General features: G+C 69.7%; 60 protein-coding genes, 2 tRNA genes, 1 other RNA gene and 1 pseudogene (1 of these 64 only partly in view). 23 read left to right on the top strand and 41 right to left on the bottom strand.

The features are described 5' to 3' along the window. Positions 1–247 carry the 3' portion of a DUF309 domain-containing protein gene (locus QWU11_RS18250; protein ID WP_290112412.1) on the top strand. The gene continues 245 nt to the left of window position 1, outside the view, so the window shows 247 of its 492 coding nt (coding positions 246–492); the start codon falls outside the window, past its left edge; the stop codon is at positions 245–247. Here the strand turns inward: QWU11_RS18250 and QWU11_RS18245 are convergent. The 4 genes from QWU11_RS18245 to nth form a co-directional block, all read right to left on the bottom strand. Beyond that, positions 223–783: a dihydrofolate reductase family protein gene (locus QWU11_RS18245; RefSeq protein WP_290112408.1), complete on the bottom strand. Its 561-nt coding sequence runs from the start codon at positions 781–783 to the stop codon at positions 223–225. The genes QWU11_RS18250 and QWU11_RS18245 overlap by 25 nt on opposite strands. A gap of 12 nt (positions 784–795) precedes the next feature. Continuing rightward, positions 796–1989, bottom strand: coding sequence for a MarP family serine protease (locus tag QWU11_RS18240; protein WP_290114262.1), 1194 nt, complete (start codon positions 1987–1989; stop codon positions 796–798). A gap of 84 nt (positions 1990–2073) precedes the next feature. Then, positions 2074–2700 (bottom strand): CoA pyrophosphatase, encoded by a 627-nt coding sequence (locus tag QWU11_RS18235; RefSeq protein WP_290114256.1) that lies wholly within the window; start codon positions 2698–2700, stop codon positions 2074–2076. A gap of 17 nt (positions 2701–2717) precedes the next feature. Beyond that, positions 2718–3458: an endonuclease III gene (gene nth, locus QWU11_RS18230; RefSeq protein ID WP_290112388.1), complete on the bottom strand. Its 741-nt coding sequence runs from the start codon at positions 3456–3458 to the stop codon at positions 2718–2720. Positions 3459–3730: 272 nt separating this feature from the next. Here nth and QWU11_RS18225 point away from each other — a divergent pair, with 272 nt between their 5' ends. Continuing rightward, a complete protein-coding gene (locus QWU11_RS18225) occupies positions 3731–4417 on the top strand; it encodes a Crp/Fnr family transcriptional regulator (protein ID WP_290112384.1) in 687 nt (228 codons plus the stop codon). Here QWU11_RS18225 and QWU11_RS18220 read toward each other — a convergent pair. The 5 genes from QWU11_RS18220 to QWU11_RS18200 are packed head-to-tail and all read right to left on the bottom strand — an operon-like array spanning position 4414 to position 7585. Further along, a complete protein-coding gene (locus QWU11_RS18220) occupies positions 4414–5178 on the bottom strand; it encodes an MBL fold metallo-hydrolase (protein WP_290112374.1) in 765 nt (254 codons plus the stop codon). The two genes, QWU11_RS18225 and QWU11_RS18220, sit on opposite strands and share 4 nt — an antisense overlap. Next, entirely contained in the window at positions 5175–6008 is an 834-nt protein-coding gene (locus QWU11_RS18215) for an NUDIX domain-containing protein (RefSeq protein ID WP_290112367.1), read from the bottom strand. The genes QWU11_RS18220 and QWU11_RS18215 overlap by 4 nt, the downstream gene beginning before the upstream one ends. 55 nt (positions 6009–6063) lie before the next feature. After that, positions 6064–6525 carry a RidA family protein gene (locus tag QWU11_RS18210; protein WP_290112365.1) on the bottom strand — a complete coding sequence of 154 codons (462 nt, stop codon included), beginning with the start codon at positions 6523–6525 and terminating at the stop codon, positions 6064–6066. Then, positions 6522–6677 carry a hypothetical protein gene (locus tag QWU11_RS18205; RefSeq protein WP_290112355.1) on the bottom strand — a complete coding sequence of 52 codons (156 nt, stop codon included), beginning with the start codon at positions 6675–6677 and terminating at the stop codon, positions 6522–6524. The genes QWU11_RS18210 and QWU11_RS18205 overlap by 4 nt, the downstream gene beginning before the upstream one ends. A 17-nt stretch (positions 6678–6694) precedes the next feature. Then, positions 6695–7585 (bottom strand): slipin family protein, encoded by an 891-nt coding sequence (locus tag QWU11_RS18200; RefSeq protein ID WP_290112353.1) that lies wholly within the window; start codon positions 7583–7585, stop codon positions 6695–6697. 203 nt (positions 7586–7788) lie between these two features. On the opposite strand from QWU11_RS18200, the gene QWU11_RS18195 reads away from it, so the two are divergent. Next, entirely contained in the window at positions 7789–8784 is a 996-nt protein-coding gene (locus QWU11_RS18195; protein WP_290112346.1) for an ArsA-related P-loop ATPase, read from the top strand. Continuing rightward, complete coding sequence (locus QWU11_RS18190) at positions 8781–9920, top strand: ArsA family ATPase (protein ID WP_290112344.1); 1140 nt, start codon at positions 8781–8783, stop codon at positions 9918–9920. Before QWU11_RS18195 ends, QWU11_RS18190 begins: the two co-directional genes overlap by 4 nt. A gap of 31 nt (positions 9921–9951) precedes the next feature. Here QWU11_RS18190 and QWU11_RS18185 read toward each other — a convergent pair whose 3' ends face one another. After that, the gene (locus tag QWU11_RS18185) at positions 9952–10260 is read right to left on the bottom strand and encodes a WhiB family transcriptional regulator (protein WP_290112336.1); all 309 of its coding nucleotides are present in this window, start codon (positions 10258–10260) and stop codon (positions 9952–9954) included. A gap of 242 nt (positions 10261–10502) precedes the next feature. Here QWU11_RS18185 and QWU11_RS18180 point away from each other — a divergent pair, with 242 nt between their 5' ends. Next, positions 10503–12770, top strand: a complete 2268-nt coding sequence (locus tag QWU11_RS18180) for a transglycosylase domain-containing protein (RefSeq protein ID WP_290114254.1) — start codon at positions 10503–10505, stop codon at positions 12768–12770. A 55-nt stretch (positions 12771–12825) separates the two neighbouring features. Here the strand turns inward: QWU11_RS18180 and QWU11_RS18175 are convergent, their stop codons facing one another. Then, complete coding sequence (locus QWU11_RS18175) at positions 12826–13281, bottom strand: GatB/YqeY domain-containing protein (protein WP_290112328.1); 456 nt, start codon at positions 13279–13281, stop codon at positions 12826–12828. A 69-nt stretch (positions 13282–13350) separates the two neighbouring features. Here QWU11_RS18175 and QWU11_RS18170 point away from each other — a divergent pair, with 69 nt between their 5' ends. From QWU11_RS18170 to QWU11_RS18155, 4 genes are all read left to right on the top strand, one after another. Beyond that, positions 13351–14268 (top strand): metallophosphoesterase, encoded by a 918-nt coding sequence (locus QWU11_RS18170; RefSeq protein WP_290112297.1) that lies wholly within the window; start codon positions 13351–13353, stop codon positions 14266–14268. A 52-nt stretch (positions 14269–14320) separates the two neighbouring features. After that, positions 14321–14394 (top strand) — tRNA-Pro (locus QWU11_RS18165). A 295-nt stretch (positions 14395–14689) separates the two neighbouring features. Next, entirely contained in the window at positions 14690–15061 is a 372-nt protein-coding gene (locus tag QWU11_RS18160) for a DUF1062 domain-containing protein (RefSeq protein WP_290114234.1), read from the top strand. A gap of 70 nt (positions 15062–15131) precedes the next feature. Continuing rightward, positions 15132–15722 carry a class I SAM-dependent methyltransferase gene (locus QWU11_RS18155; protein WP_290112288.1) on the top strand — a complete coding sequence of 197 codons (591 nt, stop codon included), beginning with the start codon at positions 15132–15134 and terminating at the stop codon, positions 15720–15722. Positions 15723–15740: 18 nt separating this feature from the next. Here the strand turns inward: QWU11_RS18155 and QWU11_RS18150 are convergent, their stop codons facing one another. Next, positions 15741–16976 (bottom strand): alpha/beta hydrolase-fold protein, encoded by a 1236-nt coding sequence (locus QWU11_RS18150; RefSeq protein ID WP_290112276.1) that lies wholly within the window; start codon positions 16974–16976, stop codon positions 15741–15743. Between the two features lie 14 nt (positions 16977–16990). After that, positions 16991–17416 (bottom strand): DoxX family protein, encoded by a 426-nt coding sequence (locus tag QWU11_RS18145; protein WP_290112270.1) that lies wholly within the window; start codon positions 17414–17416, stop codon positions 16991–16993. A gap of 139 nt (positions 17417–17555) precedes the next feature. Between QWU11_RS18145 and QWU11_RS18140 the strand changes: the two genes are divergently transcribed. Both QWU11_RS18140 and QWU11_RS18135 read left to right on the top strand, forming a co-directional pair. Continuing rightward, the gene (locus tag QWU11_RS18140) at positions 17556–18263 is read left to right on the top strand and encodes a GAF and ANTAR domain-containing protein (RefSeq protein WP_290112266.1); all 708 of its coding nucleotides are present in this window, start codon (positions 17556–17558) and stop codon (positions 18261–18263) included. A gap of 19 nt (positions 18264–18282) precedes the next feature. Next, positions 18283–19029 (top strand): GAF and ANTAR domain-containing protein, encoded by a 747-nt coding sequence (locus QWU11_RS18135; protein ID WP_290112264.1) that lies wholly within the window; start codon positions 18283–18285, stop codon positions 19027–19029. Here the strand turns inward: QWU11_RS18135 and QWU11_RS18130 are convergent. Together QWU11_RS18130 and QWU11_RS18125 are read right to left on the bottom strand one after the other, a co-directional pair. Next, complete coding sequence (locus tag QWU11_RS18130; RefSeq protein WP_290112262.1) at positions 19008–19379, bottom strand: response regulator; 372 nt, start codon at positions 19377–19379, stop codon at positions 19008–19010. The two genes, QWU11_RS18135 and QWU11_RS18130, sit on opposite strands and share 22 nt — an antisense overlap. Positions 19380–19608: 229 nt before the next feature. After that, positions 19609–20427 (bottom strand): NAD(P)H-binding protein, encoded by an 819-nt coding sequence (locus QWU11_RS18125; protein WP_290112260.1) that lies wholly within the window; start codon positions 20425–20427, stop codon positions 19609–19611. 85 nt (positions 20428–20512) lie between these two features. On the opposite strand from QWU11_RS18125, the gene QWU11_RS18120 reads away from it, so the two are divergent. The 4 genes from QWU11_RS18120 to QWU11_RS18105 all read left to right on the top strand — a co-directional run bounded on the left by QWU11_RS18120 (position 20513) and on the right by QWU11_RS18105 (position 25556). After that, complete coding sequence (locus QWU11_RS18120; RefSeq protein ID WP_290112258.1) at positions 20513–21463, top strand: Lrp/AsnC family transcriptional regulator; 951 nt, start codon at positions 20513–20515, stop codon at positions 21461–21463. A 77-nt stretch (positions 21464–21540) separates the two neighbouring features. Continuing rightward, positions 21541–22206, top strand: a complete 666-nt coding sequence (locus tag QWU11_RS18115; protein WP_290112251.1) for a dihydrofolate reductase family protein — start codon at positions 21541–21543, stop codon at positions 22204–22206. An 87-nt stretch (positions 22207–22293) separates the two neighbouring features. Next, the gene (locus QWU11_RS18110; RefSeq protein ID WP_290112231.1) at positions 22294–24513 is read left to right on the top strand and encodes a germacradienol/geosmin synthase; all 2220 of its coding nucleotides are present in this window, start codon (positions 22294–22296) and stop codon (positions 24511–24513) included. A 101-nt stretch (positions 24514–24614) separates the two neighbouring features. Then, on the top strand, positions 24615–25556 hold the full coding sequence (locus QWU11_RS18105) for an NAD(P)-dependent oxidoreductase (RefSeq protein WP_290112229.1): 942 nt from the start codon (positions 24615–24617) through the stop codon (positions 25554–25556). Here QWU11_RS18105 and QWU11_RS18100 read toward each other — a convergent pair. From QWU11_RS18100 to QWU11_RS18070, 8 genes are all read right to left on the bottom strand, one after another. After that, positions 25543–26682, bottom strand: coding sequence for a hypothetical protein (locus tag QWU11_RS18100; protein ID WP_290112227.1), 1140 nt, complete (start codon positions 26680–26682; stop codon positions 25543–25545). The genes QWU11_RS18105 and QWU11_RS18100 overlap by 14 nt on opposite strands. Positions 26683–26692: 10 nt before the next feature. After that, on the bottom strand, positions 26693–27088 hold the full coding sequence (locus QWU11_RS18095; RefSeq protein WP_290112225.1) for a hypothetical protein: 396 nt from the start codon (positions 27086–27088) through the stop codon (positions 26693–26695). Between the two features lie 112 nt (positions 27089–27200). Next, entirely contained in the window at positions 27201–28148 is a 948-nt protein-coding gene (locus tag QWU11_RS18090) for a D-2-hydroxyacid dehydrogenase family protein (RefSeq protein WP_290112222.1), read from the bottom strand. A 53-nt stretch (positions 28149–28201) separates the two neighbouring features. Further along, the gene (locus tag QWU11_RS18085; protein ID WP_290112220.1) at positions 28202–28762 is read right to left on the bottom strand and encodes a dihydrofolate reductase family protein; all 561 of its coding nucleotides are present in this window, start codon (positions 28760–28762) and stop codon (positions 28202–28204) included. Between the two features lie 29 nt (positions 28763–28791). Continuing rightward, a complete protein-coding gene (locus QWU11_RS18080; protein WP_290112218.1) occupies positions 28792–29895 on the bottom strand; it encodes an AAA family ATPase in 1104 nt (367 codons plus the stop codon). After that, complete coding sequence (gene pnuC, locus QWU11_RS18075; RefSeq protein ID WP_290112215.1) at positions 29847–30482, bottom strand: nicotinamide riboside transporter PnuC; 636 nt, start codon at positions 30480–30482, stop codon at positions 29847–29849. Before pnuC ends, QWU11_RS18080 begins: the two co-directional genes overlap by 49 nt. 11 nt (positions 30483–30493) lie before the next feature. Next, positions 30494–30580, bottom strand: coding sequence for a DUF397 domain-containing protein (locus QWU11_RS47330; RefSeq protein ID WP_354670860.1), 87 nt, complete (start codon positions 30578–30580; stop codon positions 30494–30496). Then, positions 30577–31392 carry a helix-turn-helix transcriptional regulator gene (locus QWU11_RS18070; RefSeq protein WP_290112212.1) on the bottom strand — a complete coding sequence of 272 codons (816 nt, stop codon included), beginning with the start codon at positions 31390–31392 and terminating at the stop codon, positions 30577–30579. The genes QWU11_RS47330 and QWU11_RS18070 overlap by 4 nt, the downstream gene beginning before the upstream one ends. 61 nt (positions 31393–31453) lie before the next feature. Between QWU11_RS18070 and QWU11_RS18065 the strand changes: the two genes are divergently transcribed. Further along, on the top strand, positions 31454–32506 hold the full coding sequence (locus QWU11_RS18065; protein WP_290112210.1) for an MFS transporter: 1053 nt from the start codon (positions 31454–31456) through the stop codon (positions 32504–32506). A gap of 1 nt (position 32507) precedes the next feature. Here QWU11_RS18065 and QWU11_RS18060 read toward each other — a convergent pair whose 3' ends face one another. Together QWU11_RS18060 and QWU11_RS18055 are read right to left on the bottom strand one after the other, a co-directional pair. Next, positions 32508–33269, bottom strand: coding sequence for an SDR family oxidoreductase (locus QWU11_RS18060; protein WP_290112208.1), 762 nt, complete (start codon positions 33267–33269; stop codon positions 32508–32510). Beyond that, complete coding sequence (locus QWU11_RS18055) at positions 33266–33856, bottom strand: TetR/AcrR family transcriptional regulator (protein WP_290112206.1); 591 nt, start codon at positions 33854–33856, stop codon at positions 33266–33268. Before QWU11_RS18055 ends, QWU11_RS18060 begins: the two co-directional genes overlap by 4 nt. Positions 33857–33936: 80 nt before the next feature. On the opposite strand from QWU11_RS18055, the gene QWU11_RS18050 reads away from it, so the two are divergent. Then, positions 33937–34371, top strand: coding sequence for a nuclear transport factor 2 family protein (locus QWU11_RS18050; protein WP_290112174.1), 435 nt, complete (start codon positions 33937–33939; stop codon positions 34369–34371). A 47-nt stretch (positions 34372–34418) separates the two neighbouring features. Here QWU11_RS18050 and QWU11_RS18045 read toward each other — a convergent pair whose 3' ends face one another. Both QWU11_RS18045 and QWU11_RS18040 read right to left on the bottom strand, forming a co-directional pair. After that, positions 34419–36590, bottom strand: coding sequence for an MMPL family transporter (locus QWU11_RS18045; protein ID WP_290112172.1), 2172 nt, complete (start codon positions 36588–36590; stop codon positions 34419–34421). 129 nt (positions 36591–36719) lie between these two features. Next, positions 36720–37532 carry a PIG-L family deacetylase gene (locus QWU11_RS18040; protein WP_290112170.1) on the bottom strand — a complete coding sequence of 271 codons (813 nt, stop codon included), beginning with the start codon at positions 37530–37532 and terminating at the stop codon, positions 36720–36722. 474 nt (positions 37533–38006) lie between these two features. Between QWU11_RS18040 and QWU11_RS18035 the strand changes: the two genes are divergently transcribed. After that, positions 38007–38951, top strand: coding sequence for a serine hydrolase (locus QWU11_RS18035; RefSeq protein ID WP_290112157.1), 945 nt, complete (start codon positions 38007–38009; stop codon positions 38949–38951). 12 nt (positions 38952–38963) lie between these two features. Then, on the top strand, positions 38964–40721 hold the full coding sequence (locus QWU11_RS18030; protein WP_290112155.1) for a prolyl oligopeptidase family serine peptidase: 1758 nt from the start codon (positions 38964–38966) through the stop codon (positions 40719–40721). Here the strand turns inward: QWU11_RS18030 and QWU11_RS18025 are convergent. Then, positions 40714–41394: an SDR family oxidoreductase gene (locus QWU11_RS18025; RefSeq protein WP_290112153.1), complete on the bottom strand. Its 681-nt coding sequence runs from the start codon at positions 41392–41394 to the stop codon at positions 40714–40716. The two genes, QWU11_RS18030 and QWU11_RS18025, sit on opposite strands and share 8 nt — an antisense overlap. 77 nt (positions 41395–41471) lie before the next feature. On the opposite strand from QWU11_RS18025, the gene QWU11_RS18020 reads away from it, so the two are divergent. Beyond that, positions 41472–41861: a MerR family transcriptional regulator gene (locus QWU11_RS18020; protein WP_290112148.1), complete on the top strand. Its 390-nt coding sequence runs from the start codon at positions 41472–41474 to the stop codon at positions 41859–41861. A 7-nt stretch (positions 41862–41868) separates the two neighbouring features. On the opposite strand, the gene QWU11_RS18015 is transcribed toward QWU11_RS18020, so the two are convergent. The 3 genes from QWU11_RS18015 to QWU11_RS18005 all read right to left on the bottom strand — a co-directional run bounded on the left by QWU11_RS18015 (position 41869) and on the right by QWU11_RS18005 (position 43551). Next, on the bottom strand, positions 41869–42435 hold the full coding sequence (locus QWU11_RS18015) for a hypothetical protein (RefSeq protein ID WP_290112146.1): 567 nt from the start codon (positions 42433–42435) through the stop codon (positions 41869–41871). A 125-nt stretch (positions 42436–42560) separates the two neighbouring features. Continuing rightward, the gene (locus QWU11_RS18010) at positions 42561–42752 is read right to left on the bottom strand and encodes a hypothetical protein (protein WP_290112144.1); all 192 of its coding nucleotides are present in this window, start codon (positions 42750–42752) and stop codon (positions 42561–42563) included. 136 nt (positions 42753–42888) lie between these two features. Then, entirely contained in the window at positions 42889–43551 is a 663-nt protein-coding gene (locus tag QWU11_RS18005) for a TetR family transcriptional regulator (RefSeq protein WP_290112120.1), read from the bottom strand. A 257-nt stretch (positions 43552–43808) separates the two neighbouring features. Between QWU11_RS18005 and QWU11_RS18000 the strand changes: the two genes are divergently transcribed. Beyond that, positions 43809–44207 carry a hypothetical protein gene (locus tag QWU11_RS18000; RefSeq protein ID WP_290112118.1) on the top strand — a complete coding sequence of 133 codons (399 nt, stop codon included), beginning with the start codon at positions 43809–43811 and terminating at the stop codon, positions 44205–44207. Between the two features lie 57 nt (positions 44208–44264). Here the strand turns inward: QWU11_RS18000 and QWU11_RS17995 are convergent, their stop codons facing one another. From QWU11_RS17995 to ffs, 7 genes are all read right to left on the bottom strand, one after another. Then, complete coding sequence (locus QWU11_RS17995; RefSeq protein ID WP_290112112.1) at positions 44265–45335, bottom strand: aspartate-semialdehyde dehydrogenase; 1071 nt, start codon at positions 45333–45335, stop codon at positions 44265–44267. Continuing rightward, positions 45332–46600: an aspartate kinase gene (locus tag QWU11_RS17990; protein WP_290112110.1), complete on the bottom strand. Its 1269-nt coding sequence runs from the start codon at positions 46598–46600 to the stop codon at positions 45332–45334. Before QWU11_RS17990 ends, QWU11_RS17995 begins: the two co-directional genes overlap by 4 nt. Positions 46601–46736: 136 nt before the next feature. Continuing rightward, positions 46737–47270 carry a DUF5063 domain-containing protein gene (locus QWU11_RS17985; protein WP_290112108.1) on the bottom strand — a complete coding sequence of 178 codons (534 nt, stop codon included), beginning with the start codon at positions 47268–47270 and terminating at the stop codon, positions 46737–46739. Beyond that, entirely contained in the window at positions 47263–47862 is a 600-nt protein-coding gene (gene recR / locus QWU11_RS17980) for a recombination mediator RecR (RefSeq protein ID WP_290112106.1), read from the bottom strand. Before recR ends, QWU11_RS17985 begins: the two co-directional genes overlap by 8 nt. Positions 47863–47902: 40 nt before the next feature. Then, positions 47903–48271 (bottom strand): YbaB/EbfC family nucleoid-associated protein, encoded by a 369-nt coding sequence (locus tag QWU11_RS17975; protein WP_290112094.1) that lies wholly within the window; start codon positions 48269–48271, stop codon positions 47903–47905. Between the two features lie 183 nt (positions 48272–48454). Continuing rightward, positions 48455–50935, bottom strand: coding sequence for a DNA polymerase III subunit gamma and tau (locus QWU11_RS17970; protein ID WP_290112077.1), 2481 nt, complete (start codon positions 50933–50935; stop codon positions 48455–48457). A 22-nt stretch (positions 50936–50957) separates the two neighbouring features. Then, positions 50958–51053: signal recognition particle sRNA small type (gene ffs, locus QWU11_RS17965), an RNA gene on the bottom strand. Positions 51054–51131: 78 nt separating this feature from the next. Here ffs and QWU11_RS17960 point away from each other — a divergent pair. Beyond that, on the top strand, positions 51132–51446 hold the full coding sequence (locus QWU11_RS17960; protein WP_290112075.1) for a DUF952 domain-containing protein: 315 nt from the start codon (positions 51132–51134) through the stop codon (positions 51444–51446). Positions 51447–51456: 10 nt separating this feature from the next. Further along, a tRNA-Ser gene (locus QWU11_RS17955) sits at positions 51457–51541 on the top strand. A 140-nt stretch (positions 51542–51681) separates the two neighbouring features. Here the strand turns inward: QWU11_RS17955 and QWU11_RS17950 are convergent. The 3 genes and pseudogenes from QWU11_RS17950 to QWU11_RS17940 form a co-directional block, all read right to left on the bottom strand. Next, entirely contained in the window at positions 51682–52032 is a 351-nt protein-coding gene (locus QWU11_RS17950) for a hypothetical protein (protein ID WP_290112073.1), read from the bottom strand. Between the two features lie 614 nt (positions 52033–52646). Further along, positions 52647–53312 (bottom strand): hypothetical protein, encoded by a 666-nt coding sequence (locus tag QWU11_RS17945; protein ID WP_290112063.1) that lies wholly within the window; start codon positions 53310–53312, stop codon positions 52647–52649. Positions 53313–53506: 194 nt separating this feature from the next. Next, a pseudogene (locus QWU11_RS17940) lies at positions 53507–53737 on the bottom strand (transposase); the annotation flags it as partial. Positions 53738–54168: the final 431 nt, after the last annotated feature.

Raw genomic sequence — 54168 nt, 5'->3', positions numbered from 1 at the left:
TCTGGCCCAGCTCGCGGTGGGCTTCACCCACGTACGCCGTGGCAACGCCCAGGGCGCGCGGAGCCTGCTGGGCCGCGCGGCCGGCCGCATCGCACCCTACGACCCGGCCCCGCACGACATCGCCGCGCAGGCCCTGGCCCGGCACGCCCGCGACCTGGTCGTCCGTATCGAACGCGACGGCCTCGGCTCCATCACCGACGCCGACCTCGCCCCGCGCCTCACTCAGGACACGCGGTGGCGGAGGTAGACGACTCCTGAGCCGAAGGTGCGGGTCTCGACGAGTTCGAGATCCACCCGGCGCTCGCGCTGGGGAAAGAACGGAATGCCACCGCCGACCAGCACCGGGTGGACCCTGGCGCGGTATTCGTCGATCAGACCCAGCGCGGCCGCCTCGGCGGCGAGAGTCGCGCCGCCGATCGCGATGTCGCCCTCCTCCGGCTCGGCTCGCAGTCGCTCGATCTCCTCCGCCAGGCCGCCGGAGGCCAGGCGGGCGTTGCCCCGCACCGCCGGCAGCGTGGTGGAGAACACCACCTTCGGGAGCGCGTTCCAGATCGCGCCCCACTGGAGCCGTGACTCGTCGAGCGACGGATCCTGGTCGGCGGTCTCCCAGTACAGCATCGTCTCGTACAGCCGTCGTCCCAGCAGGTGGACGCCGACCAGCCGTATCTCGTCGGTGGCGAAGCCGAAGAGCTCGTCGTCGGGCTCCGTCCAGTTGAAGCCGCCGTCCGGCCCGACGATGTAGCCGTCGAGTGAGACGTTCATCGAGTACGTCACGCGGCGCATCGGAAGTCCTCTCTAGTCGGAGCAGGACTGGGTGGAGACCTCGTTGACGGCGTTGACGCCCAGTTGGGCGTCGGAGGCGACCTCCGCCGCGGTGAGGACGTAGCCGGTGTCCTTGTTGTCCAGCGCGGCGGCGAAGACCACGCCGTAGACCTTGCCGTTCGTGGCCAGCAGCGGGCCGCCGGAGTTGCCCTGTTCGACCAGCGCGCGGATGGCATAGATCTCGCGGGTGACCTGGCCGGAGTGGTAGATGTCCGGGCCGCGGGCCTTCTGCTTCGCGCGGATGCGGGCCGGGCGGGTGGTGAACGGGTGGTTCTTGGGGAAGCCGGCCACGACCGCGTCGTCGCGCGTCTGCGCGGTGCCGTCGAACTTCAGCGACGGCAGCGTCAGGCCGGGGACGTCGAGGATGGCCACGTCGCGCTTGTAGTCGTAGAGCACGACCCGGCCGCTGAACGTGCCGTTGCCCATGGTGAAGACCTTCGGGCTGGTGTCGACGCCGGCCACGACGTGCGCGTTGGTCATCACGCGGCCCGGGGCGTACACGAAGCCGGTGCCCTCGATCTTGCGCTGGCAGCTCTGGGCGGTACCGATGATCTTCACGATGCTGCGCCGCGCCTGGCGCAGCTCCGGCGTGTTGAGGATCTTGGTGTCGGGCGGGGGCACGTCGACGATGGACTCACCGCCGAGGCCGCCGAAGACCTGCGGGAAGCCGGTCTTGGACACGAAGCCGCGGAACGAGGAGAACCAGGTGTTGGCCTGGTCGGGCATGAAGGTGTTCACGCCGTGCAGGACCGTGGAGTCCTTGACCTGCGTCCGCAGCCACACGAAGGGCGAGGTGACCAGGGCGCTGCCGATCAGCCACGCCACCACGAGGAGCGCGACACCGCTGACGCACGCGCCACCGACCGCGTCGACGCTGCGGGCGGAGTCCCAGGTCACGCGGCTGCGCAGGGCCGAGCCGATGGAGGAGGCCAGGAGCTGGCCGAGCGTCGCGGTCAGGAACGGGATGACGATGGCGAGCAGCGCCTGCTGGGCCGGGCCGCCCACGACCGCCTTGACGATCGGCGGCGCGATGAGCATGCCGACAATGACGCCGCCGACGAAGCCCACGAAGCTCAGCGAACCGACGATGAAGCCCTGCCGGTACCCCGAGATCGCGAAGAGCACGACGAGCGCCAGAAGAATCAGGTCGAGGAGGTGATCGCCCAGCACTGGTTCACCGTATAGGGGAAAGGTGGGTTCGCACGTCGCCTCGGTGGACCAGATCGGCACCTGTTACGTACGAACGCAGAACTACTCCCGCGTGGCGAGATCGATCGCCTCGGGCGGAAGGTCCTCTATGCGGCTTTCGTCCCACGGGCGCGCCCATCCCGCGACCTGCAGCAGACGGTGCACCACACCGGCGGTGAACCCCCAGACGAGCATGTTCCGTACGCGGAAGGCGGGCCCGACCCAGCCGGACGGACTGCGGACCTGGAGCCGGTTGGCCGGGTCGGTCAGCTCGGCGATCGGCACCCGCGCGACCGAGGCGACCTCCTGCGGGTCGCCCGCCGCGACCGCGGACGGCTCGTGCCACCAGCCGATCACCGGCGTCACGCGGTAGCCGCTGTGGGAGACGTACAGCTCCGGCATCGTGGTCAGGACCGTGACGCCTGCGGGGTCCAGGCCGGTCTCCTCGGCCGCCTCGCGCAGCGCGGCGCCGACCGGCCCGCCGTCGCCCGGGTCGATGCCGCCGCCGGGGAAGGCCGGCTGCCCGGCATGCTTGCGCATGGTGTCGGCGCGCTGCAGAAGCAGCAGGTCAGGCCCCTCGGGACCCTCTCCGAACAAGATGAGCACGGCCGCGGCGCGCGCGCCGTTGCCGGGCGGGCGGAAGTGATCGGGCACCTCGGTCGCAGGTGCCGCCGCCACGAACTCGCGCAACCAGTCGGGATACTCCGTCACGAGAACGGACCCGGCCGTACCAGCTTGCTCGCCGTCTTCTCGTCGGTCGGGCCCTCGCCGAAGGAGGGGCAGAGCGGGGCGAGCGGGCAGACGCCGCAGGCCGGCCGCCGCGCGTGGCACATCCGGCGGCCGTGCCAGATCAGCCGGTGCGACAGGATCGTCCAGTCCTTGCGGGGGATCAGCTCGCCGATGGCGTACTCGATCTTGACCGGGTCGGTCTCGGCGGTCCAGCGGAAGCGTTTGACCAGCCGGGAGAAGTGCGTGTCGACGGTCAGGCCCGGCACGTCGAAGGCGTTGCCGAGCACGACGTTCGCGGTCTTGCGGCCGACCCCGGGGAGCTTGACCATCTCCTCCAGGGTCCGGGGGACCTCGCCGCCGAAGTCGTCGCGGATCGCCGCGGACAGCCCCATCACGGACTTGGTCTTGGCGCGGAAGAAGCCGGTGGGCCGCAGGATCTCCTCGACGTGCTCGGGGTTGGCGGCGGCCAGGTCGTCGGCCGAGGGGTACTTGGCGAACAGCGCCGGCGTCGTGAGGTTGACCCGCTTGTCGGTGGTCTGCGCCGAAAGGACCGTGGCGACCAGGAGCTGGAAGGGGCTCTCGAAGTCCAGCTCGCAGTGCGCGTCGGGATAGGTCTCGGCCAGGATCCGGTTGATCTTCCGCGCCCGGCGTACCAGCCCCAGCCGCGTCTCCGCCTGCCACTTGCGAGCCCGCGCTCGCGGGGTCACTTCCGTCGCCATGCCTGCCAGAGTAGAGCGTCGGGGCGGGACCGATGCCCGGTCGGCCGCGCTCGTCCGGCGCGTGTGCGGGTCCGCACGAGGCGTACGGACGCCGCGGAGTCCAGGCCCGCCTCCGGCGGCACGACTCTGCAGGTGGGCCGAGTCCGGACTTAACGGGACGAGATGGGACGCTGGTCCACGTCGCAGGGCGTAGGAGAAAAAAAGGGGGGCCGCCTCACCTTCACACTGCGACGTGCGTCACACTTATGCTCGATGGTTACCGAGGAGGAAACGTGAACGACCGCGACGTCGAGGTTCTCGGCCGCGCACCACTCTTCGAGGCGCTCGACGAAGAGGGGGCCAGAGCGCTGCGTGCCACCGTCACAGAAGTCCAGCTGTCACGTGGTCAGACGCTGTTCTCCGAAGACCAGGAGGGCGACCGCCTCTACGTCATCCTCGAAGGCAAGATCAAGCTTACCCGTACGGCCCCTGACGGCCGGGAGAACCTCCTCAGCGTGCTGGGGCCGAGTGAGATGTTCGGCGAGCTGTCGCTGTTCGACCCCCGTCCCCGTACGGCCAGCGCCATCGCGGTGACCGAGGGACGGCTGGCCGCGCTCGGCCACACCGACCTGTGGCCGTTCCTCAAGGGCCACCCCGAGATCGGCATCCACCTGCTGCGGGCCCTCGCCCAGCGGCTGCGGCGCACCAACGAGATCATGGCCGACCTCGTCTTCACCGACGTGCCGGGCCGCGTCGCCAAGGCCCTGCTCGACCTGGCCGAGCGCTTCGGCCAGCCCACCGAGACCGGCCTGCACGTCCACCACGACCTGACGCAGGAGGAGCTCGCCCAGCTCGTCGGCGCCTCCCGCGAGACGGTCAACAAGGCCTTGGCCGACTTCGCCCAGCGCGGCTGGCTCCGCATCGAGGCCCGCGCCGTCCAGGTCCTCGACATCGAACGCCTCCGCAAGCGCTCCCGCTAGGAGACCCCGCGCTCGGCCAGATAGTCGAGCTGGGCGCGTACAGAGGCCTCGGCGACCGGCCACAGGGCGCGGTCGACGTCGGCGTACACCCGTTCGACCACCTCGCGTGCCGTACGGTCGCCGGCGGCCAGGGCGTCCTCCACCTGCTGGAGGCGTTCGCGCCGGTGATCGATGTAGAAGTCGAGCGCGCCCACCGGGTCGTCGAGCTTGTAGCCGTGGCCGGGCAGGATCACCCGGGTACCCTCGGCCATCGCGCGTAGCCGGTCCAGCGAGGTCAGGTAGTCGCCGAGCCGCTGCACGATCGTCGTTCCGCGGCCGAGGACCGTGTCGCCGGTGAGCACCGCCTCGTCGGCCGGCAGCCAGAAGCTCAGGGAGTCCGGCGTGTGGCCCGGCGTCTCCATGACCCGCACCTCCAGGCCGTCCAGCTCCACCACGTCGCCCTCGGCCAGGCCCTCCTCGCCGAGGCGGTGGACGGGGTCCAGCGCGCGTACGGGGACCGAGCCCGCCAGCTCGGCGAACCTCCGCGCGCCCTCCGCGTGGTCCGGATGGCCGTGGGTGAGCAGGACGAGCGCGACCTGTCCGGCGGTCGAGGCGACCCGGTTCAGGTGTTCCTCGTGGTCGGGGCCCGGGTCGACGACGACCGACCGCTCCGCGCCCGGTTCGCGCAGGATCCACGTGTTGGTGCCGTCGAGGGTCATCGGCGTGGGGTTCGGGGCCAGCAGGCACGACGCCCGGTCCGTGCCCATCCCGTCGATCTTCATGACACGTCCTCCGGCAGGATGAGGAAGACGCCGTCGCCGGTGACGCGTGCCTGTGGCAGACGAGGCCGTACGCTGCGCACCGCGGCCAGGACCTCCGCGACCGAGTCGTACGCGGACAGCTCGGTCAGCGTCACCAGGGTCGGCGGGAGCATCGGCATGTCGCCGCCCCGCGCCGCCGACACCGCGTCGCGGGGCCGTACCCACGTCACCCGGTCGGACTCGGTGCTGACGTCGCGGGTGCGCTGGCCGTCCGGGAGCGCGGCGACGAAGAACCTCGTGTCGTAGCGGCGCTCCTCGATCTCCGGCGTGATCCAGTGCGCCCATGGGCGCAGCAGGTCGCCGCGCAGCACCAGGCCGCGCCGGGCCAGGAGCTCGGCGAGGGACTGGGAGCGGTCCAGGAGCGCCTGCCGGTCGGCCTCCCAGTCGTCGCCGCTGGTGTCCGGCACGATCGCGTCCGGGGCCGGCCCGGCGAGCAGCACGCCGGACTCCTCGAACGTCTCGCGTACGGCGGCGCACACGAGTTCGCGGGCGAGCGTCTCGCCGGCCCCGAAGGCGCCGCCCCACTCGGCCGCGGACGGGCCGGACCACCCGACCGCGAGGTCGCCGTCGCGCGGATCGACCGAACCGCCGGGAAAGACGTACGCCCCCGGCGCGAACTTCATCGAGGAGACGCGACGGAGGAGGTAGACCAGCAGGCCGTTGGATGAGTCGCGAAGAAGGATCACGGTGGAGGCGTCGCGTGGCGCGGCCGCCTCCACCTTTCCCTCGCTGATGTCTCGTGCGCGTTCGGCCAGCCGGTCGGGCAGCCGGAGGCCAGGTGCGTCCGCCAAGGCGCCTCCTCGCTTCGGGTCGGTCCCCGCCGGAGCGGGGGTGTCCGACCGAAAGCTATTCGACTTCGGCGATGAGCTCTACCTCGACCGGCGCGTCACGGGGCAGCACGGCGACCCCGACTGCGCTGCGTGCGTGCGTGCCCGCGTCGCCGAAGACCTCGCCGAGCAGGTCGCTCGCCCCGTTGATCACCTGCGGCTGGCCGTAGAAGTCCGGTGCGCTGGCCACGAAGCCGACGACCTTGACGATGCGCCGTACGCGGGACAGCTCCCCGACCTCGGCGCGTACGGCGGCGATCGCGTTGAGCGCACAGGTGCGGGCCAGCTCGGCGGCGCGCTCCGGCTCGATCTCGGCACCCACCTTGCCGGTCGCGACCAGCTCGCCCTTGACGATCGGCAGCTGCCCCGAGGTGTAGACGTACGCGCCGGAACGTGCGGCCGGGACGTACGAGGCCAGCGGGGCCGCGACCTCGGGGATCTCGAGGCCGAGCTCCGCCAGCCGCTCCTCAGGAGTGCTCATGCCTTTTCCCTCTTCAGGTAGGCGACGAGGTTCTCCGGGTTGGGGCCGGGGATGACGGTGACGAGCTCCCACCCGTCGTCACCCCAATTGTCGAGAATCTGCTTTGTCGCGTGGACCAGCAGCGGAACGGTGGCGTACTCCCACTTAGTCATGGAGGAAACCCTAGCGATCAGGCGTCACTCTCATCCCGCCGCGCGCCGTTCGGCCGCTCCTCGGTCGGGACGCCCGGACCGGGGTCCAGGCCGGGCACGGGCGGCACCTCGTCGGCGGAGGCGATCGAGGTCGGCTCGTCGGCCTTGGCCAGTTCCTCCTCTGCCTTGGCGAGCCGCTCGGCGAGGTCGGTACGCGGGTTGCCCTCACGCGACGTCCGGTCGCCGCCCGCGGCCCGGTCGAAGAACCTCAGGAGCTCCACCGGGAAGGGCATCACAAGGGTGCTGTTCTTCTCGGCCGCGACCTCGACCACGGTCTGCAGCAGACGAAGCTGCAGCGACGCGGGGTCCTGGGCCATGACCTCGGCGGCGGCTGCCAGGCGCTTGGACGCCTGGAACTCACCGTCGGCGGTGATGATGCGCGCCCGCCGCTCCCGCTCGGCCTCGGCCTGCCGCGCCATGGACCGCTTCATGCCCTCGGGCAGCGAGACGTCCTTGATCTCGACGCGCTGGACTTTGACGCCCCAGGGCGCCTCGGTCGCCTGGTCCATGATCCGCTGGAGTTCGATGTTGATCGTCTCGCGATCCGACAGCAGCTGCTGCATGTCGGACTGGCCGATCACCGATCGCAGGGACGTCTGCGCCACCTGGGAGATGGCCCAGTTGTAGTTCTGCACGTTGACGATCGCCTTCACCGGGTCGATGACCCGGAAGTAGACGACCGCGTCGACCCGGACACTCACGTTGTCCTGCGTGATGCCGTCCTGGGCGGGTACGCCCATGGCGACGGTCTGCATGTTGACCTTGGTCATCCTGTCGATCACCGGAAAGATCAAGGTCAGACCTGCCGCGCGGAACTGCGGCTGCACCTGACCGAGCCGGAACACCACGCCTCGTTCCACCTGTTGCACGACTTTTACCGACGCGACAACGACCAGAAAAACCAGGAACGCGATGATTGCCAGGAGAATGAACGCCGCTTCAGCCACAGGACTCACCTTTCTGCCGGCCGATTCCCTCCATGTCCGACAGTAGTCCTCCGCGGGGCAGGCGTGTCAGACGTCACTTGCACTCGCCGGGAAGGGCCGCCGAGCCGGACGATAGCCTCGCAAGAGTGAGGGCGAGAGACACCGATTGGGACGGCGTGCGCCTGCACGTGGTCACCGGCAAGGGCGGCACGGGAAAAACGACCGTGGCCGCATCACTCGCGCTGGCCTTGGCCGCCGGCGGCCGAAAGGTCCTGCTCATCGAGGTCGAGGGGCGGCAGGGCATCGCCCAGCTCTTCGACTGCCCGCCACTGCCGTACGAGGAACGCAAGGTCGCGGTGGCCCCCGAGGGCGGCGATGTGTACGCCCTGGCGGTCGATCCCGAAGAGGCGATGCTCGAATACCTGGAGATGTTCTACAACCTCCGTCGTGCGGGAAAGGCGCTCACCAAGCTCGGCCTCATCGACTTCGCGACCACGATCGCCCCCGGCCTGCGTGACGTGCTGCTCACCGGAAAGGCCAGCGAGGCCGTACGCCGCAAGGACAAAAAGGGCCACTTCATCTACGACGCCGTCGTGATGGACGCCCCGCCGACCGGCCGCATCAGCCGCTTCCTCAACGTCAACGCCGAGGTCGCCGGGCTCGCCAAGATGGGCCCCATCCGCCACCACGCCGACACGGTGATGAAGGTCATCCGCAGCCCGGAGACCGCCGTCCACTTCGTCACGCTGCTGGAGGAGATGCCGGTCCAGGAGACCGTCGACGGCATCTCCGACCTGCGGGACCTCGGCCTTCCGGTCGGCGGCCTGATGGTCAACATGGTGCGCCCGCCGATCCTGCTGGACGCCGACCTGGACGCGGCCCTGTCCGGCGAGCTCGACGTCGAGGCGATCCGGATGGGCGTGAAGGCGGCCGGCCTGGAGGACAACGCCGCGGAGATCGCGCAGGCCCTCGCCGACGAGGCGGGCGACCACGCGCGCCGGGCGATGCTGCAAGAGCGCGAGCTGGCCCGGCTGGCCGACGCCGACGTCCCGCAGTACGAGCTGCCGCTGCTCAGCGACGGCATGGACCTGGCCGGGCTCCATGAGTTCGCCGACGAGCTCAGAAAGCAGGGCGCGGCGTGAAGACCCCACCGGCGTTCGACATCGACACGCTGATCGACGACCCGGACACGAAGATCATCGTGTGCTGCGGGTCCGGCGGCGTGGGCAAGACCACGACCGCCGCCGCCGTCGGCGTACGCGCGGCCGAGCGCGGCCGTGACGTCGTCGTGCTCACCGTCGACCCGGCCCGCCGGCTGGCGCAGGCGCTCGGGCTGACCGAGCTGGACAACACCCCGCGCCCGGTCGAGGGCGCCGAGGGTGAGCTGCACGCGATGATGCTCGACATGAAGCGCACCTTCGACGAGATCGTCGAGGCGCACTCCGACGCCGACCGGGCCCAGCAGATCCTGGCCAACCCCTTCTACCAGTCGCTGTCCTCCAGCCTTTCGGGCACTCAGGAGTACATGGCGATGGAGAAGCTCGGCCAGTTGCACCGCTCCGGCGCGTGGGACCTCATCATCGTGGACACCCCGCCGTCGCGCTCGGCACTGGACTTCCTCGACGCCCCCGAGCGCATGGGCCGCTTCCTCGACGGGCGGCTCATCAAGGTGCTCATGGCCCCGGCCAAGGCCGGCGGGCGGTTCGGGATGAAGGTCGTGACCGCCGGGTTCGGGATGTTCACCAGCGTCATCACGAAGGTCCTCGGCGGTCAGCTCATCAAGGACATGCAGACGTTCGTGCTGGCCTTCGACACGATGTTCGGCGGCTTCCGCGAGCGCGCCGACCAGACGTACAAACTGCTGCAGGCTCCCGGCACGGCCTTCTTGGTCGTGGCCGCGCCCGAGCGCGACGCACTGCGCGAGGCGTCCTACTTCGTGGAGCGTCTCGCCGAAGAGCACATGCCGCTGGCCGGCCTGGTCGTCAACCGGGTGCACCGCTCGGACGCGTCCCACCTGTCGGCGGTACGCAGCGAGGCGGCGGCGGAGACGCTCGAGTCGCGCGGCAACCACCAGCTCACCACGGCACTGCTGCGGCTGCACGCCGAGCGGATGCACGTCACCGCGCGGGAGACGCGGCTGCGGGAGAGCTTCACCTCATCGCACCCGAGGGTGCCGGTCGCGACGGTCGGCGCGATGGCCGAGGACGTGCACGACCTGGAGGGCCTGCGGAACATCGCGGGAGACCTCGCGGGCGAAGCCGGCGAGCCCGCGGCCTGACCGCACGCGTCGGCGGTCAGGCCGGCGGCGCTCAGCTCGCGACGAGCTCTTCTTCTGGGTCCTGGGTCTTCTCGTACTGCTCTTTGGCGGTCTCGAGCAGCTCACGCCATGACGTCACGTCAGGACGTCGCCGCAACAGTGCCCGACGCTCGCGCTCGGTCATGCCGCCCCAGACACCGAATTCGATCCGGTTGTCCAGAGCGTCTGCGAGACACTCGGTGCGCACAGGGCAGCCACGGCAGATCAGCTTCGCCCGGTTTTGAGCGGCGCCCTGCACGAACAACGCGTCGGGATCCGCGTTACGGCAGGCGGCGCGGGCGGTCCAGTCTGTGATCCACATCTTGGCCCCACTCCCCTTGGTCGGATGTCGTTGCGAAGCCCCGGCCGGACGGGCGCGGACGTCAGGCCGCCATACGAAAGCCGTGGGGAAGAACTTACGGAACAGCGGGTGGATTCAACAGCCCCCGATGGGTCCATTCTCGAAATAGCCCCTCCGGGCCATCCGACGGCAACGAACTAGTCATCCGTCTGGGGGGAGGTGCGCCAAATGCACCTCTCGTCCCGCGTAACCTATGTCGCGTGATGGGTGCGAGGGAAGATCAGGAACGCGTGATCGTCAAGCTGCTGCGACTTCTCGGGGCTGCTGCCTTCGCCGGGGTTCTGGTCGGTCTCCTCGCCCTGCCGGGCGTGGGCAGTGTGGGCATGGCGGCGCGGGACGCCTCCGACAGTTTCCAGAGCATGCCGGACGACTTCAGCCTCAAGCCGCCACCCGAGCGTACGACGGTGTACTCCGCGGACGGCCAGGTCATCGCGCAGTTCTACTTCCACAACCGCGAGTCGGTGAGCCTCGGCCAGGTCGCACCGATCATGCAGAAGGCCATCGTCGCGATCGAGGACGCGCGGTTCTTCCAGCACGGCCCCCTCGACGCGAAGGGCTCCTTCCGCGCGCTCGTCACCAACGCGCAGGACGGCGGCATCAAGCAGGGCGGCTCGACGCTCACCCAGCAGTACGTGAAGAACCTCCTGGTGGAGAACGCCAAGACCGACAAGGACGCGGAGGCGGCGAAAGCGCCCAACTTCGGGCGCAAGCTCCGTGAGCTGCGGTACGCCGTCAACGTCGAGAAACGCCTGACCAAGGACCAGATCCTCGAGGGCTACCTCAACATCGCCTACTTCGGCTCCGGCGCGTACGGCGTCCAGGCGGCCTCGCAGTACTACTTCAGCAAGAACGCCTCCGAGCTCACCCTCTCCGAGGCCGCGCTGCTCGCGGGCGTCACCAACAGCCCGTACGCCTTCGACCCCGAGCTCAACCCGAGGGGCGCCACGGACCGGCGCACCATCGTGCTCAACCGCATGGCGGACCTGAAGATCATCACCAAGCAGCAGGCCGACGCCGCGGCCGCCGAGCCGATCAAGCTGCACATCAAGAAGCCCAAGACCGACTGCGCGGACAGCAAGGCTCCTTTCTTCTGTGAGTACGTCAAGGACGAGATCCTCGGCAACTCCGCCTTCGGCAAGACCTCGGCCGACCGCGAGCGCCTGCTCTACCGCGGCGGCCTCACGATCCGTACGACGCTCGACATGAAGGACCAGAAGGCGGCGCAGCGCGCACTCGACCTGCGGCCCAGCCGGAGCAAGACGGCCACGGAGGCGATGGTCAAGCCCGGCACGGGCGAGATCAAGGCGATGGTGGTCAGTAAGGACTATGGCGATCACAAGGGGAAGGGCCAGACGACCCTGAACCTCGCCGCGGACTACGCCCACGGCGGCAACGGCGGCTACTCCGCCGGGTCGACCTTCAAGATCTTCACGCTCGCCGCCGCGCTCAACAAGGGCTACAGCGTCGGCACCACCCTGCCGGCGCCGAACAGCACGACGGTCAGCGGGTTCACCGACTGCAAGGGCAACCACTTCGAGCCCTGGACGCTGAGCAACGCCGAGACCTCCAAGCGCAAGTCGGCCAACCTCGACACCGGCACGTGGGGTTCGATCAACACGTTCTACGCCTACCTGGAACAACGGGTCGGGCTGTGCGAGGCCTCGAAGATGGCCACCGCCTTCGGCATGAAGCAGGCCAACGGCCAGGCGCTCCAGCAGGTGCCCTCCCAGGTGCTCGGCACCAACAACATCGACGTCACCCACCTCGCCGCCGCGTACGCCGGCTTCGCCGCCCGCGGCCAGTACTGCACCCCGGTGGCCATCAACGACGTCACCGACGCCGACGGCAAGAAGATCAAGGTTCCCCAGGCCAAGTGCGGCAAGTCGGTCGACTCGAGCGTGGCCGACGAGGTCACCCGCATCCTGCAGGGCGTGCTTACGAGCGGCACGGGCCGCGGCAGGGGTATCGGGCGGCCGGCGGCGGGCAAGACCGGCACCTGCGAGGCCCACTCGTGCGCGCTGTTCGCCGGCTACACCCCCGACCTCTCGGCCGCCGTCTGGTACGGCGACCCGGCGGCGCCCTTCGGCAACCCGAGCCCGGGCATCTACGGCGCGAACGTCGGCGCCATCTGGCAGGCCTCGATGCGGTCGGCGCTGCAGGACACGAAGCCATCTTCGTTCCACACACCGGTCGACGACTTCGGCAACCTGGACCAGGCACGCGTACCCAACGTCCGGGGTCTGTCGGTGACCGACGCGACCCGCCAGATCCAGAACGCCGGCTTCTCGGTGCAGGTCTCGCCGCGCGCGATCGACTCCAGCCAGCGCAAGGGCACCGTGGCCTACACCTCGCCGAGCTCGGGGGTGAAGGCCGACAAGGACACCTCGGTCGTCATCTTCGTGAGCAACGGCAACGGCCCGGCCTCCAAGCCGCGCAGGCGAAGGCGCGGGGGCATCTGGCCGTTCAACTAGAACTACTGAACGGGACGCCCTCGTACGCCGCGGCGTACAAGGGCGTCTTCGGTTTTCAGCCCGCGAGCTGGCGCTTGACCTCTCCGGAGACCCGGCGTCCGTCGGCGCGGCCCGCGACCTTGGGCGTCACGACCCTCATGACCTGCCCCATCGCCCGTGGCCCCTCGGCTCCGGTCTCGGCGATGGCGGCGGCGACGAGCTCGGTCAGCTCGGCGTCACCGAGCTGCGTCGGGAGGTACTCGTCGAGCACCACACCCTCGGCCCGCTCCGCCTCGGCCTGCTCCGTACGGCCGGCGCCGGCGAACGCCTCCGCCGCCTCGCGGCGCTTCTTGGCCTCACGCTGCAACACCTTGACGACTTCGTCGTCGGACAGCTCACGCGCCTGCTTGCCCGAGACCTCTTCATTCGTGAGCGCCGTCAAGGCCATACGGAGCGTACGGGTGCGAACCTCGTCACGCGCCTTCATCGCGACCGACAGGTCGGTCCGCAGCTTCTCCTTCAACATGGTCATTAATCTTGCCCTTCCTGGCGCTGTGGTGCTTTCCAATAAACCGGTCTTCGGGTCTGGCACGATGGATGGGTGCACAAGAGATACGCCGTCCCCCTGGGAGTACTCGGCGCCGGCGTCGCCGGAATCGGCTACGCGTCCGTCGTCGAACGCAACTGGTTCCGCCTGCGCCGCTATGACGTACCCGTCCTCGCTCCGGGCCAGCGGCCTCTGAAGATCCTGCACATCTCCGACACCCACCTGACACCGGGCCGCCGCCGCCTGATCAAGTGGGTCGCCGCCCTCGACTCCCTCGAGCCCGACCTCGTGGTCAACACCGGCGACTCGATCTCTCATCCTGACGCGATCGGCCCGTTCCTGGAGCTGCTGGGCCCGCTGCTCGACCGCCCCGGCGTGTTCGTGTACGGCTCGAACGACATGTTCTCCCCGGTGCCGAAGAACCCGGCGCGCTACCTCTGGCGTACGAGCCGCAAGGACTACAACGTCCGTACGGTGCCCGACCTACCGTACGAGGAGCTGGGCGCGGCCCTGACCGCCGCCGGCTGGCTGGACCTGAACAACCACGTCGGCAGCCTGAAGGTGGGCTCGACGGAGGTGCAGGTCGGCGGTGTCGCCGACTCCCACATCGGCAAGGACCGCTACGACCAGATCGCCGGCGCGGTGTCACCGGACATGCTGAGCATCGGAGTGCTGCACTCACCGGAGCCGCGCAATTTGGACCGCTTCACGGCGGACGGCTACCGGCTCCTGCTGGCCGGGCACACGCACGGCGGTCAGCTGTGCGTGCCCCTCTACGGCGCCCTGGTGACGAACTGCGGCATCGAACGCTCACGGGTCAAGGGCCTGCACCGCAACGGGGAGTCCTGGCTGCACGTGTCGGCCGGGCTGGGCACGTCACCGTACGCGCCGGTCCGCTTCTGCTGCCCGCCCGAGGCGTCGCTGCTGACCTTGGTGCCGGGGGATGGCGCACCAGGGCGCGGGCAGGGGTGAACGTCCGCTAGAGTAGAGCCCGGCGCAGGCGCTGTAGGCGATCTGTGGCCACCGGGGTGTAGCGCAGCTTGGTAGCGCGCTTCGTTCGGGACGAAGAGGTCGTGGGTTCGAATCCCGCCACCCCGACAGTGTGACCTAGCAGTTCAGATGGGGTTTCGAAGCTTCGCTTCGGAGCCCCATTTTTGATTTTCGCAGCAGGGCCGGGTGGAGGCGGGCCGGCCGCGAAAACGAGTGGATCTCTCGGATGGCGGTCGCCTGATTTGGGTTCCCCACCCCTACGTGAGGACCTCGCGCGCATGACGCCGCCTGCTCTTTAGACCTGACACCTTCCCGCGCACCGGTCGCCGACGACGCCGTCGGCTCTGTTCTCCGTGCTCTTCGTCAGGTCTGCAGAGAGATCATGTCCTCACATCCCCATATCGTGCTGCCCTGGGTGGTGCGGCGTACCCGCCTGCCTCTGCTCGCCCTCCGATGTGTGGCCTGCCCCTCCGGCCACGCCACCACCGGCAACGGCAGGTTCCGCGTCAACGCCAACGGCAAGCTTCTCCACGTCTGGCTCCTGGTCGGCTGCGTTTCCTGCGGCCGGACCGGCAAACTCACCGTCCACGAGCGCGTCCCGGTCCGTTCGCTGCCCGCCGGCCTGCTGGCCGGTTACTCGGCCAACTCGCCTTCCCTCGTCGCGGCAACCCTGCTCGACCCGTTGATCGCCCGGCGCAACCGGTTCGCGCTCGACTGGGACGGATGCTGGGAACTCCGCAGGACGAAACTGGGCTTCTCCTTCGTCCTGATGTGATCCACCACAAGAGGGCCTGTGCCGAGTCGGCACGGGCCCTCTTCTCATGGCCGCTCTCTATGCTTCCCTCATGAGTCGCTGGCAAGAGCTGACCGGTGGGACGTCCGGAGAGGACTACGCGACGCGGTTCGCGGCCCTGGCCGGGAGCGGTAAGGACATGCACGGTGAGGCGCGGTTCTGCGCCGCGCTCGTGCCCGCCGGAGCCCGGGTACTGGACGCCGGATGCGGTACCGGGCGAGTCGCGATCCGCCTCGCGGAGCTCGGGTACGACTGTGTCGGAGTGGATCTCGACGCGTCCATGCTGGCGGTGGCGCGGAAGGAGGCGCCGGGACTGCCCTGGATCCAGGCCGACCTGGCGGAGCTCGACCCGGCCGCGGACTTCGATCTCGTGGTCGCCGCCGGCAACATCTTCCCGCTTCTCGCCGCCGGCACGGAGGCCACGGTGGTCGGCCGCCTGACCTCGGCCCTGCGCCCGGGCGGTCTGCTGGTCGCCGGATTCGGCTTGGATCAGGCCCACCTGCCGGTACCGCCCAGCATCACGCTGCCGGAGTACGACGCCTACTGCGCCGGGGCCGGCCTCACCTTCGTCGACCGCTTCGCCACCTGGGACGCCGACCCGTACGACGGCGGCGGCTATGCCGTCAGCGTCCACCGCCGCTGAGAACGACTCCCCGGCGGGTCAGCTCGCCGGGGTGAGCAGGGCGGTAAGGCCCCGCACCGCGCTGCGCCGGAAGGTCGCGGAGTCGTGGCCGCCCGGGGCCTCGTAGTAGGTGACGTCGTAACCCTTGGCACGCAGGACCGTACGCAGGTGACGGTTGGCCCCACGATGGTCGGTGCCGGGGTACAGCGGTGACGCGCCGGTCTCCAGCACACCGACGTCGATCCAGAAGCGGGTCCGGGCCCGCGGTGCGTCGGCGAAGCGGCGCGTCAGCCACTCCGGCTCGCCGTCGCGGCCCCAGCCGCCCGGCTCCGGAAGGTAGCCCCACCAGTGGCTGCCCGAGATCGACAGTACGGCGTCGAACACCTCCGGACGCTCGTACGCCGCGAAGCACGCGGCCAGACCGCCGAGGCTGCTTCCGCCGACGACCACGTCGCCCGGCACGTCATAGTGGGACCGCAGCAGCGGCAGCAGTTCGTCCGCCAGCATCGTGGTCAGGCCCGAGTGGCACGCCATCTCGGTCATCCGGGCCTTCCTCATGTCCGGCGGGTTGTGCACGAACGCCACCACCGCCGGCGGCATGGCGCCCGACTCCATCAGGGACGCGAGGCCGGCGTGCAGACGTGCCGCCGACAGCCACGACTCGCCGTCGAGCAGGACCACCAGCGACCGGGCGTCCGCCGGCGCGTACACCGAGACCGTACGCTCGCCGCCGAGCGCGGCCGAGGTGAAGCGGTGCTCATCCAGCGCCGGCGCCGGGCCGTCGAACCACGGTGCGGGCTCCACGCCCGGGAGTTCCAGCACCGAGTCCCACCGGGCCTCGTCGGTCTCCTCGACGCCGCCCAGTACGGCGGCCTTCGGGTACAGCCGCCGCGGGTTGAACGGGTCGGCGTAGGAGCGGTCGCGCGACTCGTCGGCCAGGCGGCCCATCAGGGCCAGGTCGTCCATGTCCGCGTCGAGGAACGGATCGTCGACCACGTACTGGTAGACGGTCGTGATGCCACGCGGGGCGCGAACGTCGAGGTGCCACACGTCGGTGCCCGGCACCCGGACCATGGGGAGCGACATCGCCGTCGGGTCCGCGAAGACCTCGGCGCCCCGCACCGACACCTGCCGCTGGGGCCCGATCCACACGAACGTCACCAGCACGTCCGCACCGGCCGGCTCGACCAGTGGACCGCCCGCCGCCCGCAGGTCGGCGGTCAGCGCCGCCACGTCCTTGGTACGGACGAACTCCTCAATACGCGCACTAATCATCAAAACCCCCCGTGTCACTTTAGAGGTGACGGGGCCCGCGTCGGTCGAACGGAGGGCCGGAGACGTAGCGGGGCGGGGTCTCGGCGCGATGGAGGGCGCAGGCCCCAGGAGACGAGCGTCAGCGCGGCGAAGACGAGGGGCATGACGATTCCCGCGTCGTCGCGAACGGCGAGGTGGGCGGCGGTCGCTCCCGCGTAGACGAAGAACACCCCGGCGTACGCCCACTCCTTCAGGCGCGGGAGGCGCGGAGCGAGCAGCGCGAGCACGGCGAGGACCTTGGCGATGCCCAGGATCGTGAGGAAGTAGAGCGGAAAGTGAATCGTCTCGAAGATGTCGCGCGTGTACTTGATCCGCGCGAGGTCCCACTCCGCGCCGACTCCCGTCTCCAGGAGCACGGGCAAGCTGATCATCCAGTAGGCGATCGCGGGTTTGTTGGACATCGGAACGCATCCCCCATGACGTCGGCTGAGGTTGTCACTCCCCTGACCGGTCGCAGCGGAGGAATGTGACCGCCGGCGGCGTACGGAACGTACACTGTAAGTAACCGGATACATACGGTTCGGCCGGGAGGCGGCTCGTATGGCGGTTGATCGGATACGGCTGGCGGGAGCGCTGGCGGACATCGTGGCCGACCCTCCGGGCACCGCGGACATCCCGGAGAGGTTGTGCCGGGCCTGTCGGGCGGCATTGCCGGTGGACGGGGTCGGCCTGTCCCTCATGCCCAAGGACCGGCCGGACGGGCGCGTGCTCGTCGGCGCCAGTGACGAGCGGGGCGCGCGGATCGAGGAATGGCAGTTCGGGTTCGGTGAGGGGCCGTGCGTGTCGGCGTTCGTCGCCGGGCGGCCGGTTCTCGTGCCGGACCTGCAGACCCACGAGGCGCAGCTTCGGTGGCCGATGTTCACGTGGGAGGCGGAAGGGTCCGGGGTCGCCGCCGTCTTCGCGTTTCCCCTGCAGATCGGGGTGATCGGCATCGGCGTGCTCGACTGCTACCGCGCTCGCGCCGGGCCGCTGGAGGAGATCGCGGAGGCCCTCGCGGTGACCGACGCCGTCACGGTGGCGCTCCTGAACATCGACGTCGCCGGTGGGGAGGACGAGGTCGCGTTGTTCGACCTGTCCTGGCGCACCCACGCGGTGGTCCACCAGGCCACCGGCGCGCTGGCCGCCGATCTCGGGATCTCCGTCGGTGAGGCGCTCGCCCGCCTGCGCGGACATGCCTTCGGCTCCTCGCGTCCGTTGGAGGAAGTCGCCGAGGAGGTACTGACCGGGCGGCTGCGGCTCGCCCGATAGAGAAGAGGGGGGAAGGGAGATGCCGACTACGCGAGAGCCGGCGTTGACCGCGGCTTTCATCGATATCGCCGACACGATGGTCGTCGGCTATGACCTGATCGACATGGCGCATCGTCTGGCCGGGCACAGCGTCCGCCTGCTCGATGTCGCCGCGGCGGGGCTCCTGCTGACCGACGGGCAGGGCAATCTCGGGGTGCTGGCCTCCTCGAACGAACAGGCCGAGATGCTGGAGCTGTTCCAGCTGCAGGCCGACCAGGAGGGCCCGTGCCTGGAGTGCTTCCACACCGGGGAGCCCGTCACCGCCGCTGACCTGCCTCGATGGCGCGACCGGTGGCCCGGTTTCGTGTCCGTGGCGGAAGAACAGGGCTTCCGGACCGTGCACGCGCTGCCCATGCGGCTGCGCGAGTCGACCATCGGGACGCTGAACCTCTTCCGTACGGGCGTCGCACCTCTCTCAGCGGATGACCTCACGCTGGGCCAAGCGCTGGCCGACATCACGACCATCTCCATCCTGCAGGAACGCGCCCTGACGCGGAGTGAGACCGTCGTCGAGCAGCTCCAGGGCGCGCTGAACAGCCGGGTGATCATCGAGCAGGCCAAGGGCGTTCTGTCCACGTACGGGCGGATCAGCACTGACGAGGCGTTCACGGTGCTCCGCGCGTACGCCCGTACCGGCAACCGCCGTCTCGCCGAGGTCGCCGGCGCGGTCGTGACCGACCCCGAAGAGGCCCGGCAGGTGATCCGTTATGTCGGGACGGCCCCATGAGCCGCGCCACGCAGGATGGCGCGGACCGCGTCGCCGGACAGGTCCGGCTTGGACAGGTAGCCGTCGGCGACGCCATACTCGCAGAGGCTGCGAAGATCCTCGTCGGAATAGCTCGAGATGAGGATGGTGAACGTGTGCTCGGCCAGTCCCGAGTCCACGAGGTCGGCGATCAGTTCGAGGCCGTTGGCCGCGCCCAGGTAGAGATCGATGAGCGCGAGGTCCGGGCACAGGTCGGCGACCAGGCGCGCCCCCTGATCGCCGTCGGTGGCCGCGCCGACGACGGCGAACCCGTCCCCGGCCAGCATGCGGCAGGCCGCCTGGAGGAAGCGGTCGCTGTCATCGACGATCACCGAACGGACGGGACACGCCTCGGCCACCGGCCGGAACCGCCTCACGCGCTCAAGTCGCTCCACGGGCGCGGGTTTTTCCGCCCGGATCGATCCGTCATTACCTGACACGCTCCTGAACCCTCCACTCACGAACACGACGGGTGTGAGCGCCACCGAGGGTCTGGAGTGGCGGGAGTCACTCAAAGAGTGAGCTTCAAACCACAGAACGCAACTTTGAGGCTACAACAGCTCACGGACCAGGACAAACGAAGTCGGCCGCATGGTCGGCGACCCACTCACGCAGTGATCGTGGCGGGGTGCCGGTGACGTCCTGGACGGTGGACGTGAGGGTCGGCGGCGGCCCGGCGAGCATGGCGGCGTAACCGTCGAGCAGCACGTCGACGAAGGAGTCCGGGAACGTCTCGTCGGCGAGCAGGCGCAGGCGCGCCTGTTCGCGGGTGAGCCCCTCCCAGCGCAGCGGCCGGTCCAGCACCTCGCCGATGACGCGGACCTGCTCGGCCTGGGTGAGGATCTCCGGGCCGGTCAGCTCGTACGTCGCATCGTCGTGCCCCGGCTCGGTGAGCGCACGGACGGCGACCGCGGCCATGTCGGCCTCGTGGATCAGCGCCATCGGCAACGCGCCGTACGCCCCACGTACGACGTCTCCGGTACGGATCTGGCCGGTCCACCACAGCGTGTTCACCGCGAACGTGCTCGGCCGCAGCACCGTGGACGCGATCCCGCAGCCGTGGATCAGCTTCTCCTGCTCCTCGAACCCGAGGTCGGGGACTCCGCCCGTGCCCAGGAACACCACCCGCCCGGCCCGGCGGGCGATGGCGTCCACCACGGCGGGCAGGAGCCGTCCGGTGTGCAGCGGCCAGAGCAGGAAGACCGCGTCGCCCTCCTCCACGCAGGCCGCGATCGTGTCAGGGGCCGACAGGTCGCCGTACACCGAGCCCGGCAGGGCGGCGGGGTCGCGGGTGACCGCCCGTACGGCGGCGTGGCCGGCGAGCTGGGCGACGATCTGGCGGCCGACGTTTCCGGTGGCGGCGAGGATCACGTTCGTCATGCCGGTCAGCCTCCGCCCGTACGGAGGCCAGGCCCAGCCAGGGCCGTATTCTTGCCGGAAACCGTCACCGGAGAAGGAAGAACAGGTGGATTCCGTCGACCGAGGTCTGATCCACGCGCTGCAGATCGACGGCCCCGCCCCGTTCCGTACGATCGCCGAGGTGCTCGGGGTCTCGGAGAACACCGTGGCCCGCCGCTACCGGCGGCTGCGCGGGCAGGGCTCGCTCCGCGTGGTCGGCCTGGTCAACGGCGGCCGGCTGGGACACGTTCAGTGGACCGTACGGCTGCGGTGCACCCCGGACGCGGCAGCTGCGGTCGCCCAGGCGCTCGCCGCCCGCGACGACACCTCATTCGTGTATCTGCTGTCGGGCGGCACCGAGGTGTCCTGCACGGTGCGGACCCGCGGCCCGCAGGAGCAGGACGCCCTGTTGCTGGACAAACTCCCCCGTACGAGCCGAGTGGTGTCGGTCACCGCGCACCTGCTGCTGCGCGGTTTCGTCCTGCCGGGCGGCTGGCAGGGCCTGGCCTGGCTGTCCCCCGAGCAGGTGGACCGGCTCCGGCCGCCGCCGGTGGTGGCGGAGGACGGGCCGCTCGACCTCGATGACGGCGACAAGGCGCTGCTGCGGGCGCTCTACCGGGACGGCCGCGCCCCGTACGCCGAACTCGCCGCCGCGACCGGCTGGTCGGAGACGACCGTGAAGCGCCGCGTGCAGGCGCTCCGCAGCGGCGGAGTGGTGGACTACCAGCTCGACCTGCCGCCGGCGGTGGCCGGTTTCGGCACCGAGGCCCGTTTGTGGATCGCCGCCCGGCCGTCGAGCGTGGTCGCGGTCGGCGAGGCGCTGGCCCGCCATCCGGAGATCGCCTTCGCCGCGCTGACCACCGGGCCAACCAACCTCGTGGCGGCGCTGAACTGCCGTGATCCCCTCCATCTGAGCCGCTACCTCACCGAACGGCTCGCCTCGATCGAGGACGTCACGTCGATGGAAACCGCCCCCATCATTCGAACCGTCAAACGCGCGGGCCCGTTACTGCTGTAAAAGAGCCGTTCTCGCGGAATGTTTCCGGGTGCCCGGCTCGGTCACTATGTGAGGACCCTTTGGTGAGGACCGGTCGCATGCGTCCCTACGTCCTGCTCAGCGTCGCCACCTCCCTCGACGGCTACATCGACGACACCGCCCCCGAGCGGCTGCGGCTGTCCAACTCCTGCGACTTCGACCGGGTCGACCAGGTACGGGCCGGGTGCGACGCGATCCTGATCGGGGCCACCACGCTGCGGCGCGACAATCCGCGGTTGCTCGTGAACGCGCCCGAGCGCCGGGCCGCGCGGCAGGCGCGGAACCTCCCGCCGTACCCGCTCAAGGTCACTCTCACCGCCGGTGGCGACCTCGATCCCGGCCTCAGGTTCTGGCACCACGGCGGCGACAAGCTCGTCTACGCGCCCGACGACGCCGCGACGGAGATCAAGGAACGCCTGGGCGACCTCGCCGAGGTGGTCGGGCTGGGGAAGCGCGTCGACCCGGCCGAGGTCCTCGACGACCTGGGAGAACGCGGCATCGGCCGGCTCATGGTCGAGGGCGGGGGTACGGTCCACACGCAGTTCCTCACCGCCGGTCTGGCCGATGAGATCCACCTCGCGATCGCGCCCTTCTTCGTCGGCGACGCGGACGCGCCGAGGTTCGTCAACCCCGGGACGTTCCCGCACGGGCCGGGGCGCCGGATGACGCTCGTCGAAGTCAGGGCCGTCGGGGACGTCGCGCTCCTGCGCTATCGGGCCACGTGACGTGACAAAAACGGCATATCGCTCGTCAAACCAAACCATTTCTTGATCCAGGTATTACCGTCACACCCGTCGGGTAATCATTTCCTCATGCAGCCATTCCTGATGCCTGACTTCTATATGCCATATCAAGCCCGAATCAACCCAAACTTGGAGCGATCCCGGCAGCACAGCATGGCCTGGGCGCGCAAGATGGGCATGCTCGACGCGCAGAAGCCCGGCGGCGGGCTCGTCTGGGACGAGACCGACCTCGCCCGCATGGACTACGGCCTGATGTGCGCCTACACCCACCCCGACTGCGACGGCGACACCCTCGACCTGATCACCGACTGGTACGTCTGGGTGTTCTTCTTCGACGACCAATTCCTCGAGGAGTTCAAATACTCCCGCGATCTCGTCGCCGCGAAGGCATACGTCGACCGGCTTGAGCTCTTCATGACCGCGGACGGCGAAACCCCGCCAGAGCCGGAAAATGCCGCCGAAGCCGGACTAAAAGACCTATGGGAACGCACCGTCCCCGCGATGTCGGACGAATGGCGCGCACGATTCACGCTCAGCACCCACAACCTGATGGTCGAGTCGATGTGGGAGCTGGACAACATCGACCGCGGCCGCATCGCCAACCCGATCGAGTACGTCCAGATGCGGCGGCGGGTCGGCGGCGCGCCCTGGTCGGCCGACCTCGTGGAGTACGCGGTGGGCGCCGAGGTGCCCGCGCGCTTCGCCGGCACCCGGCCGCTGCAGGTCCTGTCCGACACGTTCGCCGACGGCGTCCACCTGCGCAACGACCTGTTCTCCTACCAGCGTGAGGTCCAAGAAGAGGGCGAGAACTCCAACGCCGTGCTGGTCTTCGAGCGGTTCTTCGACTGCCCGACCCAAGACGCCGCCGAACTGGTCAACGACCTGCTGACCTCACGGCTGCAGCAGTTCGAGACCACCGCGCTGACCGAGATCCCCGGTCTGCTCGCCGACCGCGCCGCGTCGGTGCCCGAGCAGGTCGCCGTCGCCGCCTACGTCAAGGGCCTGCAGGACTGGCAGTCCGGCGGTCACGAGTGGCACGAGCGGTCCAGCCGCTACATGAACGGCGGCCTGGCCTCCGGCCCGACCGGCCTCGGCACCTCCGCCGCGACGCTCGCGACCGGCCTGCGCCACCGGTTCCGGCAGCACTCCCACCGGCCCTACCAGCCGGTCGGCCATCTGCCGCTGCCCGCGTTCTCCATGCCGTTCCCGGTCCGTACGAGCCCGCACCTGGACGACGCGCGGAGCCACTCGGTGGACTGGGCGCGGCGGATGGGCTTCTTCGACTCGGTGCCGGGCGTGGAGGCCCGCGGCGTCTGGGACGAAGAGCGCTTCGTCGGCATCGACCTCGCGCACTGCGCCGCGATGATCCACGCCGACGCGAGCCCCGAACAGCTCCGCCTGTCGACCGACTGGCTGTCATGGGGCACCTACGGCGACGACTACTTCCCGGTGGTGTTCGGCGCGACCCGCGACCTGGCCGGGGCCAAGGCCTGCAACGACCGGCTCTCCGCCTTCATGCCGCTGGACGACGACGGGGTCATCCCCGAGCCGGCCGGCCCGATCGAGCGCGGCCTCGCCGACCTGTGGCGGCGTACGGCGGGTCCGATGAGCGCCGACGCGCGCGGGCAGTTCCGTACGGCGGTGGAGGACATGACGGCGAGCTGGCTGTGGGAGCTGGCGAACCAGGCGGCGAACCGCGTCCCCGACCCGATCGACTACGTGGAGATGCGCCGCAAGACGTTCGGCTCGGACCTGACCAGGAGCCTGGCCCGCCTCGCGCACGCCGACGTGGTGCCATCGGAGCTCTACCGGACGCGGGTGATGCACGAGCTGGACACCGCGGCGCAGGACTACGCCTGCTTCACCAACGACCTGTTCTCCTACCAAAAGGAGATCGAATTCGAGGGCGAGGTCCACAACCTCGTCCTGGTCATCGAAAACTTCCTGGGCGTCGACCGGTTGACCGCGCGTGACATCACGGCCCGGCTGATGACGGCGCGCATGGAGGAGTTCGAGCACCTCGTCGAGTCCGACCTGCCGGCGATGCTCGCGGACCAGGACGACGACGTCCGCGAGGCCCTCACCCGCCACGCCGACGACCTCAAGGAGTGGATGTCCGGCATCCTCGAATGGCACCGCAGGTGCGTCCGCTACACGGAGGCCGAGCTGCTCCGCCTCCGCGGCGAGGTGCCCCGGCCGGTCTTCTCGTTCCTGCCCACGGGTCTGGGCACCTCGGCGGCCCGTATCCCGGGTATCGGCGAACCGGGAGCGACCCCCCTGACCGGATAACTCACCACGTTCACCTCAGAGAGCGACCCGTGCACAACGACACCCTCCCGCTCCGGTGCGTATGTGTATAACGACTCTGAGCAACGTTCTTGGAGGCGGCCGTGAGCGTGAAGATCGTGATCCTCGACGAGGTCGAGTTCAGTGACCGGCACCGCGAACGGCTCGACTCCCTCGGCGAGGTGACCGGTTACTCCGAGGGCCCGTGTGGCATCGAGGAGGTGGTGGCCCGGTCCGCCGACGCCGACGTTGTGATCGTCGGCTGGACGGTGCTGGACGGTGAGGTGTTCCGGCGCCTGCCGAGGCTGCGAATGATCTCGGTGTGGGCCACCGGCCACGACTCCGTCGACGTCGGCGCCGCCGCACGGCACGGCGTCACGATCGCGAACGTCCCCGCGTACGCCGGCCGGGCCGTCGCCGAGCTCACCATCGGGCTGCTGCTTGCGCTGACCCGCCATCTCGTGACGGCGGACCGCAGCATCAGGTCGGGCGAATACACCTGGCGCGGCTTCGAGGGCATCGAACTCGCCGGCAGGACTCTGGGGCTCGTCGGCATCGGCGACATCGGCTCCGAGGTCGCCCGTTTGGCCGGGACCTTCGGCATGCGCGTCCTCGCGTGCGCTCGCACGATGTCGGGCCGGCGGGCCGGCGACCTCGGCGTCGAGTTCCGCCCCCTCGGCGCGCTTCTCGCAGAGAGCGACGTCGTCTCGCTACACACCCCGCTGTCGCCCGCGACGCGGGGGCTGATCGGACGGCGTGAGCTCGCGGCGATGCGCGCCGGAGCGTATCTCATCAACACCGCGCGAGCCGGCCTGGTCGACCAGCGGGCACTGGCCGACGCCCTGTGCGACGGCCACCTGGCCGGCGCCGCGCTCGATGACATCCACTACCCCGACGACCGGCTGACCTCCGCGCCAGGCGTGCTCCTGACTCCGCACATCGGCTTCAACACCACGGAGGCACTGCGCCGCAAGGGCGACACCTGCGTCGCGAACGTGGCGGCCTTCCTGGGCGGCACTCCCACGAACGTCGTCAACCCACGCTGACCCCCGCCAGCGCGGCGCGAAAATCCGCCACCTCCACACCACGACGAACACGAGGCACCACGCTCAGCGCCTCCTCCGCCCAGCTCACGATCAGTGGCGAGTGGAACGCCGGCGGGAGCCCGCGCAGGGTGTCGGCGCCGAACCGGCAGCCTTCGGTGACGTCACCGGCCCGGATGAGTGCCTGGGCCCGGTCGAGACGGATCAACGCCGGGTCCAGGACCTCCTCGGCGGGAAACAGCGCCAGTGCCCGATCCTGGGCGGCGAGCGCCCGACGGGTCTCGCCGAGGGTCGTCAGCGCCTTGCCCGCGCTGAACGTCATCTGCCGGTAACTCCACCCGAACAGCCCCTGTGTCGCTTCCGCCCCCAGGTGTTCGAAGGCGCGGTCCGCCTCGTCGAGTGCGGCGATGGCCTCATGTGTGGCCCCGCGACGGGCGTGTGCCCGTGCCGCCACGGTCGGTGCCATGACCCGCGCCGACCAGGTCACCCGTGCCGCCGCCGTCGCGGCCCGGCTCATCTCCAGGGCCGAACGGCCCGAGTGGCCGTAGTGCAGGAGGAAGAACGCCTCCCGGGCCAGCGTCCATGCGACATGCGGCCGGTCACCGGCTTCGACGGCCGCCGTACGGGCCGTGCGCATCCAGGAGCGGGCGGTACGCGTGGCGCCGAGGTCGTCGATGACGACCGCGATGACCGCCGCGGCCCGGCCGAGCAGGTGGACCAGGATCTTGCCCGTACGCGGTGAACGGCAGCGGTCGAGCAGCGCCTGCAGATCGGAGAAGTCGATGATCAGGTCCTGGAGTAACTCTCGGGCCGGTCTGGTCGCGTAGTCGTGCACGTGCTCGTTGATCCGGTGTTCCCAGGAGTCGAGGACCTGCGGCGAGAGGGCCCCGCGCTCGATGGTGGCCTCGGCGACCGTACGCAGGGAGTCGACCGCCTCGATCGAGGCGACGCTCACGCCCAGGCCGAGGCCGGACGAGATGCGGCGCAGGAGCTGGCGGCGGTTCATCTCCGTCTCGTCGCCGTCGGCACGCTCGACGACCACATCGCCGAGGGCGGTGCCGACGATGGCGATCTTGCCGATGACGGCGCCGTCGCCGATGGCGAGGCTGACCGGCCGTTGTTCGTGCATGCTCCCCCTCTCAGAAGGAGATGTCCCCGCTGACCGGGCCATTGAATATCGTCAGCTTCCCGATCTCGGCCCCACCGGCCAGCTGCACGAGTATGGGGTGAAAAGCGGAGTCTTTTCCGGCCGCGCTGACGAGGGAATTGAGTTCTGCACGGAATTCCGGATCATCTTCGACGAGCCGCCGGATGATGTCCGCGAGGCGTTGAACGTCGTCACTTTTCGCCGGCGTCCGCTGGGCACGTTCGAGCGCCCTCTCGTCACCGGAATGATGTGTCAGGCGACGACCGACAAGTGCCCTGAGCTGGGAAATCTCCGCCCAAGCGCGCTTTCCGACCGCCTCGGCAACGGCCTCCCCGCCACTGGCCGCCAAGAGAGCCGCCGCCGCGCCCGCCAGTTGCACAGGATCCATGAGCCGCCACCTTTGAGACGACTTCTACGCTCCGTTGAGCGCGTGACACCAAGTGTAATAGAACAACTCAAAGATCGGTTTTATCGCGGAACGGCCATGCCACGGGAACGGATCACAGGGTCCTTACGGGATCTCCGCCCAGGAACGCGGCGATGTCCTCGACCGCGTCCTCGTAGAACACGCGGTAGCCGCCCTCGGTCACGTAGCCCATGTGCGGGGAAAGCAGCGTACGCGGAGAGGTGCGTAGCCAGTGGTCGGACGGCAGTGGCTCGACGTCGAAGACGTCCAGGCCCGCGCCCGCGATCCACTTCTCGGACAGCGCGCGGGCCAGCGCGTCCGTGTCGACCAGGCCGGCGCGTGAGGTGTTGACCAGGTAGGCGCTCGGCTTCATCGCCCGGAGGTCAGGCTCGCCGACCAGGCCACGGCTGCGCTCGCTCAGCACCACGTGCAGGGTCACGATGTCGGCCGACGCGAACAGCGTCTCCTTCGTGGCCAGGGTGACGCCGTGCTCGGCGGCGCGTTCCTCGGTGAGGTTCGGGCTCCAGGCGATCACGTTCATCTCGAAGGCGAGGCCGACCCTCGCAACCCGTGCGCCCAGCCGGCCCAGGCCCACGACGCCCAGCGTCCGGCCCGCCAGGTCCAGGCCGACGGACTCCTGCCAGCCGCCCGTACGGATCCGCGCGTCGTCGGCCGCGACGCCGCGGACCAGGCCGAGGATGAGCGCCCAGGTCAGCTCGGACGTGCCCCCAGGCAGGCCACGCGTGCCCGACACCACGATGCCGCGATCGCGGGCGGCGTCGAGCGCGATCGAGGCGTTCCGCATGCCCGTCGTGACCAGCAGCCGCAGCCGTGGCAGCCGGGCCAGGACCTCCGCCGGAAAGGGGGTGCGCTCACGCATCGCCACGATGACCTCGTACGGCGCGAGCTCGGCCACCAGGGCGTCAGGGTCGGCGATGTGCGAGGTGAAGAACCGTACCTCCGCGCCGGGCAGCCGGCCCGTCCAGTCCGCCATCTCGGCGGCGACGCCCTGGTAGTCGTCCAGCACCGCGACGCGGACCATGTCGTCCTCCCTGCCCTCGACGAAGGCACAGGCTACTCGGCCCGGCGCCCCCGTCAGAGGCCGGTGCGGTAGCGCACGTAGACCACGCCGTTGCCGAACCGTCGCTCTTGGAGGAGTTCGAGCGGCAGCCGGATGTCGTCGGGCAGGGACGGCTTGCCGCCGCCGACGAGGATGGGCGACATGTAGAGGTGGACCTCGTCCACGACGCCGGCCTTGAGCGCCACACCCGCGAGTTCGGAGCCGCCGACGCTCATGTCCGCCGCGGACTCTTCCTTCATCGCGCGAACGGCGCCGGGGTCGAACTCCCGCTCCAGCCGCGTCTTGGACGTGGTGACCTCGTCCAGCGTCCGCGAGTAGACGACCTTGCTCGCCGCCTGCCAGAGCCGGGTGAAGTCCTCCGAGGCGGGGAGCTGGTTCTCCCGCAGGTGCGCGGTCTCCCAGCCGGACATCACCTCGTACATGCGGCGCCCGTACAGATAGGTGCCGAGCGGCCGCTCGATCTCGTTGAGGAAGGCCATCACCTCCGCGTCCGGCACGCTCCAGTCGAACTTGCCGTCCGCGTCCGCCACGTAACCGTCGAGCGAGGTGATCGCCGAGTAGATCAGCTTGGCCATGCGGGAGCCTCCTTCGCCTGGGGCTCCCGTTATAGCGCGCCCGCGTCAGTCCAGGCCCGGCTCTTGTCAAGGACGGTGTCGATCGCGTCGACGGCCGTCGCGAGGCGTACGTCGTGCGGGCCGCTCACCGTGACGTGCGGGAGGCACCGGCGCTCCAGCTCCGCGGCGAAGCGCGCCGACATCCGCACGCGGATCGCCTCGCCGTCGCGCCAGCCGTCCTGTTCGAACGGCACGCCCGCCGTGTCGGTGAGGATCCACAGGTCATGCGGTGTACGGGCGAGGGCCGGCGCGGGCGTGCCGACGTAGCGCTCGTGCCACAGCTCGGTGGCGAACGCGTCGGTGTCGCAGACCAGCAGCGGCGAACCGGCGCGGGCGGCGGCGTCCTCCAGGGCGAGCTGCCGCTCGGCGATCACGGCGAACTCCTCCGAGGCCCACTCCAGGTCGCCGAGCCACAGACCCGGGTCGCGGCGGCGGGCGATCGCGAGCTTCTCCTCGCAGTAGAGCCGGCCGTACTCCGGGACCAAGCGCGTCGCGGCCCACACTCCGCCGCGCCGCGCGTAGTGCCCGGCCAGCGCGCGGGCGAGCGTCGTGGTGCCGGAGGACTCCGCGCCGACGACCACGACGCGGCGGGTCAGGTGGGCGCGCACGGGCGGGGACAGCCACCGCCAGGTGGCCACGTGGTCCTGGCGTACGGCCGTGCCGCTCACCGGGAACCGTTCGCGCGCCGGGTCGACCGCCACGTGCGCGGCGCCCAGCCGCCGGGCCAGCTCGGGGCCGTACTCCTCGCTGCTGAACACCACGTCGACCGGGTCCCGCGCGGCGGTCGTGAAGATCTCGGCGTGCGCGGTCCAGACGGCGTCGGAGTCGTAGTCGATCTCGATGTCGTCGACGGCGGCGACGATGTCGACATGCGGCTGCGGGTGGCGTTCGCGCAGCCAGGCGGCCCGTAGCGCGATCGGGATGCTCTCCAGCGGCGAGGCGGCCACCACGACGGTGAGCCGGTCGCACCCCGCGGCGGCCGTGTCGATCAGGTGGTGGTGGCCGGCGTGCGGCGGGTAGAACTTGCCGACCACCAGGCCGTGCGTCACGCGGCCACCGGGGACGTCCGCCGTCCGGCCCACTCGCGGCGCCATGCGATCAGTCCCGCGACGCACAGCCCGAGGAACAGGACGTAGAGCACGCTGGTCAGGTAGAGGTGCTTGTAGGCGTAGAGCGGGATGTAGATCAGGTCGGCGGCGATCCACAGCCACCAGGACTCCAGCAGCTTGCGGCTCTGCCCGTACGTCGCCGCGAGCGAGATCGTGGTCGTCAGCGCGTCCCAGAACGGCACGGTGGAGTCGGTCCAGGCGCTGAGCAGCCAGGTCAGCAGGGCGGTGGCGACGACGCCGGCCACGGCCTGGGCGATCCACTCGGTACGGGAGGTGCGGTGGGTGGCGAGCTGAGTACGGCCCCGGCCGCCGTACAGCCACTGCCACCAGCCCCACACCTGGAGCACGACGTAGACCACCTGCAGGCCCGCGTCGGCGTAAAGGCCTCCGTCGACGAAGATCAGCCCGAGCAGGATCACGTTGGCGATGCCCACCGGCCAGTTGGCGATGTGCTGGCGCACGACGAGCCAGACGTTGATGCCACCGGTGACGAACCCGAGCACCTCCGCCCATGACGTGGGCGTACTCCCGAGACTGAACGCCGGATGAACCAGCAGTTCGTGGACCGACATGCCTCCAGAAGTTACCGGGTGGCCACGACACCCACCTCGACGCACTGGCCCCCGTTGCTGCCGGAGTGAGTGCTCTTGCGCCACTGGCCGGTGTTCATAGCCGCTCCCGAGTCCGCCGGATCACCTCCAAGGATGCCGCAGCGGTCTCGGTCACCAGATGCAGGGACTGGTAGGCGGTGAACCAGCCGTGGACCAGTTCCGGCCGCTCCTGGAAGTGGCCCCTCTCGTGGTCTTCGGTGTAGGCGACATCGGGCTCGTCGGTGAAGCTAAGAATGGTGAAACCGCACGTCAGTCCGGCGTGCGCGCCGGTCGACAGCGGGATGACCTGGACCGTGACGCCCGGCCGCTGGGCCGCGTCCAGGAGGACGTCGAGCTGGGCGCGGTGCACTTCGGGTCCGCCGACCGGACGCAGCAGGGCGGTCTCGTCGATGACCAGCCAGAGTGTGGGCGGGTCGTCGCGGGCGAGGATCTCCTGCCGTTCGAGCCGGGCGGCGAGCAGGCTCTCGACGACCTCCGGCCGGGCGCTCGGACGGCCCGCCGCGATCAGCGCCCGCGCGTACTCCGGTATCTGGAGCAGTCCCGGGACCACGAGCGCGTCGTACTCGCGAATGACGCTCGCTCGGCTCTCGGCGTCGGTGAAACGCTCGAACGAGATGACGGGGTGGGGGTCCTCGTACTTGATCAGGTCATAGATGTCGAGGAGGACTTTCTCGGGCAGGCCGAGCACCTTTTCCAGCTCGAGGATGCTCTCCTTGCGCGGACACAGGTAACCGCATTCGACGTTGCTGACCCAGCCGTTGGTGAAGTTGACCAGACTGCCGAGGTACTCCTGTGTCATACCCGCCGCCTCGCGATGCCGCCGGATCGCGCCGCCGAGAGTCCTTAAAGAGGGGCTGATGACCTTCTTCATGAGAGGCATTATGGACTGTGATCAGATATGCACATAGGGTAATCAGTAGATGATCTTTCGCTTGCTTCCTCGCTCCGCGAAAGCGTTGCTGGGGATCCGGGTGCTCAACCAGATCGGGGCGTTCGCATTCTCCTTTCTGGCCGTGCTCGCCGGGCCGCGGCTGGTCACGGCGGTGCTGACCGTGTTCGGCGCCACGGCGCTGGTCTCGCGCTGGGCGGGCGGTGTCCTGCTCGATCGCGCGGCCCCGCGTACGCTCGTCGTCCTCGGCCTGGGCGCGACCGGCCTGGCGCTGCTCGCGCTCGCCGCCGCCCGTACGCCCTGGCAGGTCCTGACCGCCGTCGCCGCCACGGGCCTGGCCTTCGAGATCTACGAACCGGCCACGAGCGAGCTCCTCGCCCGCGTGACCGAGGGACAAGACCGCCAGGACGCGTACGCCCTGCTCGGCATGGCGCTAGCCGCTGCCGGTGCGGTCTCGGGCCTGCTGGCCGCGGTGCTGCTCCCGTTCGGGGTACGCCCGCTGCTGGTCGCCGATGCCGTCACCTGCCTGGCCGCCGCGGCCGTCGCCCGCACCTGCCTGCCCCGGGGATCCGTGCCGACCCGCATGACCGTCCGCTGGCGACCGCCGCGGCGCCTGGTGCGGCTGACCGCGGGCGCCACCGCGTACGCCTTCGGCTATCTGGCGATCCTGATGTTCACGCCGTTCGTGCTGCTCCAGCGGGGCGCGCCGGCGTGGCTGCCCGGCCTCACGCTGGCCGCCGCCGCCCTGCTCGCGCCGATGGCCCGCAGGCCGCTCTCGGGGCACCCGCGCCCGGCGCTGCTCGCCTCCGGGGTGTTCGCGCTGGCCATGGCCGTGACGCCGAGCGTGCCGCTGACCGTGGCGGCGTACGTCGCGTGGGCGATGGCGGGCAGCGCCCTGCTCGGGTACTGGCCCGCGCTGGCGGCGGAGGACGCGCCTCCGCTCGACCGGCCGCGGTGGTTCGCGTTCCTCGGGTTGTCCTGGGGAGTCGCCCAGCCCGTCGTGCCCGTCGTCGTCGGCGCGGCCGGGGCGCTGACCGGGCGTACGGCCGCCGCCTCGCTGGCCGCCGCCGTCGCGTTCGCCGCCGCGGCCTGGTGACTCAGAACGTGACCGACATCCCGCCGTCGACCGCGATGGTCTGCCCGGTGACATAGGACGCCGCGTCGCCGGCCAGGAACGCCACCAGCCCCGCCACCTCCTCCGGCCGGCCCCAGCGGCCGAGCGCCGTACGCCGCTCCAGCCATTCGCTCCACTCCGGATCCGCCACCAGATGGGCGTTGGTCTCGGTGGCCATCGATCCGGGCGCGACGGCGTTCACCGTGATGGCGTACGGGCCGAACTCGGCGGCGAGCGCACGGGTGAGGCCGTCCAGGCCCGCCTTGGCCACCGCGTACGCCGCGTCGCCCCGCCGGCCGAGCCGTCCGAGGACGGAGGAGATGTTGACGATCCGGCCGGGCGCGCCGCGTTCGGCGAGCGGGCGCGCGATCAGCTTGCTGAGGCCGAACGCCGACACGAGATCCGTTTCGAGGAGGCGCAGCAGGTCGGCGGAGGTGATGTCCTCCAGGTCCCGCCGGTCGCGCTGTCCGACGTTGTTGACCAGCACGTCGATGGGATGGGCGCGGACCGCCTCGGCCGCGGCCGTCTCGTCGGTGACGTCGAACGCCAGCGCCTCGGCGTCCAGCCCCGCGCCGCGCAGCTCCTCGACCACCGGGCGCAGGCCGCCGGGCTCCCGGCCGTTGAGCAGGACCCGGGCGCCCGCGCGGGCCAGGGCCCGTGCCATCTCGAGGCCGAGGCCGCGGCGCGCTCCGGTGACGAGCGCGGTCCGTCCGGTCAGGGGGGTCGCTGCGTTCTCGCCGGTCATCGGGCGGTTCCTTTCGTCCCGGTCAATCCGGCGAAAACGATAGCGAGGGTACGTCGCTGCAGGTCCTCATCCCAGCCGCTCTGCAGCGCGCCCTGGCAGGTGCTCGTGAGCAGCGCCATGACCTCGTCGAGCCGTACGTCCGGGCGTACGGTGCCGGCGTCCTGGGAGCGTTCGAGGAGTTCGGCGACCTTCTCCCGCAGCCGGTGTACGGCGTCGGCGAGCTGGAGATCGATGCCGGTCTCGGCAAGGAGTTCGACGACGGTCTTCTTGTGCGCCGCCTGGGCGACCAGGCCGGAGAAGAACGTGAAGAGCGCGTCGCCGGCCGGGCCTTCGGCGGTCAGCGCGTCGGCCTCCTCGGTGAGCCGGGAGAGCAGCTCTTTCATGATCGCCTGAAGCAGCGCCTGTTTGGTCGGGAAATGCCGGAAGACCGTGCCGATGGCCACCCCCGCCCGCTCGGCCACCTCCTCGGTCGAGGCCGACGGCCCCTTCTCGGCGAACACGGCTTCGGCGGCGGTGAGAATCCGCACCCTGTTCCGCCGCGCGTCCGCCCGTAGCTGCTTGGGCGGGTCGCTGGACTGCGAGGTCAACCGGCCCCTCCTTGACAAGATGAGTGACGACTCATGATAGTTACATGAGTCTCCACTCATCTTAGAGGGAAGGAAACCCCATGTCCGTCCCCGGCCCGCACGAGATCTTCGAGCAGATGCGGCGGCACTGGCTCGGCGAGTCCGACGCCGAGCTCCTCGCCGACGACGCCGTGATCGAGATGCCCTTCGCCCCGCCCGGCCGGCCGAACCGCTTCGAGAGCCGCGCGGAGTTCCGCGACCGTACGGCCGACGAGCGGGCGGCCTTCCCGGTCCGGTTCGAGGAGGTCCGCGACGTCGTCATCCACGACACGACCGACCCGGAGGTGATCGTGGTGGAGTACACGCTGGCCGGCGTCAACGAGGCCACCGGCCACCGAGCCTCGGCCCCGTTCATCGGCGTCCTACGCGTACGCGACGGCAGGACGGTGCTGTGGCGCGAGTACCAGAACACCCTGGCCATCGCCGCCGCGCTCGGCCAGGTCCCCGACCTCCTCGCCGCCTTCAGCGGAAAGTGAAAAGGGCCCGCCCCCGGTGAAGGGGGCGGGCCGTCTTGTCCGAAGGGTCAGTGCTCGGCGGGCGCGTACGCCGGCTGCGGCGGCTGGACCGGGCGGGGCTCCTCGCCGTGGGACAGCGAGGGCAGCCACTCCAGCCAGCGGGGGAGGTACCAGTTCTTCTCGCCCAGCAGCTTCATCACCGAGGGCAGCAGCACCGCTCGTACGATCGTGGCGTCCAGCAGGACCGCGACCGACAGGCCGACGCCCATCTGCTTGAAGTCCTGCATCGACAGCGTGCCGAAGACCGCGAACACCGCGACCATGATGGCGGCGGCGCTCGTCACCGCGCCGGCCGTCGAGCGGATGCCCGAGGCGACCGCCTCCGAGGTCGGGGTGCCACGGTCGTACGCCTCGCGGATCCGGGACACGACGAACACGTGGTAGTCCATCGACAGGCCGAACAGCACCACGAAGACGAACAGCGGCAGCCAGGCCTCGATCGCGCCGACCCCGTGCGTGGCGACCAGGCTCGCGCCCCAGCCGTGCTGGAACACCGCGACCATCACGCCGTACGCGGCGCCGACCGACAGCAGGTTGAGCACGATCGCGGTGGCGGCGATCGGAATGGAGCGGAACGAGAACAGCATCAGCAGGAACGTGATGCCGAGCACGAACACGAAGACCGGCACGATGCTGTGGCGCAGCTGGGTGTTCCAGTCGTTGGAGAACGCCAGGTTGCCCGCCACGTGCGCCTCGGCGACGTGGCCGAAGGCGTCCGGCACGAGCTGGGAGCGCAGCGTCGTGAGCGCGTGCTGGGAGGTCGCGTCCGACCCGCTGCCGTTCAGCGGCACGTCGATGATGGCGACGTTCGGACCCGGATAGACCTTCGTGTGCACCACGCCGAACTCACCGGCGCCGCCCACCGACGAGGTGAAGGACTTGATCGCCGACTTCATCGCGGGCGCCTGCACGTTCGCGGACTTCACCACGACGACGGCCGGTTCCGGGCCGCCCGGGAAGGCGGCGGTGATGTGCTCGTACGTCTTGATCATCGAGGTGTTGTGCGGCAGCTGCTGCTCGATGCTGAGCTTCTCGGTGTGCATGCCGAGCGCGGGCGCCGCCAGGACGAGCAGGACGCCGGCGGCGAGGGCCGCGGAGATGCCCGGGCGGGCCAGCACGGGGCGCAGGACGAAGCTCCAGAACCGGCCGGTCGAGCGCTTGCGGCGCAGGAACGGGATGCGGCCGAACTCCACCTTGTCGCCGAGCAGCGACAGCAGGGCCGGCAGGACGGTCACCGAGCCGAGCATCGCGATGAGGACGACCAGGATCGTGGCAACCGCGAAGCCCTCGAACAGCATCATGCCGGACAGGAACATGCCGGCCATCGCCACCATGACGGTCAGCCCGGACACCAGCACCGAGCGGCCCGAGGTCGCCGCCGCGATGCGCAGCGCGGTCTCCTTGTCGTGGCCCGCCGCGCGCTCCTCACGCTCACGCCGCAGGTAGAACAGGCAGTAGTCGACACCGACCGCAAGGCCCATCAGCAGCATCACCGAGCTGGCCGCGTCGTCCATGTGCAACGCGTGGCTGAAGACGGCGAGTAGGCCGTTGGCCGCAAGGAACGCTGTCACCGCGATGACGACGGGGAGCACCGCGGCGAGCAGCGCCGCGAAGGCGACGAGCAGGATGCCCAGCGCCAGCGGCACGGCCGTCATCTCCGCACGGGAGAAGTCATTGCCCATGGTCTTGTTGAACCAGTGTTCGCCGCTGGCGTCGCCGAACTCCTCGATCCGCAGGTCGGGATGCCGGGCGGCCGCCGCGGACACGGCGTTCTCGACCGGCATGATGCGGTCCGCCGCCGTCTCGGGGTCCCCGGCCACGTCGAACTGGATCAGCGCGTCGTGGCCGTCCTTGGAGATCAGCGGCTCACGGAGCCCGGTCGCCTGTCCGCTCGACTTCACGGCCTGGGTCACGTCCGGCAGCGCCGCGCGGAAGCCGTTCACCTTCGCGCTGTGCACTATCACCATCTCCGAGGCGGGGCTCTTGATGCCCGCTTCGTCGATGATGCGCTCGGCGCGCCCGGAGTCTCCGGTGCCCTCCTCACCGTCGGTCAGGGACTTCTGCCCGACCATGCCGCCGATGAGCACGGCGGCCACGACGAACAGCAGCCAGCCGAAGATCGCGGTCTTTCTGTGGCCGGCGCTCCAGCCGCCGAGCCGGGCGGCCAAATTCGGTTTCATCAGCGTTCTCCTCGTTAAATGAGTTCGCTGATGACACTAGAAATCCGCGGCTCGACATCCCATCCAGCACGCACCCGAGTGGGCCGGGGGGCCACCACACCCCGTCATGGTGGGGCTGGCACCACCCTCTCAGCGGAGGCCGGCGAACAGGTCGTCCTCCTTGTCCGGCGCGGCGACGTCGCTGCGGACGCGTACGAACGACTCGGTGCCGAAGACCTGCAGCTGGACCTCGTCGGACATCCGCAGGAAGAAGATGTTGTCGCCCTGGCTCTCGTGCGCGGCGAGGGCCTTGCGCTTGCGCTCGGCGTACGGCATGACGTCAACGAAGGTGGTGATCTCCGCCTCGGGGGTGCCGAAGTCCTCGGGCAGCTCGCCGAAGTCCTCGCCGGACTCCTCCTGCATGCGTTTCATGAACTCGCGGAACCGCTCGCGGGGGACGGCCGTGTAATAGAACTTGCGCGGAATCTTCGTCGCCTCGGCCGCCGCGACCGCGATGCGGTGGGCCTGAATGTGGTCCGGGTGGCCGTAGTTGCCGTTCTCGTCATAGGTCACCACGACCTGCGGCCGGTATTTCTCCATCAGCTCGCCGAGACGGGCCGCGGAGTCCTCGATCGGGACATTGCTGAACACGTCGCTTTCGGAGTTGGTGTCCCAGCCGTCCATTCCCGAGTCGCGGTAGCCGAGCAGCTCGACGTGCTCGATGCCCAGGTGCGCCACGGAGTCGCGGAGCTCGGCGAGCCGCCGCTCGCGCACCGCGGCCTCGTCATGGCCGTGCTCGCCCGGCTTAACCCCGCCGGGCCCGTCGCCCTGCTCGCCGTTGGTGCAGGTGACCAGGACCGTGCGGATGCCCTCTTCGGCGTAGCGCGCGAAGACGCCTCCGGTGCCCAGCACCTCGTCGTCGGGATGAGCGTGCACGGCCATCAGGGTGAGTTCAGAGTCCATGGGTCCAGCATGCCGTGCGGGACCGACATCCTGGGTCTTCGTGCCTGCTCAGCGCGATCTGCGCCGACGTCGCTTCCAGATCGCGGCGCACTCCGCGCACGTGTCGGGCGGCGGGGAGGCCGACGACTCCCCCCGTACGGTCATCACCGCGCCGCAGTAGGCCACGACGGTCGACCCCACCGGCCGGGCGGGCGGAGGATAGCCGTGAGTGACCTCCTCGGCGCCATCACCGGCCTGCCGGGGAACTGACTCGGTCGAGGACTGCGACGCCACCCCTCAACGGTAAGCCACCCGGGGCCGGGCCGGTCCAGAACCCACAAGGGCCGCGTGCTCCGGCCGACCGGAAAGCGGACCGTCGCTTACCTTCCGGACACCGCGACATTAGTCTTCGAGACCGAAACGGCGCGTCCGGTTGCCGGGGAAATACCCGGCCTGTCAGCATGCACGGTATTCCCCCCAATACAGGAGTTCCTCATGCGCCTCAGCGCTCGTCTGATCGCCGCCACCGCAGTCGCCGGCCTGCTTGCCGGCGTCCCGGTCGCCGCGAGCGCCACGGCCCGTACGAAGGCGGGCACCGTAAAGGTCGCCCCGGCCGCCGCCTCGGCCCCCGCGGGAATCGCCGCGAAGGGTGCGTACCTCTATGACGCGGACACGGCCAAGAAACTCTGGGGCCTCGCGACGACGACGAAACGGCCGATCGGCAGCATCACCAAGATGATGACCGCGGTCATCGTGCTCCGGGCCGGCAACCTGGACAAGACGGTCACCATCAAGCAGTCCTACGTCAACCATGTCAAGAACAACGACGCGAGCAGCGCCGGACTCAAAGTGGGCGACAAGGTCACCGTACGGCAGCTCCTGAACGCCATGATGCTGCCCTCCGGGTGCGACGCCGCGTACGCCCTCGGCGACATCTACGGCCCCGGCCAGACCAAGTTCGTCGCGAAGATGAACAAAGAGGCCGCCGCGCTCAAGATGACCTCGACCCACTATCTGAACGTCGACGGGCTCCCCACGTCGACGAAGAAGGAGGGGTACTCCACCCCCCGTGACCTGATCCTGCTCGCCAGGTACGCCATGACCAGTGTGAACTTCAAGGCGGTCGTGACGCGGCAGTCCTACTCGCTGAGCAAGACCAGCGGCCACGCGGCGTACTCCTGGGCCAACACGAACCTCCTCCTGGGCTCCTACCCCGGCGCGATCGGCATCAAGACCGGCCACACCACCGCGGCCGGATACTCCCTGGTCTTCACCGCCCAGCACAGCGGCCGTACGCTCATCGGCGTGGTGCTGAACAGCACCACCACGGACTCCAACCGCCGGTTCAAGGACGCCTCGGCGATCCTGGACTGGGGCTTCGGCACCAAGACGACGATGCTCCAGATGCGCAGGCTGCCCGCAGGCCAGGCGACGGACTGACATGCTTGACCCATGGTCGACGACGAACGCTGGAAGGCACGGTTTCGCGCGGCGCGGGTGAGCCTGCCGAGCTGGGCCCACCACGCACCGCACCGCAGTGTCTTCCGCTCGAACGCCACGGGCACCTGGGAGATCTACGCCTGGGACCGCGAGACCGACGCGCGGCGCCAGGTGACGGATCGGCCCAACGGCACCTGGATGGGCGGCGTCGACCCGACCGGTGAGTGGATCTGGTGGTTCGCCGACACCGACGGCGACGAGTTCGGCGTGTGGCGGCGTGAGCCGTTCGGCGGCGGCGCGGACACCGCGCCGCCGCTGGAGCCGTCCTACCCGGCCGGGCTCGCGGTCGGCTCCAGCGGCCTGGCGGTCATCGGCCGCTCGACCGAGAGCGGCTCGACCATCCACTGGTGCGCGCCGGGCGCCGAGTCGCGGGTGCTCTACTCCAGTGACGAGGACGCCTACGCCATCGACCTGTCCGAGGACGAGTCGCTGGTGGCGATCAACCACAGCGAGCACGGCGACAGCCGGCACATGGCGCTGCGCGTCGTACGGGCCGACGGCTCGACCGTCGCGGACCTGTGGGACGGGCCGGGCAAGGGCCTGGGCGCGATCGCGTTCTCCCCGGTCGACGGCGACCAGCGGCTGCTGGTCGAGCACGAGCGCCGCGGGCGGGGCGAGCCGCTCATCTGGGACCCGGTCAGCGGCGAGATCCGCGAGATCGCCCTCGACCTCACCGGCGAGGTCGGCGCCGACTGGTACCCCGACGCCTCCGCGCTGCTCGTCTCCCGCTCCCACCAGGCACGCGACGAGCTCTACCGCTACGACCTGGCGAGCGGCGACCTGGAGCGGATCGACACGCCGCCCGGCGTGATCGGCTCGGCCTCCGCCCGCCCGGACGGCTCGGTGGAGTTCTCCTGGTCCTCCTCGGCATCGCCACCGGTGATCCGCTCGACCTCGGGCGCGGTCGTCCTGACCCCGCCGGGTTCGCCGGCGCCGGAGTCGGTCGCGGTCGAGGACGCCTGGGTATCCGGACCGGGCGGCGACGTGCACGCGCTGATCTCCAAGCCCGCCGGTTCCGGCCCGTTCCCGACGGTCTTCGACATCCACGGCGGCCCGGCGGCGTACGACCAGGACTCGTTCTCTCCGGACACCGCCGCGTGGGTCGACCACGGCTTCGCGGTCGTCCGCGTCAACTACCGAGGTTCGAGCGGCTACGGCAGCGAGTGGCGCGACGCCATCGAGGGCCGTCCCGGGCTGGTGGAGCTGGAGGACGTCAAGGCCGTACGCGACTGGGCGGTCTCCTCCGGCCTCGCCGACCCGTCCCGGCTGGTGCTCACCGGCGGCTCGTGGGGCGGCTTCATCACGCTGCTCGGCATCGGCACGCAGCCGGGCGACTGGTCCGTGGCGATCGGCATCGTCCCGGTGGCCGACTACGTCGCGGCGTACGAGGACGAGATGGAGGCGCTGCAGGCCTTCGACCGGTCGCTGTTCGGCGGCTCACCGGCCGACGTGCCGGACCGGTACACCGCCTCCTCCCCGATCACCTACGTCGAGCAGGTGACCACACCGGTGCTCGTCATGGCCGGGGAGAACGACCCGCGCTGCCCGATCCGGCAGATCGACAACTATCTCGAACGCCTGCGGGAGCTGGGCAAGGAGCACGAGGTCTACCGCTACGACGCGGGCCACGGCTCCCTGGTCGTGGAGGAGCGCATCCGCCAGATGGCCGCCACGATCGACTTCGCCCGCAAGCACCTCGACCTCAGCTAGCGGCCGCCGACAGGGCGGCCTTGACCTGGACGGCGATCTGGTCGGCGAGGATCTCGGCCTCGCCGGCCGCGATGCCGTCCAGCGCGGTCCGTACGACGTCGGCGGGGTCGTTCTTCTCGACGTCCCACCCGGCCATCATGTCGGTGTCGGTGCTGCCCATGTACAGGCCCGCGACCGTGGTCCCCTGACCGGCGAGTTCGAGGCGGATGCCGTTGGTGAGGCTCCACTCGGCCGCCTTCGCCGTGCTGTAGGCGTTGACCCCGTCGTACGGCACCCACGACAGGACGGAACCGACGTTCAGGATCGCGCCGCCGCCGTTGCGCGCCAGGACGGGGGCGAACGCGCGGACCATGGCGAGTGTGCCGAAGTAATGCGTCTCCATCTCCAGCCGGATCTTCTCCAGGTCCCCGGTGACGAGGTTCTGGTTCGTGCAGACGCCCGCGTTGTTGACCAGCAGTGTGACGTCTCCGGCGGCGGCCGCCACGGCGGCGACCTGCTCCGGGTCGGTGATGTCGAGACGGAGCACCTCCACGCCGGGAAGCTCGACGACCTCCGGCGTACGCATGGTCGCGTAGACCTTCGCGGCGCCCCGCTCCAGGAGCTGCCGGGTGAAATGACGTCCGATGCCGCGACCGGCCCCGGTGACCAGCGCGACGGAACCCTCGATGTCCATGATCTTCCTCCGTTGTCTGCGTCGTTCGCGGCTACGCTAAGACCTGACGTTGACGTCAGAGGCAAGGGTTGAGGTTCATGCGGATCGGCGAGCTGGCCGCCAAGACGGGCGTGAGCGTACGGGCGCTGCGGTACTACGAGGAGCAGGAGCTGCTGGAGTCGACGCGCAGCGACAGCGGGCAGCGGCGGTACGCCGACGAGGCGGTCGGGCGCGTCGACCTGATCCAGCAGTTGTACGCCGCGGGCCTGCCGAGCAGGACGATCCTCCAGATCCTGCCCTGCGTGGTGACCGGCGAGGTGACGCCGGAGCTCCTCGACCGGCTGTCGGCCGAACGCGACCGCATCGAGGAGCGGATCGACGGCCTGACCGTCACCCGCGACCGACTCAACAAGATCATCAATACCGCCGCCCGGGCCAGAGACGTCGGCTACCGCTGCCGCGGCTGGACCGGGCCGCCGCCCCCCTGACGAGGCCTCACCGGGCGGCCGTCCGTACGTACGTACTGGCTGACCAGCCGCAGGTTGTCCAGCACCTCGTCGACCAGCGGTGAGGTGTCCAGGACACGGGCACGGGGTTCGTAGTAATTGAAGGCGGGCTGGTACCGACCGTGCAGATCGCGCACCCGCCGGCCGCGGCCTTGCTCACGCAGGTGGCCACCGCGTCCGCCTCGCGGGCACGGAACTGCGCGCAGTCGCCCTTGATCGTGTCGAGCACCAGCGGACCGTTCAGGCCGCCGGCGCGCTGTGCCTGGGCCGCCTGGACGTACGTGGCCGTCAGGATGGGGTTGGCCTGCCGTCCCACCGGGACCGGGCGTCGGCCACCAGGCCGCCCGTACAGCAGGCGGTGCAGCCGGTCGTCCGACCGCGTGAGCCGGGGCATCAGGAGATCGGTGAACGCCCGCCACAGCAGCGCCTGGGCGTTCATGTCCCGTGCCGCAGCGATGTGGCCCTGGCGGAGCTCGCTCGCGACCAGGTCGTAGTACTGCGCCCGCCGGTCGCAGATCAGCCGGGTGACCTCGGGGAGTCCCGCCGAGGCCGGCACCGGTGGCGTGTTGCCGGTGAGGCCGAGGTACTCACCCGGCCGGTTCAGCTCGTCGTGAACGTTGTAGTAGTGCGACCGGTGGCACCAGTTGCCGCGTTCGCACTGCGTGGCCCCGTTGTACTCGGTCAGCCGCTCGCCGCATACATCTCGACGGTGCTACGGCCCGGTTTGATCCAGCGGTCGACCATCAGCGCGTGGCCGATGTCGTCGACCTTCGTCGTGCTGCCCGGCGTCTGGATGAGGTCGCCGTCGGCGAAGAGGGCGTGGTAATCGCCCTCGACGTCGTCCCAGAGGTCGAACCGCCGGGCGTCGTTCATCCCGGTACTTCAGCTCCTCCACCTCCGTCGCGGGCGCTCATCGAGCGGAGGCTGTCGCTCTCCCGGTCATTGGGCGGCCGCCTGCCGGATCTCCAGCCCGGCGTTGATCAGCACTGGCCGAGGACCTCCGGCCCGTCTATTTACGCAGGTCGCGGTAGGTGGACAGCGCCTCGCGTACGACGCCGCGCATGCCCGGCAGGCGGGCCATGCCGACCAGACGGTCGATCAGGGGAACGGTGCGCTCGACCAGGCGGTACGTCTTCGCGGCGTCCGGGGAGCTGTCGTAGACCCAGTAGAGGACCACACCCATGGAATAGAGCCACAGGAGCTCGGGGAGCTCGGCGCGGATCTCGGCGTCGGTCTTCAGCGTCGAGCCCTCGACGACCTCGCGGTAGACCGCGACGGCCGCGTCGCGTATCGGGGCGGACTCGCCGCTGAACGGGCTCAGCGGGCTCGACGGCTCGGCCGCGTGCTTGAAGAACTTTCCGGCGAACTCCTTGTACGGCTGGAGCGTGTCGATGCGGGCGCGGAGCACGCCGAGCAGGCGTGCCCGGAACTCCGGTTCGCCCTTCAGGATGGCCTCACACGCCTCGGCGTGGTCGTCCTGGGAGTGCTCGTAATAGAGCTGGATCAGCTCTTCCTTGGATCCGAAGTAGTAATAGGCGTTGCCGACCGAGACGCCCGCCTCTGTGGCGATCGCCCGCATCGTCGTGGCCTCGTAACCGCGTTCGCGGAACAGCCGCAAAGCGGTCTTGGCGATCAGATCCCGTGTCTGCTCGGACTTGGTCGGTACGGCCACAGCCGACACTGTACGTCTCCTCGCGCGATGAGCCGGCGCAGACCAATGGCCGGTCAGGATCGGCGGTTCTTTTCGCAAAAGGGCGCGTCCGCTGCTGCGGTGTCGCGTCGCACGTGGCAGATGCTGCGCCTTGGTGCATGCGACATGTACGGGGAGGTTGGATGTCGATACGACTGACCGTCATCACCGGCTGCGCCATGGCATTTTCCGCTTTTACCGCTGGTACGGCCCATGCCTGGGCGCATGACCGGAAAACGGTGTCGGGACCACTGCGCCAGCAGGAGGCGAGCGCGTTGCTTCGCATCGCCGGCCTGCGGTGGATCTCCTCCGGGCACTGCACTCGCCGGAGCAACCCGCACTGCACCTCGCTCGACGGGCTGCGGCCATCGACGCTCGACGGGGTGCTCCAGTTCCGCGAGGCCAGCCGCTGCGGGCTGGTGATCTCCGGCGGCACCGAGCGTGGACACTCGCGGGGAGGGCTCAGCCACGGCGCGGGCTACAAGCTGGACGTACTGCCCAGCCACTGCGTCAACCGCTACGTACGGCACCACTACCAGCGCCTCCACCGGCGCGGTGACGGGGCGGCGGTCTACCGGGCGCCTGGCCGATCGCTGTTCGCCCGCGAGCCGTCGCACTGGGACATCACGTTCCTGTGACCGATGTTTCTCGTGAAACCGAGGAGGCCCGGGATGCGTCCCGGGCCTCCTCCCACGTCAGCCGGTGAACTCGGCGGCGACGAGCTCGGCGATCTCGGCGGCGTTCAGCGCCGCGCCCTTGCGGAGGTTGTCGCCGCAGACGAACAGGTCGAGGGTGTCGGGGAAGTCGATCGCCTGCCGGATCCGGCCGACGTACGTCGGGTCGGTGCCGACGACGTCCGCCGGGGTGGGGTACACGGAGTTCTTCGGGTCGTCCATGACGACCACGGTCGGCGCGGCGTCCAGGATCGCGCGGACCCCCTCGACGGTCACCGGCCGCTCGAACGTCGCGTGCACCGCGAGGGAGTGCGTCGTGACCACCGGGACGCGTACGCAGGTGGCGGAGACCTTCAGGCCGGGGATGCCGAGGATCTTGCGGGACTCGTTGCGGAGCTTGAGCTCCTCCGAGGCCCAGCCGTCCTCCTTGAGCGAACCGGCCCACGGCACGACGTTGAGGGCCAGCGGCGCCGGGAAGGGCGACTCCTCGTCGCCCAGGCGGTCCTCGATCCTCTTGCGCACGTCGCCCGCCGTCTGGCCGAGCGTACGGTCGCCGGCGACCGCCTCGATCTCGGCGTACAGGCGCTCCGCCCCGGCCACGCCGGCGCCGGAGACCGCCTGGTAGGAGGCGACGACGAGGGCGCTGAGGCCGTACTCGGTGTGCAGGGCGCCCATCGCGGCCATCATCGACAGCGTGGTGCAGTTGGGCGTGGAGATGATGCCGCGCGGCCGGTCGTGTACGGCCTCGGGGTTGACCTCGGGCACGACGAGCGGGACGTCCGGCTCCATCCTGAACGTGCCTGACTTGTCCACGACGACCGCGCCACGCTCGGCGGCGATCGGGACCCATTTCCTGGAGACCTCGTCGGGCACGTCGAACATGGCGATGTCGACGCCGTCGAAGACCTCGGGGGTCAGTTCCTGGACGACGAGCTCCTCGCCGCGTACGGGCAGCCGCTTGCCGGCCGAACGGGCGGAGGCGATGAGGCGGATCTCGCCATAGACGTCGGCGCGGCTGGAGACGATCTCGCGCATCACGGTGCCGACGGCGCCGGTGGCGCCGACGAGGGCGAGGGTGGGCTTGCGCTTCATCGGCCGCTTCCTCCGTAAACGACTGCCTCGACCTGGTCGGAGTCGAGGTCGAAGGCGCGGTGGGCGGCGGTGACGGCGGCGTCGACGTCGTCCTGGTCGACCACCACGGAGATCCGGATCTCGGAGGTGGAGATCATCTCGATGTTGACGCCCGCGTCGGCGATGGAGCCGAAGAACTTCGCGGTCACACCGGGGTGGGACCGCATGCCCGCGCCGATCAGCGAGACCTTGCCGATCTGGTCGTCATAGCGCAGCGAGTCGAACCCGATGCGCTCCTTGATCTTGTTGAGGGACGCCATCGCCGTCTGTCCGTCCGTACGCGGGAGCGTGAAGGAGATGTCCGTACGGCTCGTACGCGCGGCCGAGACGTTCTGCACGATCATGTCGATGTTGATCTCGGCCTCGGCGAGCGTGGAGAAGATCGTCGCGGCCTCGCCGACCTTGTCGGGCACGCCGACTACGGTGATCTTCGCTTCGCTCCGGTCGTGGGCGACGCCGGAGATGATCGCTTGTTCCATCGTGTTTCCCTCGATGCTGTCCTTGACCCACGTGCCGGTCTTGTGGCTGAACGAGCTCCGCACGTGAATGGGCATGCCGTACCGCCGGGCGTACTCCACACAGCGCAGGTGCAGGATCTTCGCGCCGCAGGCGGCCATCTCCATCATCTCCTCGTAGGAGATGTCGGGGATGCGCCGCGCGACCGGGACGATCCGGGGGTCGGCGGTGAAGATGCCGTCGACGTCGGTGTAGATCTCACAGACGTCGGCGCCGAGCGCGGCGGCGAGCGCCACCGCCGTGGTGTCGGAACCGCCGCGGCCGAGCGTCGTGACGTCCTTCGTGTCCTGGGACACACCCTGGAAGCCGGCCACGATCGCGATCAGGCCCTCGTCGAGGGCGCCGCGGATGCGGCCGGGCGTGACGTCGATGATGCGCGCCTTGCCGTGGCTGCCATCGGTGATCACGCCGGCCTGGGAGCCGGTGAAGGACCGCGCTTCGTGGCCGAGGTTCGCGATCGCCATCGCGAGCAACGCCATCGAGATGCGCTCACCCGAGGTGAGCAGCATGTCGAGTTCACGTGCCGGTGGCAGGGGGCTGACCTGGTTGGCCAGATCGATCAGCTCATCCGTCGTGTCCCCCATCGCGGACACCACCACGGCGACGTCGTTTCCGTCCCGTTTCGTGGCTGCGATGCGCTGGGCGACGCGCTTGATGCTTTCAGCGTCCGCGACGGAGGAGCCACCGTACTTCTGCACGACAAGGGCCACGCGTGTGCACTCCTCGGATCAGGCGTTGGAAGGCTTGACGCGCCCGAGTCTACCGAGGTCAACGGCCCAAGCTGCGAGACGTTATCCCGCTATGCGAGATTTGCGGCTTTCGCTGCAACCCACCGGAAAGCTTCCGTCAACCGGCGACCTGTTCCTCCATCACGTCCAGGCGCGCGCTCGCGGAAACGGCGTAAAGCGCACGGAGCGCCGCGCCCGCGTGGTTGCCCCAGTGGTTGAAGTAGGAGTACTGCCACCACCAGAGCGCCTCGAGCTTGCGGTCGGCCTCGTAGTGCCGGCGGCCGTGCACCAGGTCGCTCGCCACGTCGACGAGGTCGTCCGAGAGCCGGTAGGCGGTCGTCTCGTCGTCCTTGTACGGGTCGAACATCTCGGTGTAGTCGTCGACCTCGGTGAGGCGTTCGGCCAGCCCCTGCCGTACGGCGTCCAGGTCGGGGTCCTCGCCGACGTCGGGCTCCCAGTTGTCGGGCAGGATCACGTCGGTGCTGGCGCCGAGCTGCGCGCCGGCCATCGCGATCTGTGAGACCTCCAGCAGGAGGTAGGGCACCGCGTGCTCGCCGGCGTCGCCCTTGGCGACCGCCTCCAGCACCGTCAGGTAGTTCTCAACGTGCTTCGCCACTCGATCGGCGAGCGTGGTCCAGCTGTTCTCAGACATCGAGCAGCCTCCGTCCTTCGAACGCGCGACCGAGTGTGACCTCGTCGGCGTATTCCAGATCGCCTCCCACCGGCAGGCCGCTGGCCAGCCGTGTGACGGTGAGGCCCATCGGTTTCACGAGCCGGGCAAGATAGGTCGCGGTCGCCTCGCCTTCGAGGTTCGGGTCGGTGGCGAGGATGAGCTCGGTCACCTCGCCGTCGGCGAGACGCGTCATGAGCTCACGGATGCGCAGGTCATCGGGGCCGACCCCCTCGATCGGGCTGATCGCGCCGCCGAGCACGTGGTAGCGGCCGCGGAACTCGCGCGTCTTCTCGATGGCGACGACGTCCTTCGGCTCTTCGACGACACAGATCACGTTCATGTCGCGACGGGCGTCCCGGCAGATCCGGCATTCTTCTGCTTCGGCCACATTACCGCAGACCTTACAGAATCTGACCTTGTCTTTTACTTCCCGCAACGCCTCGGTCAGCCTGGTGACGTCGGCGGGATCCGCGGCGAGCAGATGGAAGGCGATCCGCTGTGCGCTCTTGGGCCCGACGCCAGGCAGCCGGCCCAGCTCATCGATGAGGTTCTGAACGACCCCTTCGTACACGGTGCCTCCCTTCTTCTCGTCGTTTCGGTTTCGCTGTCGGTCAGAGCTCGGGCAGGCCGAGGCCTCCGGGCAGACCGCCGCCCAGGCCGCTCAGGCCCTCGGTCAGCGGCCCCATCTTGGTCTCCTGCAACCGCTGCGCCTCCTCGCCGGCGGCGTGAATCGCCGCGAGGACGAGATCCGCGATGGTCTCGGCGGTCTCCTGCGGGTCGGCCGCGTCGATCGCCGCCGGGTCGATCACGAGCTTGACCAGCTCACTCTGACCGTTCACAGTCGCGGTCACCAGCCCGCCGCCGGAAGACCCATCGACCTCGGTCTCCGCGAGCTCGCGCTGCAAATTCATGAGCTGCTCCTGCATCCGCTGCGCCTGCTGCAGCATCTGCTGGATATTCGGCTCGCCTCCGGGTTCCACGGCGTTCTCCTTGTTCGATCGTCCGATGGCACGAGACTACGGGGTTCGGTCACGTTGCGGTACGCGCCCACCCGTGATCGAAATTCCCGGCATCTCACCGCGCCCGGGCAGTCGTCTTGATCGGGGTGCCGTGCCCTGGATCAGAGTGGCCTACGGACCCGGCAAGCGGGCTTAACTCGCAGGTCAAGCGTTGTCGATCTCCTGAATGACCTTTCCTCCGAGGACCTGCTCGATCAGCGCCATGCCGGTGAGCGCGGCCTCGTTACCGGCGTCCGCGTCGCCCTCGGGGTCGACCTCGTCCGCCTCGTCCATGGGCTCGGGAGGCGGCGGGACGATGCCCGATGCCTGAGGGGGCCTGGACTGCTCGGACGTCTCACGGGTGTTGTTGCTGGTCTCGCGGGTCTCGCGAGGGCGGGGCGGGGCGGCGGTGTTGCCCCAGCCGCCCGGCTCGGGGGGCGGCGGCGGGGGGCTGCTCGGCCGGCCGCCCTGGCCGTTGTCGAGGACGGCGTCGATACGCCAGTCGACGCCGAGGATCTCTTTCAGCGCCTCTCTGAGCACGACCTCTTTGCCGCCGGTGGTGAACCCGCGGCGCTTCCCCTCGTTGGCGAAGGCCAGGGTGAGAACGTTGCCTTCGAGGGAGGCGACGTCGACGCCCTCCATGAGGACGATCCAGGCGACCTTGCTGCGCTGCTTGACGGCTTCGAGAATGTCGACCCACATGCCGCGGATGGCGCTGACGTCGACCGATCCGGATTTCGCGGTGCCTGCGGAGGCTTCACTTCGCTCGTCGCCGGAGTGCGCGTCGTTGGAGCGTGTGTCGTTGGGACGGCCGTCGTTGGGACGGCCGTCGTTGGGACGGCCGTCGTTGGGACGGCCGTCGTTGGAGCGGGCGTCGCTGGAGCGGGCGCCGTTCGGGCGCTGGGGCTGGGTTCGCCCGCCTGGCGCGAGGGCGGTCGGCCAGCCGATGTCGTCGGCCGGCGGCTGACCGCCGGACGTACGCGATGCCGCGGCCGGGTTCGACCGCGCCCGGTCTTCCGCGCCGCTTCCGCCGGGCCCGTTGCCGCCGGCGCCGTTCCCACCAGGGCCGTACTCGCTGGACCCGTACTCGTCGGGGTCGGTCGGCCCGTAACCGGGTCCCGCTGAACCGCCCCCCGTGGCCGAGCCGCGAGAGCCGGCACCCTGAGAACCGGACCCACGCGAGCCGCCGCCCCGAGAACCTGAGCCGCGCGAACCCGCACCGCCCCCCGACGAACCACCCGTACCCGACCCGGCCGCAGAGTTATCCACAACCGCCCGCTCGTCTTCCCCCCGCCTTTGCCCAGGCTGGACAATGGAAGTGGGGTCGCCCCCCCGGGCGGGAGGGGGTCCGGACTCACGACTCACCGGCGGGGGCTGGTTCTCGTCGCGTTGCTGGTCGGCGCGGGGCGTCTGGGCGGGGCTGTTGTTGGCCGCCTGCTGGGGGCGGCGGATCGGCGGCATCTCGCTCGCAGGAGCGCCGTCGCCGATGGCGAAGCGGCGTTCGAGGCGATCCAGCCGAGCCAGCAGGGACGACTCGTCGTCGTACGCCCCGGGCAGCAGGATCCTGGCGCAGATGAGTTCGAGCAGCAGTCTCGGCGCGGTCGCGCCGCGCATCTCGGTCAGGCCGGTGTGCAGCAGGTCCGCGGCGCGGGTCAGCTCGGCCGGGCCGAGGCGTGAGGCCTGCGCCTGCATGCGTTCGAGTTCGTCCGAGGGCACGTCGAGCAGCCCGTTCGCGCCCGCGTCGGGCACGTTGGACAGGATCACCAGGTCGCGGAAGCGTTCGAGCAGGTCGGCGGCGAACCTCCGTGGGTCCTGGCCGCCCTCCATCACCCGGTCGATCGAGGCGAACACCGCGCCGCCGTCATGGGCGGCGACCGCGTCCACCACCTCGTCCAGCAGCGTCGCGTCGGTGTATCCCAACAGCGAGACCGCGCGCGCGTACGTGATGCCGTCTTCCCCGGAGCCCGCGAGAAGCTGGTCGAGGATCGACTCGGAGTCACGCGCCGACCCGGCCCCGGCCCGTACGACCAGGGGGATCGCCGCCGGCTCGTACGGCACGTCCTCTTTTTGCAGGATGTCCTCGAGCAGCTCGCGCAGCGTGCCCGGGGGGATGAGGCGGAACGGATAGTGGTGCGTACGGGACCGGATCGTCCCGATGACCTTTTCCGGCTCGGTCGTCGCGAAGATGAACTTCAGGTGCGACGGCGGCTCCTCGACGAGCTTCAGCAACGCGTTGAAACCCTCGCGGGTCACCATGTGCGCCTCGTCGATGATGTAGATCTTGAAGCGCGCGGCGACCGGGGCGAAGAAGGCGCGTTCGCGCAGGTCGCGGGCGTCGTCCACGCCGCCGTGGGAGGCCGCGTCGATCTCGATGACGTCGATGTGCCCCGAGCCCGTCGGCCCGAGGGCGACGCACGAGTCGCACTTGCCGCACGGCTCCGGCGTCGGCCCGTTCTCACAGTTGAGGGAGCGCGCCAGGATCCGGGCACTGGAGGTCTTTCCGCATCCCCGCGGCCCGCTGAACAGGTAAGCGTGGTTGATGCGCCCGTTGCGCAGCGCCTGCTGCAACGGCTCGGCGACGTGCTCCTGCCCCTTGAGCTCGGCGAACGTCGCTGGCCGATACTTTCTGTACAGAGCCAGACTCATCGGGGGTCCGTCCTCATTAGAAGCAGAGGACCCCCCGCGCACCCGCCAGAGCCCGCTTATCCTTGCTGCCTTCCGGCCCTGGGGAGGTTCACAGGATGACGCCGCACAGGGGGTCTCGACAGAGTCTATGGCATCGCGAGGACGTCTTCGGCCCGTACGCTTCTCTCCGTTCGAACGATCTCCGGAGGCCCCGTCAATGAAGATCTTCCACATCGCCGAACGCTCCGAGTGGGAGGCCGCCCGCACCTCCGGCGGCCCGTACGAGGTGTCCACGCGCGGCCTGACGCTCGCCGAGGTCGGCTTCATCCACGCCTCCCGCGACGAGGACCAGGCCCGTACGGTCCAGCGCGCGTTCTACGCCGACCTTGACGATCTGGTGCTCCTCGTCATCGACCCGGAGGGCCTGGACGTACGGGACGAGCCGGTCGGCGACGGCGTGTTCCCGCACATCTACGGCCCCCTCCCGATCACCGCGGTTATCGATGTACGGCCCTTGCCGCAAACCCGGTAGGCTTCTCCGCGGAGGATTCGCCTAGTGGCCTAGGGCGCACGCTTGGAAAGCGTGTTGGGGGCAACCCCTCAGGAGTTCGAATCTCCTATCCTCCGCCGCACTGAGCAGGTAAGACGCCGGGTCGGCACCCCACGGGTACCGACCCGGCATGTTTCCCAGTCTCATTTAGTCTCGCGGCGGTGGGAAAGCGTCTCGCGCTCTTCGTCCGGCGCAGCACCCACATGCCGCCGCTCCCTCATCCGCCAGCATCACCCACCTGAACATCGCTTAGAGACCGGAATGACCTGACACGAACGTCGGCCGGCCAAGCGCTACGGGGCGCGGACGGCTTGCTCGGCGACTCCCAGCCGCGTGTGAGGATGTCGAAGCTTGCCTCGACGGCGGCTCGGCGGTCCTGCCGACCGCGTGCGAGAACCGGGATCTCGAGTACGAATCGGGCAAGAACCACACATGTGAGGTTGTCGTGGTCGACGCCGGTCTCGTCGGCGATGGCTGCGCTGAGGCCGTCGGTGTGCCGGGTCCACATGCGTTCGGCGTACGCGCGTAGCGCCGGCGTGGAGTCCACCAGGTTGGTGAACTCGGCCATCTGCGGATGCACCGCGATCCGCAGCCAGCTAACGCCGAGAAACACCCCCCGCCCGAACGAGGCGTTCGCAGCGTCGGCGACGCGAGCGAAGCCGCTGACGAACCCCAGCAGGCCTGCGGCTGCGGACGCCGTGCCAGGCCTGCCCGACGGCGATGCCGTCGCGACCCGCCAGGTCCCGGATATCCTTCGCGAGCGTCGTGAGGTGGACCGCGAACGATGGTCCTTATGGCCTCGGTGCCGAGCGCGCCGGATGCGCGTCCGTGGCGGCCGGTCCGGCCGCTAATCCATGGGGACACCTCATGGAATGAACTCCAGGATGACGTGAGCGAGCCTCTCCGGGATCCGCCTTCTGCCAAGCTGTCCACGCTCTTTCGACCCGGTCTGGTTGATCAGCCCGGGCGTTCGTAACGGGGATGATGCTTCATCGCTGGGCCCCGGACTACTGTCTGGGGACCTCGGCCATCGTCGCCGCCAGCCTGGCATTGGGACCATCCCCACTGGGTTGTAGCTCTTCCGCAGTGGTGACAGCTGGTTGGTCGGGGTTAGGTCACTAGCTCATAAGCCAAGTGGACAGCGGCGTGCTCATCTCGCGAGCCCGCGAGGCCATTATCCGGCTAAGGGGTGCGTTCGAGCGCGGAGCAGTCTGGCTCGTTGGGCAGCAACGGCCGGAAGACCACGCAGAACGCCTGCCCGCCACGGGTCCACCGTGTCGCTGGACTCACCCGGCGTGCCAGGACATCGGCCTCTTGTCGCCGCTGGCCACGGAGCACCGTACACAGGCGTGTCCCTTGGATGTTCACCTCGGTGATCGGCCACGGTCGTGTCGGACCTTCCAGGGCCGCGACCGGCAGCACCGCGAGCCGGTCCACCTGGTAGGGACGCGGCGGGACGGAGAAGTCCCGCGCCGGCCAGTGCGCAGGGTCCAGACTTCGACGAAAGCCGACGACCTTGCCGCTGGTCCCCGACCGCCGACCCCAGGGCACCTTCACCGTGGTCTTCTGCGGACCTCGGCCAGTGTGCACTGTGATGACCATCCCGGCCCCGTCGAGCACGTCCCCGCTGAAATCGCATCCTCGGGTCAGCCCGGCGCGGGCGGCCTGCCGGTAGACCGCGCGCAGTTTCCCCGGCGTCAGCCGGTACTCGCGTGCGGTCTGCAGGGCCCCGCTTTGCGCGGTCGCCACGATCATGCGTCCGTCGCCGTACAACGAGACCTCCGGCAACGCAGCTTCCTCGGTGGGCGGCGCGGGATTCTCCTGCCATTCCTGGACACTCAGCACCAACGCGTTGGGCTGGACAGGCGGATTCGAAACGTTCTCTGCCCCGCCGTCCCCGCCTCTACAGGCCACGAGCAGCGGCAGCGCGCTTGCCGGGAGCATCAAGGCGTGCCGGAACCGGCACATTCGACCAGGCATACGGGTGGGACGCCAGAGGGGCGGGTCCGGTTCCCATTCGAATCTCGTAGGGCTCCGCGCGCCAGCTCCACCGTCCCGGCCCGAGTGTCCCGATCCCGCTCCCGATACCCGTTCCGCCGGTTCACCCGCTCGCCTGAGCGCTCGCCGTAGTCGGCACCGCAGATCGCGTCGGCTTCGGCGCTCATCAGCGCCTCGGCCATCGTCTTGACCATCTGCCGAAGCAGATCCGGCTCACACGCCCCGATCTGCTCGGCGAACCAGCCCGCAGGGTCCACACTGTTGTCCACGGCCATCGCGTTGATCTCCTTCTTGTCTTGGACGACTTCGAAGGATCTACGCGGTGGCCGTCCTCAACTCCACGGCGACACGCCTGCCACCAGCGGAAACTCATACACCACCTCCGTGGACGCAACCCGAAGGGCAGGGCTTTCAGACGTGAAGTGAGTCTTCATGTCCGCCTCACCTCGGACTACCGCTCGTTCCCAGAGCGCCTCCATGCCGACGCCGGTCATCCGTCCTTGGACGACGCGACCCAGGGCCATCGTCGTGGCGTACGAGACCGGGCTGGTCACGCGGGGGATGGACGGCGGACAACCGCTAGTACTACATCCCTAGATCTGGATGACCTGGAGGCGTAGGCGTCGGCGGAAGTGGCTTCGGCGGGCTCTGGCTTGATGTTCGCGGCGGATGATCGACCAGTGGAGGCCCTGGTCAATGGTCTGGT

Origin of the sequence: Actinomadura sp. DC4 (assembly GCF_030406325.1) — a bacterium.
Classification (GTDB): Bacteria; Actinomycetota; Actinomycetes; order Streptosporangiales; family Streptosporangiaceae; genus Actinoallomurus.
Note: the sequence above shows the minus strand (reverse complement) of the source record. Positions and strands in the feature narration are given on the sequence as shown.

Bases quoted from the DNA above. Each gene is read 5' to 3' on its own strand.
- QWU11_RS18025 (WP_290112153.1), bottom strand. From the start codon at position 41,394: ATGGACATCGAGGGTTCCGTCGCGCTGGTCACCGGGGCCGGTCGCGGC.
- nth (WP_290112388.1), bottom strand. From the start codon at position 3,458: ATGGCGACGGAAGTGACCCCGCGAGCGCGGGCTCGCAAGTGGCAGGCG.
- QWU11_RS18050 (WP_290112174.1), top strand. From the start codon at position 33,937: ATGTCCGTCCCCGGCCCGCACGAGATCTTCGAGCAGATGCGGCGGCAC.
- QWU11_RS18210 (WP_290112365.1), bottom strand. From the start codon at position 6,525: ATGAGCACTCCTGAGGAGCGGCTGGCGGAGCTCGGCCTCGAGATCCCC.
- QWU11_RS18125 (WP_290112260.1), bottom strand. From the start codon at position 20,427: ATGACGAACGTGATCCTCGCCGCCACCGGAAACGTCGGCCGCCAGATC.
- pnuC (WP_290112215.1), bottom strand. From the start codon at position 30,482: ATGTCGGTCCACGAACTGCTGGTTCATCCGGCGTTCAGTCTCGGGAGT.
- QWU11_RS17995 (WP_290112112.1), bottom strand. From the start codon at position 45,335: ATGAAGCGCAAGCCCACCCTCGCCCTCGTCGGCGCCACCGGCGCCGTC.
- QWU11_RS18145 (WP_290112270.1), bottom strand. From the start codon at position 17,416: ATGTCCAACAAACCCGCGATCGCCTACTGGATGATCAGCTTGCCCGTG.
- QWU11_RS18085 (WP_290112220.1), bottom strand. From the start codon at position 28,762: ATGGCCAAGCTGATCTACTCGGCGATCACCTCGCTCGACGGTTACGTG.
- QWU11_RS18205 (WP_290112355.1), bottom strand. From the start codon at position 6,677: ATGACTAAGTGGGAGTACGCCACCGTTCCGCTGCTGGTCCACGCGACA.
- QWU11_RS18110 (WP_290112231.1), top strand. From the start codon at position 22,294: ATGCAGCCATTCCTGATGCCTGACTTCTATATGCCATATCAAGCCCGA.
- QWU11_RS17950 (WP_290112073.1), bottom strand. From the start codon at position 52,032: ATGGCCGAGTTCACCAACCTGGTGGACTCCACGCCGGCGCTACGCGCG.
- QWU11_RS18060 (WP_290112208.1), bottom strand. From the start codon at position 33,269: ATGACCGGCGAGAACGCAGCGACCCCCCTGACCGGACGGACCGCGCTC.
- QWU11_RS18070 (WP_290112212.1), bottom strand. From the start codon at position 31,392: ATGAAGAAGGTCATCAGCCCCTCTTTAAGGACTCTCGGCGGCGCGATC.
- QWU11_RS18045 (WP_290112172.1), bottom strand. From the start codon at position 36,590: ATGAAACCGAATTTGGCCGCCCGGCTCGGCGGCTGGAGCGCCGGCCAC.
- QWU11_RS18220 (WP_290112374.1), bottom strand. From the start codon at position 5,178: ATGAAGATCGACGGGATGGGCACGGACCGGGCGTCGTGCCTGCTGGCC.
- QWU11_RS18155 (WP_290112288.1), top strand. From the start codon at position 15,132: ATGAGTCGCTGGCAAGAGCTGACCGGTGGGACGTCCGGAGAGGACTAC.
- QWU11_RS47330 (WP_354670860.1), bottom strand. From the start codon at position 30,580: ATGAACACCGGCCAGTGGCGCAAGAGCACTCACTCCGGCAGCAACGGG.
- QWU11_RS18140 (WP_290112266.1), top strand. From the start codon at position 17,556: ATGGCGGTTGATCGGATACGGCTGGCGGGAGCGCTGGCGGACATCGTG.
- QWU11_RS18175 (WP_290112328.1), bottom strand. From the start codon at position 13,281: ATGACCATGTTGAAGGAGAAGCTGCGGACCGACCTGTCGGTCGCGATG.
- QWU11_RS17960 (WP_290112075.1), top strand. From the start codon at position 51,132: ATGAAGATCTTCCACATCGCCGAACGCTCCGAGTGGGAGGCCGCCCGC.
- QWU11_RS18100 (WP_290112227.1), bottom strand. From the start codon at position 26,682: ATGCACGAACAACGGCCGGTCAGCCTCGCCATCGGCGACGGCGCCGTC.
- QWU11_RS18150 (WP_290112276.1), bottom strand. From the start codon at position 16,976: ATGATTAGTGCGCGTATTGAGGAGTTCGTCCGTACCAAGGACGTGGCG.
- QWU11_RS17970 (WP_290112077.1), bottom strand. From the start codon at position 50,935: ATGAGTCTGGCTCTGTACAGAAAGTATCGGCCAGCGACGTTCGCCGAG.
- QWU11_RS18030 (WP_290112155.1), top strand. From the start codon at position 38,964: ATGGTCGACGACGAACGCTGGAAGGCACGGTTTCGCGCGGCGCGGGTG.
- QWU11_RS18010 (WP_290112144.1), bottom strand. From the start codon at position 42,752: ATGAACGACGCCCGGCGGTTCGACCTCTGGGACGACGTCGAGGGCGAT.
- QWU11_RS18245 (WP_290112408.1), bottom strand. From the start codon at position 783: ATGCGCCGCGTGACGTACTCGATGAACGTCTCACTCGACGGCTACATC.
- QWU11_RS18090 (WP_290112222.1), bottom strand. From the start codon at position 28,148: ATGGTCCGCGTCGCGGTGCTGGACGACTACCAGGGCGTCGCCGCCGAG.
- QWU11_RS18185 (WP_290112336.1), bottom strand. From the start codon at position 10,260: ATGTGGATCACAGACTGGACCGCCCGCGCCGCCTGCCGTAACGCGGAT.
- QWU11_RS18020 (WP_290112148.1), top strand. From the start codon at position 41,472: ATGCGGATCGGCGAGCTGGCCGCCAAGACGGGCGTGAGCGTACGGGCG.
- QWU11_RS18115 (WP_290112251.1), top strand. From the start codon at position 21,541: ATGCGTCCCTACGTCCTGCTCAGCGTCGCCACCTCCCTCGACGGCTAC.
- QWU11_RS18040 (WP_290112170.1), bottom strand. From the start codon at position 37,532: ATGGACTCTGAACTCACCCTGATGGCCGTGCACGCTCATCCCGACGAC.
- QWU11_RS18180 (WP_290114254.1), top strand. From the start codon at position 10,503: ATGGGTGCGAGGGAAGATCAGGAACGCGTGATCGTCAAGCTGCTGCGA.
- QWU11_RS18135 (WP_290112264.1), top strand. From the start codon at position 18,283: ATGCCGACTACGCGAGAGCCGGCGTTGACCGCGGCTTTCATCGATATC.
- QWU11_RS18080 (WP_290112218.1), bottom strand. From the start codon at position 29,895: ATGGCGCCGCGAGTGGGCCGGACGGCGGACGTCCCCGGTGGCCGCGTG.
- QWU11_RS17985 (WP_290112108.1), bottom strand. From the start codon at position 47,270: ATGTCTGAGAACAGCTGGACCACGCTCGCCGATCGAGTGGCGAAGCAC.
- QWU11_RS18035 (WP_290112157.1), top strand. From the start codon at position 38,007: ATGCGCCTCAGCGCTCGTCTGATCGCCGCCACCGCAGTCGCCGGCCTG.
- QWU11_RS18095 (WP_290112225.1), bottom strand. From the start codon at position 27,088: ATGGATCCTGTGCAACTGGCGGGCGCGGCGGCGGCTCTCTTGGCGGCC.